At 36.2% G+C, this 57,671-nt stretch carries 55 protein-coding genes and 3 pseudogenes (1 of these 58 only partly in view); 10 read left to right on the forward strand and 48 right to left on the reverse strand.

The window, feature by feature from the left end; genetic code table 11:
- On the forward strand, positions 1-259 hold the 3' portion of the coding sequence (clpP, locus tag AC3WVZ_RS24645) for an ATP-dependent Clp endopeptidase proteolytic subunit ClpP (protein WP_001049162.1). The gene continues 323 nt to the left of window position 1, outside the view; only the last 259 of its 582 coding nucleotides appear in the window; its start codon lies off the left edge, out of view; it ends in the stop codon at positions 257-259.
- Positions 260-655: 396 nt separating this feature from the next.
- Here the strand turns inward: clpP and AC3WVZ_RS24650 are convergent, their stop codons facing one another.
- The 6 genes and pseudogenes from AC3WVZ_RS24650 to AC3WVZ_RS24675 form a co-directional block, all read right to left on the reverse strand.
- Positions 656-904 carry an HPr family phosphocarrier protein gene (locus AC3WVZ_RS24650; RefSeq protein ID WP_065212328.1) on the reverse strand — a complete coding sequence of 83 codons (249 nt, stop codon included), beginning with the start codon at positions 902-904 and terminating at the stop codon, positions 656-658.
- A gap of 23 nt (positions 905-927) precedes the next feature.
- The gene (whiA, locus tag AC3WVZ_RS24655) at positions 928-1,878 is read right to left on the reverse strand and encodes a DNA-binding protein WhiA (protein WP_233935543.1); all 951 of its coding nucleotides are present in this window, start codon (positions 1,876-1,878) and stop codon (positions 928-930) included.
- Between the two features lie 88 nt (positions 1,879-1,966).
- Positions 1,967-2,920, reverse strand: coding sequence for a gluconeogenesis factor YvcK family protein (locus tag AC3WVZ_RS24660; protein WP_000712188.1), 954 nt, complete (start codon positions 2,918-2,920; stop codon positions 1,967-1,969).
- Positions 2,921-2,923: 3 nt separating this feature from the next.
- Positions 2,924-3,805, reverse strand: a complete 882-nt coding sequence (rapZ, locus tag AC3WVZ_RS24665) for an RNase adapter RapZ (RefSeq protein ID WP_000138459.1) — start codon at positions 3,803-3,805, stop codon at positions 2,924-2,926.
- A gap of 20 nt (positions 3,806-3,825) precedes the next feature.
- Positions 3,826-4,284, reverse strand: coding sequence for an NUDIX hydrolase (locus AC3WVZ_RS24670; RefSeq protein WP_001190080.1), 459 nt, complete (start codon positions 4,282-4,284; stop codon positions 3,826-3,828).
- Between the two features lie 229 nt (positions 4,285-4,513).
- Positions 4,514-4,813, reverse strand: a pseudogene (locus AC3WVZ_RS24675) (undecaprenyl phosphate translocase family protein); the annotation flags it as partial.
- Positions 4,814-4,917: 104 nt separating this feature from the next.
- Here AC3WVZ_RS24675 and tnpC (AC3WVZ_RS24680) point away from each other — a divergent pair.
- Positions 4,918-6,321, forward strand: coding sequence for an IS66 family transposase (gene tnpC / locus AC3WVZ_RS24680; protein ID WP_100910632.1), 1,404 nt, complete (start codon positions 4,918-4,920; stop codon positions 6,319-6,321).
- A 114-nt stretch (positions 6,322-6,435) separates the two neighbouring features.
- Here the strand turns inward: tnpC (AC3WVZ_RS24680) and AC3WVZ_RS24685 are convergent.
- The 16 genes and pseudogenes from AC3WVZ_RS24685 to AC3WVZ_RS24760 all read right to left on the reverse strand — a co-directional run.
- Positions 6,436-6,951 (reverse strand): annotated as a pseudogene (locus AC3WVZ_RS24685) (DUF368 domain-containing protein); the annotation flags it as partial.
- Between the two features lie 165 nt (positions 6,952-7,116).
- A complete protein-coding gene (gene trxB, locus AC3WVZ_RS24690) occupies positions 7,117-8,073 on the reverse strand; it encodes a thioredoxin-disulfide reductase (protein WP_001288078.1) in 957 nt (318 codons plus the stop codon).
- An 85-nt stretch (positions 8,074-8,158) separates the two neighbouring features.
- A complete protein-coding gene (locus AC3WVZ_RS24695) occupies positions 8,159-9,670 on the reverse strand; it encodes a tetratricopeptide repeat protein (RefSeq protein ID WP_063246360.1) in 1,512 nt (503 codons plus the stop codon).
- A gap of 139 nt (positions 9,671-9,809) precedes the next feature.
- Entirely contained in the window at positions 9,810-10,322 is a 513-nt protein-coding gene (locus tag AC3WVZ_RS24700) for an acyltransferase (RefSeq protein WP_001255070.1), read from the reverse strand.
- Between the two features lie 33 nt (positions 10,323-10,355).
- On the reverse strand, positions 10,356-11,006 hold the full coding sequence (gene ppaX / locus AC3WVZ_RS24705) for a pyrophosphatase PpaX (RefSeq protein ID WP_001222403.1): 651 nt from the start codon (positions 11,004-11,006) through the stop codon (positions 10,356-10,358).
- Between the two features lie 67 nt (positions 11,007-11,073).
- Entirely contained in the window at positions 11,074-11,886 is an 813-nt protein-coding gene (lgt, locus tag AC3WVZ_RS24710; protein WP_000922849.1) for a prolipoprotein diacylglyceryl transferase, read from the reverse strand.
- Positions 11,887-11,912: 26 nt separating this feature from the next.
- Positions 11,913-12,842: an HPr(Ser) kinase/phosphatase gene (gene hprK, locus AC3WVZ_RS24715; protein ID WP_001127250.1), complete on the reverse strand. Its 930-nt coding sequence runs from the start codon at positions 12,840-12,842 to the stop codon at positions 11,913-11,915.
- Positions 12,843-12,998: 156 nt separating this feature from the next.
- Positions 12,999-13,379, reverse strand: a complete 381-nt coding sequence (locus AC3WVZ_RS24720) for a phage holin family protein (RefSeq protein ID WP_001267308.1) — start codon at positions 13,377-13,379, stop codon at positions 12,999-13,001.
- 188 nt (positions 13,380-13,567) lie between these two features.
- On the reverse strand, positions 13,568-16,444 hold the full coding sequence (gene uvrA, locus AC3WVZ_RS24725; RefSeq protein WP_233935545.1) for an excinuclease ABC subunit UvrA: 2,877 nt from the start codon (positions 16,442-16,444) through the stop codon (positions 13,568-13,570).
- A gap of 5 nt (positions 16,445-16,449) precedes the next feature.
- Positions 16,450-18,426: an excinuclease ABC subunit B gene (gene uvrB / locus AC3WVZ_RS24730; protein ID WP_000441059.1), complete on the reverse strand. Its 1,977-nt coding sequence runs from the start codon at positions 18,424-18,426 to the stop codon at positions 16,450-16,452.
- A 150-nt stretch (positions 18,427-18,576) separates the two neighbouring features.
- A complete protein-coding gene (locus tag AC3WVZ_RS24735) occupies positions 18,577-19,008 on the reverse strand; it encodes a DUF4362 domain-containing protein (RefSeq protein WP_000151273.1) in 432 nt (143 codons plus the stop codon).
- A gap of 45 nt (positions 19,009-19,053) precedes the next feature.
- Positions 19,054-19,674 carry a hypothetical protein gene (locus AC3WVZ_RS24740; RefSeq protein ID WP_000025211.1) on the reverse strand — a complete coding sequence of 207 codons (621 nt, stop codon included), beginning with the start codon at positions 19,672-19,674 and terminating at the stop codon, positions 19,054-19,056.
- Positions 19,671-20,432, reverse strand: coding sequence for a MerR family transcriptional regulator (locus AC3WVZ_RS24745; RefSeq protein ID WP_031312723.1), 762 nt, complete (start codon positions 20,430-20,432; stop codon positions 19,671-19,673). Before AC3WVZ_RS24745 ends, AC3WVZ_RS24740 begins: the two co-directional genes overlap by 4 nt.
- Positions 20,433-20,532: 100 nt before the next feature.
- Positions 20,533-20,760, reverse strand: a complete 228-nt coding sequence (locus tag AC3WVZ_RS24750) for a hypothetical protein (RefSeq protein WP_000524139.1) — start codon at positions 20,758-20,760, stop codon at positions 20,533-20,535.
- A gap of 147 nt (positions 20,761-20,907) precedes the next feature.
- Positions 20,908-21,105: a helix-turn-helix transcriptional regulator gene (locus AC3WVZ_RS24755; protein ID WP_000538364.1), complete on the reverse strand. Its 198-nt coding sequence runs from the start codon at positions 21,103-21,105 to the stop codon at positions 20,908-20,910.
- A 317-nt stretch (positions 21,106-21,422) separates the two neighbouring features.
- Complete coding sequence (locus tag AC3WVZ_RS24760) at positions 21,423-22,445, reverse strand: YeiH family protein (RefSeq protein WP_050279521.1); 1,023 nt, start codon at positions 22,443-22,445, stop codon at positions 21,423-21,425.
- Positions 22,446-22,595: 150 nt separating this feature from the next.
- Between AC3WVZ_RS24760 and AC3WVZ_RS24765 the strand changes: the two genes are divergently transcribed.
- The 4 genes from AC3WVZ_RS24765 (at position 22,596) to abc-f (ending at position 26,359) form a co-directional block, all read left to right on the forward strand.
- Positions 22,596-23,489 carry a LysR family transcriptional regulator gene (locus AC3WVZ_RS24765; RefSeq protein WP_050279520.1) on the forward strand — a complete coding sequence of 298 codons (894 nt, stop codon included), beginning with the start codon at positions 22,596-22,598 and terminating at the stop codon, positions 23,487-23,489.
- 51 nt (positions 23,490-23,540) lie between these two features.
- Entirely contained in the window at positions 23,541-23,909 is a 369-nt protein-coding gene (locus tag AC3WVZ_RS24770) for a MerR family transcriptional regulator (protein ID WP_001219225.1), read from the forward strand.
- Positions 23,910-23,913: 4 nt separating this feature from the next.
- Positions 23,914-24,459 (forward strand): flavodoxin family protein, encoded by a 546-nt coding sequence (locus AC3WVZ_RS24775; protein WP_000497611.1) that lies wholly within the window; start codon positions 23,914-23,916, stop codon positions 24,457-24,459.
- A 265-nt stretch (positions 24,460-24,724) separates the two neighbouring features.
- Positions 24,725-26,359 carry a ribosomal protection-like ABC-F family protein gene (gene abc-f / locus AC3WVZ_RS24780; RefSeq protein WP_233935546.1) on the forward strand — a complete coding sequence of 545 codons (1,635 nt, stop codon included), beginning with the start codon at positions 24,725-24,727 and terminating at the stop codon, positions 26,357-26,359.
- 100 nt (positions 26,360-26,459) lie between these two features.
- Here abc-f and AC3WVZ_RS24785 read toward each other — a convergent pair whose 3' ends face one another.
- The 10 genes from AC3WVZ_RS24785 to tnpC (AC3WVZ_RS24830) all read right to left on the reverse strand — a co-directional run bounded on the left by AC3WVZ_RS24785 (position 26,460) and on the right by tnpC (AC3WVZ_RS24830) (position 39,895).
- Positions 26,460-26,771: a YbjQ family protein gene (locus AC3WVZ_RS24785; RefSeq protein WP_000637521.1), complete on the reverse strand. Its 312-nt coding sequence runs from the start codon at positions 26,769-26,771 to the stop codon at positions 26,460-26,462.
- Positions 26,772-26,836: 65 nt separating this feature from the next.
- Positions 26,837-28,552 carry an ABC transporter ATP-binding protein gene (locus AC3WVZ_RS24790; RefSeq protein WP_065382085.1) on the reverse strand — a complete coding sequence of 572 codons (1,716 nt, stop codon included), beginning with the start codon at positions 28,550-28,552 and terminating at the stop codon, positions 26,837-26,839.
- 251 nt (positions 28,553-28,803) lie between these two features.
- Positions 28,804-29,988 carry a PDZ domain-containing protein gene (locus AC3WVZ_RS24795; RefSeq protein ID WP_000388609.1) on the reverse strand — a complete coding sequence of 395 codons (1,185 nt, stop codon included), beginning with the start codon at positions 29,986-29,988 and terminating at the stop codon, positions 28,804-28,806.
- Between the two features lie 109 nt (positions 29,989-30,097).
- Positions 30,098-31,534, reverse strand: a complete 1,437-nt coding sequence (locus tag AC3WVZ_RS24800) for a S41 family peptidase (RefSeq protein ID WP_000830313.1) — start codon at positions 31,532-31,534, stop codon at positions 30,098-30,100.
- A gap of 118 nt (positions 31,535-31,652) precedes the next feature.
- On the reverse strand, positions 31,653-32,546 hold the full coding sequence (ftsX, locus tag AC3WVZ_RS24805; protein WP_000645027.1) for a permease-like cell division protein FtsX: 894 nt from the start codon (positions 32,544-32,546) through the stop codon (positions 31,653-31,655).
- Positions 32,536-33,222, reverse strand: coding sequence for a cell division ATP-binding protein FtsE (ftsE, locus tag AC3WVZ_RS24810; protein ID WP_000594321.1), 687 nt, complete (start codon positions 33,220-33,222; stop codon positions 32,536-32,538). Before ftsE ends, ftsX begins: the two co-directional genes overlap by 11 nt.
- Before the next feature lie 285 nt (positions 33,223-33,507).
- A complete protein-coding gene (cccB, locus tag AC3WVZ_RS24815) occupies positions 33,508-33,831 on the reverse strand; it encodes a cytochrome c551 (protein ID WP_000727971.1) in 324 nt (107 codons plus the stop codon).
- Positions 33,832-34,270: 439 nt separating this feature from the next.
- A protein-coding gene (gene prfB / locus AC3WVZ_RS24820; protein ID WP_096001716.1) for a peptide chain release factor 2 occupies positions 34,271-35,369 on the reverse strand; the annotation gives its coding sequence in 2 pieces (ribosomal slippage) (positions 34,271-35,296 and positions 35,298-35,369; 1,098 coding nt in all).
- A gap of 144 nt (positions 35,370-35,513) precedes the next feature.
- Positions 35,514-38,021 carry a preprotein translocase subunit SecA gene (gene secA, locus AC3WVZ_RS24825; RefSeq protein ID WP_000579385.1) on the reverse strand — a complete coding sequence of 836 codons (2,508 nt, stop codon included), beginning with the start codon at positions 38,019-38,021 and terminating at the stop codon, positions 35,514-35,516.
- A 470-nt stretch (positions 38,022-38,491) separates the two neighbouring features.
- Complete coding sequence (gene tnpC, locus AC3WVZ_RS24830) at positions 38,492-39,895, reverse strand: IS66 family transposase (RefSeq protein ID WP_233935410.1); 1,404 nt, start codon at positions 39,893-39,895, stop codon at positions 38,492-38,494.
- Between the two features lie 113 nt (positions 39,896-40,008).
- Between tnpC (AC3WVZ_RS24830) and AC3WVZ_RS24835 the strand changes: the two are divergent.
- Positions 40,009-40,158 (forward strand): annotated as a pseudogene (locus tag AC3WVZ_RS24835) (tyrosine-type recombinase/integrase); the annotation flags it as partial.
- On the opposite strand, the gene AC3WVZ_RS24840 reads toward AC3WVZ_RS24835, so the two are convergent.
- The 14 genes from AC3WVZ_RS24840 to AC3WVZ_RS24905 form a co-directional block, all read right to left on the reverse strand.
- Positions 40,155-40,682, reverse strand: a complete 528-nt coding sequence (locus tag AC3WVZ_RS24840) for a hypothetical protein (RefSeq protein WP_033671094.1) — start codon at positions 40,680-40,682, stop codon at positions 40,155-40,157. The pseudogene AC3WVZ_RS24835 and the gene AC3WVZ_RS24840 overlap by 4 nt on opposite strands.
- Before the next feature lie 41 nt (positions 40,683-40,723).
- Positions 40,724-41,362, reverse strand: coding sequence for an ATP-binding cassette domain-containing protein (locus tag AC3WVZ_RS24845; RefSeq protein WP_000371033.1), 639 nt, complete (start codon positions 41,360-41,362; stop codon positions 40,724-40,726).
- 3 nt (positions 41,363-41,365) lie between these two features.
- Positions 41,366-42,121, reverse strand: a complete 756-nt coding sequence (locus AC3WVZ_RS24850) for a hypothetical protein (protein WP_233936604.1) — start codon at positions 42,119-42,121, stop codon at positions 41,366-41,368.
- A gap of 71 nt (positions 42,122-42,192) precedes the next feature.
- The gene (locus tag AC3WVZ_RS24855; protein WP_000466505.1) at positions 42,193-42,888 is read right to left on the reverse strand and encodes a hypothetical protein; all 696 of its coding nucleotides are present in this window, start codon (positions 42,886-42,888) and stop codon (positions 42,193-42,195) included.
- Complete coding sequence (locus tag AC3WVZ_RS24860) at positions 42,875-43,663, reverse strand: hypothetical protein (protein WP_000120052.1); 789 nt, start codon at positions 43,661-43,663, stop codon at positions 42,875-42,877. The genes AC3WVZ_RS24855 and AC3WVZ_RS24860 overlap by 14 nt, the downstream gene beginning before the upstream one ends.
- 27 nt (positions 43,664-43,690) lie before the next feature.
- A complete protein-coding gene (locus AC3WVZ_RS24865) occupies positions 43,691-44,260 on the reverse strand; it encodes a hypothetical protein (protein ID WP_233935548.1) in 570 nt (189 codons plus the stop codon).
- A gap of 117 nt (positions 44,261-44,377) precedes the next feature.
- Positions 44,378-44,860: a DUF2712 domain-containing protein gene (locus tag AC3WVZ_RS24870; protein WP_000023374.1), complete on the reverse strand. Its 483-nt coding sequence runs from the start codon at positions 44,858-44,860 to the stop codon at positions 44,378-44,380.
- A gap of 271 nt (positions 44,861-45,131) precedes the next feature.
- Complete coding sequence (hpf, locus tag AC3WVZ_RS24875; protein ID WP_000671185.1) at positions 45,132-45,674, reverse strand: ribosome hibernation-promoting factor, HPF/YfiA family; 543 nt, start codon at positions 45,672-45,674, stop codon at positions 45,132-45,134.
- A gap of 322 nt (positions 45,675-45,996) precedes the next feature.
- Positions 45,997-46,194 carry a cold shock protein CspC gene (gene cspC / locus AC3WVZ_RS24880; RefSeq protein ID WP_001990088.1) on the reverse strand — a complete coding sequence of 66 codons (198 nt, stop codon included), beginning with the start codon at positions 46,192-46,194 and terminating at the stop codon, positions 45,997-45,999.
- Positions 46,195-46,320: 126 nt separating this feature from the next.
- The gene (locus AC3WVZ_RS24885; RefSeq protein ID WP_033693505.1) at positions 46,321-47,025 is read right to left on the reverse strand and encodes a ComFC family protein; all 705 of its coding nucleotides are present in this window, start codon (positions 47,023-47,025) and stop codon (positions 46,321-46,323) included.
- Positions 47,025-48,374, reverse strand: a complete 1,350-nt coding sequence (gene comFA / locus AC3WVZ_RS24890) for an ATP-dependent helicase ComFA (protein WP_000225359.1) — start codon at positions 48,372-48,374, stop codon at positions 47,025-47,027. The genes AC3WVZ_RS24885 and comFA overlap by 1 nt, the downstream gene beginning before the upstream one ends.
- Before the next feature lie 126 nt (positions 48,375-48,500).
- The gene (locus AC3WVZ_RS24895; RefSeq protein ID WP_233935550.1) at positions 48,501-49,946 is read right to left on the reverse strand and encodes a C40 family peptidase; all 1,446 of its coding nucleotides are present in this window, start codon (positions 49,944-49,946) and stop codon (positions 48,501-48,503) included.
- Positions 49,947-50,094: 148 nt separating this feature from the next.
- Positions 50,095-50,409, reverse strand: a complete 315-nt coding sequence (locus AC3WVZ_RS24900; RefSeq protein ID WP_000400857.1) for a winged helix-turn-helix transcriptional regulator — start codon at positions 50,407-50,409, stop codon at positions 50,095-50,097.
- 161 nt (positions 50,410-50,570) lie between these two features.
- Positions 50,571-51,413 carry a DegV family protein gene (locus tag AC3WVZ_RS24905; RefSeq protein ID WP_000684725.1) on the reverse strand — a complete coding sequence of 281 codons (843 nt, stop codon included), beginning with the start codon at positions 51,411-51,413 and terminating at the stop codon, positions 50,571-50,573.
- 236 nt (positions 51,414-51,649) lie between these two features.
- On the opposite strand from AC3WVZ_RS24905, the gene AC3WVZ_RS24910 reads away from it, so the two are divergent.
- Both AC3WVZ_RS24910 and AC3WVZ_RS24915 read left to right on the forward strand, forming a co-directional pair.
- Positions 51,650-52,285 (forward strand): YigZ family protein, encoded by a 636-nt coding sequence (locus AC3WVZ_RS24910; RefSeq protein ID WP_000926669.1) that lies wholly within the window; start codon positions 51,650-51,652, stop codon positions 52,283-52,285.
- Positions 52,286-52,367: 82 nt separating this feature from the next.
- Positions 52,368-53,492: an LCP family protein gene (locus tag AC3WVZ_RS24915; RefSeq protein WP_000392783.1), complete on the forward strand. Its 1,125-nt coding sequence runs from the start codon at positions 52,368-52,370 to the stop codon at positions 53,490-53,492.
- Positions 53,493-53,529: 37 nt separating this feature from the next.
- Here AC3WVZ_RS24915 and wecB read toward each other — a convergent pair whose 3' ends face one another.
- A complete protein-coding gene (gene wecB, locus AC3WVZ_RS24920) occupies positions 53,530-54,645 on the reverse strand; it encodes a non-hydrolyzing UDP-N-acetylglucosamine 2-epimerase (RefSeq protein ID WP_000140145.1) in 1,116 nt (371 codons plus the stop codon).
- Between the two features lie 74 nt (positions 54,646-54,719).
- On the reverse strand, positions 54,720-56,045 hold the full coding sequence (locus tag AC3WVZ_RS24925) for a UDP-glucose dehydrogenase family protein (RefSeq protein ID WP_233935552.1): 1,326 nt from the start codon (positions 56,043-56,045) through the stop codon (positions 54,720-54,722).
- Positions 56,046-56,577: 532 nt separating this feature from the next.
- On the opposite strand from AC3WVZ_RS24925, the gene tagO reads away from it, so the two are divergent.
- Positions 56,578-57,651 (forward strand): UDP-N-acetylglucosamine--undecaprenyl-phosphate N-acetylglucosaminephosphotransferase TagO, encoded by a 1,074-nt coding sequence (tagO, locus tag AC3WVZ_RS24930; RefSeq protein WP_000378319.1) that lies wholly within the window; start codon positions 56,578-56,580, stop codon positions 57,649-57,651.
- The last annotated feature ends 20 nt before the right edge of the window (positions 57,652-57,671 follow it).

Below are 57,671 nucleotides of genomic sequence, written 5' to 3' on the forward strand. Positions count from 1 at the left end.
AAAAGGAAAACGTTACGCACTTCCAAACAGTGAAGTAATGATTCACCAACCACTTGGTGGAGCACAAGGTCAAGCGACTGAAATCGAAATCGCTGCAAAACGTATCCTATTCTTACGTGAAAAACTAAACCAAATTCTTGCTGACCGCACTGGTCAACCACTTGAAGTACTACAACGCGACACAGACCGCGACAACTTCATGACAGCAGAAAAAGCTTTAGAATACGGTTTAATCGATAAGATCTTTACAAATCGTTAATACTTAAAAGCGGAAGCGGCTCGTTCAGAATCACAGGGCGATGGAGCACCTGATTCCGAGGCGCTTTTTGCCTCGAATGAAGGGGCGAAGCGACCGGAGATTCTAGCCGCTGGAGCTGGATACATAAAAAAGCGCCCTATTACAGGGTGCTTTTTTATTATCATGCACCTCCTTCTGGATACCCACTCTGGTATTCACCTAAATATATCAACGATTTTTCAATTATATCGAACAAAATTTAAATTATATCAACGATTTTTTTAATATATCAACGGTTCGACACAACATATCGATTTACCGACAATCTCCGACAAGGACAAACCAGCTAAATACCCCTCCCCGCTAATCCGCACAAACAACAAAACAAAAAAGCTATCGCATATACGCGATAGCTTCTTATTGTACATATACAGCTAATGCTTCTAAAGCCTCTTCTGCATCTGAACCTTCTGTTGTAATTGTTATCATGCTTCCAGTTCCAATTGCTAAGCTCATAATCCCCATTATGCTCTTTGCATTTACTGTCTTTCCATCTTTCTCGATGAAGATATCTGCATGAAAGCGATTTGCCTCTTGTACAAACAACGCAGCCGGACGTGCTTGTAAACCGTTTTTTAATGAAACCTGAACTCGTTTTTGAACCACAGCTCCATTTCCCCTTTAACCTCTTATTTTTTTACTAACGTTTCCCCCGCGCGTAATTTCTCTGCGATTTCATCGATTTTACGCAAACGATGATTAATACCCGACTTACTAATCTTCCCCCCGGATACCATCTCACCTAACTCTTTCAATGTTACATCTTGATAATCTCTTCGTAATTGTGCAATCTCCTGTAATTTATCCGGCAAAATATCAAGACCAACTGTCTCATCAATATAACGAATATTTTCAATCTGTCTTAGTGCTGCACCAATTGTTTTATTTAAATTAGCTGTTTCGCAGTTCACTAAACGATTTACAGAATTACGCATATCACGTACGATTCGAATATCTTCAAATCTTAAAAGTGCATTATGAGCACCTATAATATTTAAAAACTCTGTAATTTTTTCTGCTTCTTTCAAATACGTAATGTACCCTTTTCTTCTTTCCAACGTCTTACTATTTAAATCAAATCCGTTCATCAGTTCACATATAGCATCATTATGTTCCTTATATAACGAAAAGATTTCTAAATGATAAGATGATGTTTCTGGGTTATTTACTGAACCACCTGCTAAAAATGCGCCACGTAAGTACGATCGTTTACAACATTTCTTCTCAATCAATTCTTCTGATATATTTCGAATAAATGAAAAGTCATCTCGAACGATATGAAGATCAGCTAATATTTCGCGAGACTTCTCAACAAGCCGCACAATATATACATTATTTTTCTTCAAGCGCATTTTTTTACGGACAAGCAATTCTACCGTCACGTCATATCCTTTTTTCAAAAGCGTATAAATCCTTCTTGCAATTGCCGCATTTTCCGTTTGAATATCGATAGATAGACGACGGTTTGAAAAAGAAAGCGACCCGTTCATTCGAAGTAACGCTGATAATTCTGCTTTCTCACAGCATTCCTTCATCTCAAGATTCGTCAACTCTTTCTTTGTTTCTGATGCAAATGACACAGTCAACACCTCCTTATACGATTATTATGGAACAAAATTCTTGTCCTATATGAATGAGGAGCGCTACCTCAAACGAGGCAACGCATATTTATAACAATGAATATAAAATGGACGCTAACTTTAACGTATCATGCCTTACAACATGATCATCATACTTCGCTAATCCCTCTTGAATAACATCAATATTATTTTCAACAAAACGTTCTTCATCCACTACAACTGGTGTAGACATTTCTTCCTCATATGACTTGCGTAATTCACAAGGAATCTCACGGTTATTTACAATTGCAGTATTGATAAATGGTTGCCCTAAATGATCGTGTAACGCCTGCACATGATCAAAAGCAGTATATCCCATCGTTTCACCCGCTTGTGTCATAACGTTACATACATATACCTTCTTCGCCTTTGCAGCAAGAACAGCGTCTCCAATTTTGTTAACAACTAAATTGGGCAATATACTCGTATACAAACTTCCAGGACCGAAAACAAGTAAATCAGCTCGTTTAATCTCAGCCAACGTTTCATGCAATGGCTCTACATCTTCTGGAGTTAAAAAGACACGATTAATCTTCTTTCCGTAATAAGGAATCTTTGATTCACCTGTTACAATTTCCCCATCTTCAAGTTCCGCATGAAGTACCGCACTTTGATTCGCTGCTGGTAATACACGTCCTCTGACATTTAATACTTTACTTGTTTCTGTAATTGCATGGAAAAAGTCTCCTGTAATCGAGGTCATACCTGCCAACAATAGATTTCCTAACGCATGACCTTTCAGTCCGTCTCCTGTTGTGAAACGGTGCTGAAATAAAGCTTCCACCAGTGGCTCTACATCCGATAACGCAACAAGTACGTTACGGATGTCACCTGGAGGTGGAATTTCTAGCTCATCACGTAATCTACCCGAACTGCCACCATCATCAGCAATTGTAACAACTGCTGTAATATCAACAGGATATTGCTTTAATCCCCTTAATAAAACAGAGAGTCCAGTTCCGCCTCCCATGATGACAATTTTAGGCTTTCTCTCTTTTTTCATCCCTTAATGGCCCTTTCTCTTCTCCACATCACGATGAGATACATGAACACTATACTCTGGTTTCAAATGTTTCCCAAGGTATTCTGTAAGCGTAACAGAACGATGCTGTCCACCTGTACATCCAATTGCAATTACAAGTTGACTTTTGCCTTCTCTTTTATAATGAGGCAGCATGAAAGTAATCAGATCCGTCAACTTCTCTAAAAACTTATGTGTCTCATTAAATTTCAGTACATACGAAGAAACTTCTTCATCTAGTCCTGTTAATGGCTTCATATGTGGAATGTAGTATGGATTTGGTAAAAAACGAACATCAAATACTAAATCTGCATCAATTGGAATACCGTACTTAAATCCAAATGACATAACATTTACACGAAATGCTTGCTCAGTTTCTGTTGAGAACAAGTGAACAATTTTTTCACGTAATTCTTTCGGTTTTAAATCCGATGTATCAAGCACAATATTCGCTCGTGCCTTCATATCTGTTAATAAATTACGCTCTGCTTCGATTCCCTTTAACGGCAAACCAGTTGGTGCAAGTGGATGCGAACGTCTCGTTTCTTTATAACGAGTTACAAGCGTACTATCTTTCGCATCTAAAAATAAAATATGAGGAATAATCCATGTACGTTCTGATAAATCATCAAGTGCTCCCCATAAATGTTCGAAAAACTCGCGGCCACGTAAATCAATACCAAGTGCCACTTTATTCATTTTCCCTTTTGAATCCGCCATAAGCTCAATAAACTTTGGCAATAACATCGGTGGTAAATTATCCACACAAAAATATCCTAAATCTTCAAAACTTTGTAAAGCTACTGTTTTTCCGGCTCCAGACATCCCTGTAATAATTACCATTTTTATATCATTATTCTCTGTCATTGTATCCTCTCCTTGACGGTTTAACTCGGATCTAATCGATATGAAAGCAACTCAAAATCTGGGGTATATACAAATGTACCGTAGATTATGCCATTTCCTTTAATTAAATAATCAATAATGTGATAATCTCCTGGCGCCATTGCTAAATCATCAATTTTATCAAATGTATGCCAACCAATGATGCCTTCTTCGCTCTCTAGTTTGTTTTCTCCTGCAAAATCTGTCGCTAAAAAGGAGAACATCATCCATTCAGAAACAACTTTATCACCTTCTTGGATGACAAAGGTGAAGACCCCCTTTAACGCTGGGTTTTTCAAATAAATACCTGTTTCTTCACGATACTCGCGAACAACGGAATCTCTTACAGTCTCACCACGCTCCATTTTCCCGCCTGGTGCAACCCACCAATTTCGGCGAGGTTTTTGGAGTAAGAGTACTTCATTATCTCTAATTAACACACAGTTTGTCACTCTTTGCATGTTTCTTCACCTCAGCTACTTGCAGTAAAATTTCTTACTGCATACTTCTTTCATTATACTATCAAAAACAGTTTGCTACAACGAAGGAGCCAGTCCTCTTTCGCTAAGCATATGCTACTCAGCAATTTTAAAAAAGCTTTCTATAACAAGCAATGTAAATGCTTATACTTTGAATGAATAGCATGAAAAATCCCCTTAACGATTTTTATCGCCAAGGGGATTAAAGCCCTTATTTCTTACCGAAATAAGTAACAATCGCAAATCCTAAAATAAAGGTAATGATTGAACTTATAATTGAAAATCCACCAGTCGGAATCCCAGGGAATACAATTACAATCGAACCGATTACAAGTCCAATAATTGCCGCAAATGTCATACTTTTATAACGATCTAATAAAAAACTAATGCCTTTACTACTTACAACAAATCCAACCATAACACCAGCACCGATAACCACGATTAAAGGTAAGTTAAGTGTAGTTAAAGCGTTAATTGCTGTTGGATACACACCAATAATTAATAAAATAAAAGGTAACTACTCAGCCACCTTTCGGTGTCTTTTTTAAATTTTACTAGTTTCATATGCCTCCCATTTGTAAATACTGAGTATATCAAACAGGGGAGGTGAATCTTATGGTCGATCGAAAAATTATTTTAGATACATATAAAAAAGGACCTGAAGCTGTTATTTCTTTATTTGAAGAAACATTTTCTAAGTTAGAAAAACGTATACAAGAACTAGAAAATGCTTCAAAAAAAAACTCCAAAAATAGTCATAAGCCACCTTCTACAGATGGTTTGGGTAAGCCCGTTACAAAAAGTTTGCGCAAACCGTCTCATCGTCAAACGGGTGGCCAGTTGGGCCACAAGGGACATACTCTTGGTTTGACAGCGACTCCAGATCATACGATTACACATTCTCCTACATATTGTACTTGTTGTCATACTTCCTTGAACCACGAGCCTGTAAAAGGGTATCGCATTCGCCAAGTGTATGACTTACCACCTATTCAGATCGAAGTGACAGAACATAAAGTAGAACAGAAAGAATGCCCACATTGCCATTCTATCCAAGAAGCCCAATTTCCTTCGACAGTATCTCGTCCTGTTCAATATGGTCCAAATATAAAAAGACTGATTCCCTATTTAACGCATTATCAATGCATTTCTTTGAAGCGAACAAAAGAATTCTTTCAGGATTGTTTTGGACATTCTATAAGCGAAGGAACCCTGGTAAATCATACACAGGCTTTCGCTTCTCAATTGCAGCCATTCATAAAAGAAGTAAAGGAAAAGATTCTGCAGTCTCCTGTTGTCCATTTTGATGAAACTGGTATGCGTGTAGAAAACAAAACACAATGGTTACATACTGCCAGTACACCGGAGGTGACATTGCAACATATTCATCAAAAACGTGGAAAAGAAGCAATGGATGCTGGAGAAATCTTGCCATCTTTTTCTGGAATTGCGATGCATGATGGTTGGAAATCGTATGATGCGTATACAGATTGTCGTCACGTTTTATGTAATGCCCATCTCTTACGAGATTTACAAGGAATTATAGATAGTACTGGAGAACAATGGGCACAACAGATGCAGAAATTTCTAACGCAAGCGTTGACGATGAAAAAGCAATCCGAAGGTACCATGCCAAAAGCGACGCAAAAGAATCTGTTTATTATGTATCAATCCATATTGAAAGAACAACAGATTCTTTCCACGAAACAAAAGAAGAAAGGAAAGCAGACGCCTTCTCAAAATTTATGGAATCGCTTCGTCAAGTATTCTGACAGAATTCTAGCGTTTTTAGAACATCCAGCCATTCCATTTGATAACAATCAAGCAGAACGGGATATTCGGATGACGAAAGTAAAACAGAAAGTGTCTGGGACTTTCCGAAGTAAGAAAGGCGCAGAATCTTTTTGTCAGATACGAAGCTTTATGAGTACCATGAAAAAACAAAAACAATCGGTCTTACAAGCGATAAACCAAGTCATAGAAACTAGAACGGTTCCTTGGAATAACACGACTTCATAAGAGAATTTCTCTATTTGGCATAGATTCTTTCTCTGATTGGAGTATTTTCTTTTCATGTTTTCGAATCGGAAACATGTATTTGGCCTGTTTTTTTATTTGAAGAAGCTGAGTAGTTACAATAAAAGATCCACTAATTCCAGGAAGCAGCATGGCCATACTAGCCATCCATCCTGCGAAAAATAAACCAATTGCATTTAAAATTGTTAACGTCGTAATTGGATCTGCTGCCTTATCTGGTTTAAAGAAAGCTGTAATCGCAACAAGAATTGCTGCAACTATTAATAAAACGATGTGCTTACCTTTAAACGACGACTTTGCATCAGCTTCCCTCATTAACATCGGTAATATACTAATAATTAAACCGAGGAAGAAAAATTGAGTCGGTTCATAATGATTTGCAAGTAAATATTTAATAACGTGACTTAACGTTAAAAATGCCGCTGCCACACCAGCTGCAAGTGGAATTAAAAATCCTAAATGTTTTTTCCATTCACGACTAAAGAATCCACTAATTGCCGCAAGCAATTGTTCATAAATCCCTAACACAACAGCGATTGTACCGCCGCTCACACCAGGAATTAAATCACTAACGCCCATACAAAATCCACGATATATATTACGCCATTCCATACTGAATAAATTCCTCATTTCTTATAGTGATTTTTTCCGTAAAGTCCAGTATATCAATAAGAAAGCTTATAATCCTTATATTTTTTGACAAAACTTTGACATTTTCACACAAAAAAAGAAGAAAGCTCCTGTCGGTAGCTTTCTTCTCACAAGGTATATTATCCCTTATTTTTCTGATACAGTTTTTAATTCCTCTAATAATTCTTCTACGTAATGTTGTGCACTTTGCGCTGCAATACTACCGTCACCTGTTGCAGTTACAATTTGACGAAGCATTTTTTCACGAACATCACCAGCTGCGAAAATACCAGGAATTTTCGTTTCCATACGCTCGTTCGTTTCAAGGTAACCATTTTCATTTGTAATACCTAGTTCAACAAATGGTTTTGATAAAGGTAACATACCGATGTATACGAATACGCCGTCAGTTTTGACTTCTTTTTCTTCTCCACTATTTACGTCCACAAGTGTTACACTTCCTACTTTACCACTTGCTTCGTTGATTTCTTTTATCGTGTGGTTCCAAATGAAATCTACTTTTTCGTTTTGGAAAGCACGGTCTTGTAAAATTTTCTGTGCACGAAGCGTGTCACGACGGTGAACGATCGTTACTTTTGATGCGAAGCGCGTTAAGAACACACCCTCTTCAACAGCAGAATCTCCGCCGCCAATTACGATAAGTTCTTTTCCTTTAAAGAATGCCCCGTCACATACTGCACAATATGATACACCGCGGCCGCCAAGTTCTGTTTCACCCGGTACACCAATTTTTTTATACTCTGCACCGCTTGCAACGATAATTGCACGTGCTTTATATTCTTTTTTACCAGCAATAATTGTTTTGTATTCCTTACCATCGATGACTTCTTTCACATCACCGTATGCATATTCAGCACCAAATTTCTTCGCATGCTCGAACATTTTATTTGATAAATCTGGTCCTAAAATAGACTCATAACCTGGGTAGTTTTCTACATCTTCCGTGTTTGCCATTTGGCCACCTGGAATACCACGCTCAAGCATTAATGTGCTTAAATTTGCACGAGATGTATATACTGCAGCTGTCATACCAGCTGGTCCTGCACCAATAATAACGACATCATAAATTTTTTCTTCTGACACACTATTCACTCCTATCCATTCCTACACAATTAAGTTACCCTCATTATACTGTTAGCATCATTTTTTTCCCAATGATTTGCTTATCTTATGTGTGCGTACGCTTAACAGCTTGCACATACTTTCGGACAGTCGCTACAGATACATTATATACATCTCCAAGCTCCGACTGTGTCATTTTATTTCCTTGTTCGCCGCGTACAATGTATTCAATCGCAGCTGACCAGCCGTACACATTTGTAAATATGTCTCCAGATGTATATAAACGTATGAACGTACAAAACCAAAAGTGTAAACACTCTTCAATTAATTCATCATCTTTTTTCGTATAATTGTATAATGCATCCGCGATTCTCGCGCACTGCTCAAATTGCTGTAAATCAGCTGGAATACTCTTATGACTATTAAGTAAAAAGAAGTACTTTGCAAGTTGTGATACGATGGGAACACCGTTCTTCGCTTGCGTTATATCAAAGAAGAATCCCACCTTCTCCGGCGTTGACAATTCATTCATTAAATATAAAGCTAGCATTTGTTCTTCTAGCGTCGCACTTTGCTGAAATGATTTTCGTAATTCTTCAAATAACACGTTTTGTCCTTCATCTGCTAAATTCAGCGCATTCCACGGTTCTTTTCCCTTTTTATCAGGATGCAATTCCACGACATATTGCCACATTTTTTCAGCTAGTTGCTGATCTTTCACCATATAAGCAGAATATGCAAACCAATAATAAAAACTAACGTCTCCCTCATATCCTTGACGCTTTAATAGTTTGAACCATTTATATGCATGCTCGAAATAACCAATTGTTGCAAGTGTAGTTCCCAGTTTCAAACGATGTTCAAATGAAATTGGATATACTGAAACTAGCTGTCCCGCTAATGCTTCTACTTGTTTATGCTCTCCAATTGAATATAGAAAAATAAGTGTATTACAAAGCGCATGTATATTACCAGGATTTTTCTCTAAAATCATTTCTGTTAACTTCAGCGCTTTGTCTACATTACCCGATTGAAAATGTGCAATGGCTAAATTATTATAACCTGACCAAAATTCCGGATAATCTTTCGTAACAATTTCTAATGTAGCAATTGCTTCTTCTAATTGTCCATTACGAATATAACGATTCGCTTCTTCCTGCATAACAATTAAATCATCTTCATCTTCAATCTCTTCCGCACCCATTGCTTCTTCTTCCATAATCTCTAGAAGTTCTAATGTATCTTCTACGAATTCCTTCTCTTTTGCAACTTCTAAATAGCGATCCGCATATTTCTTCGCCTGTTGAAATAACCCCATATATGCATAATTATTTGCAATAAAATAATAGCACTGTTCAAGTTCAGGATTAGATCTAACTAACTTTAAGAAGGTTTGATTCGACTCTTGATATTCACCAGCCTCAGATAATACTGTTGCTAATTGACATAAAATAAACGGCTCCTTCTCACTTTGTGCCGCTCTTCGAAAATATTTAATTGCATCTTGCAATTTTTGTCCTTTGTAAGCTCTCATCCCTTTTTTATAAAAGAAGTCCGCTAATTGATTAAAAGAGATAACTTGTCCGTTCTCCTTATATATCCTTTGATTTTTCCCCATATATCCTCCAGTTTTTTGTTTTCTTCGTTCACACATTCTTCTATCTATAAGTATAAACGATTCCGTAAAAAACAAAACAGTATATTATACTCAATTATTTCCTTTTTATTCATAAAAAAAGAGGAGAAATGTTACATTTTCACCATGAACCTTCTCTGGCGGTCATTTGCTCTTTCGTATAAATAATACGCATTGGATTTCCACCTACGAAAGCACCGCTCGGTACATCTCTATGAACAAGTGTGCCAGCTGAGACAGTCGCACCGTCTCCAATTTTCACACCTGGTAATATTGTTACATTCGCTCCAATCATCACTTCATTTCCAATGACGATTTCCCCAAGTCGATATTCACGAATTAAATATTCATGTGCTAAAAGCGTTGTGTTATAGCCAATAATCGAATTCTCTCCCACAGTTATCTTTTCTGGGAACATAATATCCGGCATTACCATAAGCGCAAATGATGTTTTCTTTCCTACTTTCATCCGTAAAAAAGTGCGGTACAACCAATTCTTCACAGATAAAAATGGCGTGTAACGTGCAATTTGGATAATAATAAAGTTTTTCATTACCTTCCAAAAAGACACTGTTTTATACACATTCCATAATGAATTTTCTCCTGAAACAGGATAGCGCGTTGTCCGTCGCACTTAGCTCGCTCCTCTACTAACTTACTTGGACCTTTATGAACGGTTCATATTAGACAAAATCGGTAGCAAATCACTCATTTTATCTAGCATAAAGTCCGGCTTGTAAGCCTCTAAATACGCTCTACCTTTCAACGTCCATGAAACCGCAGCTGTTTTCGTCCCCGCATTTTGACCACCGACAATATCATGATGATTATCCCCAACCATCAATGCTTCTTCTGGTTTTGCATCTAATAATTCAAGCGCTTTTTGAAGTGGCTCTGGATGTGGTTTCACATGCTCTACATCATCAATTGTCACGACAACATCAAAAAATTCATCAAGCTTTGACAACTGTAATCCCATCTCAACGGTTTGTCTCGCTTTCGTTGTAACAATACCAACTTTATAACCTTGCTTCTTCAACTCTCGAACTGTTTCATATACAGTTTCATATTCTTCTACTAATTCATCATGATGATCATGGTTAAATTCGCGATAACTTGTAATCATCTCTTCAACCTTACTTTCATCAATCTTACTGAAAGTATCATGCAAAGATGGACCGATAAATGGCAATACATCTTCACGCTTATATTGATTTGGATAATATGTATTTAAAGTATGTAAAAAAGAAGAAATAATAAGTTCGTTTGTATTAATTAAAGTTCCATCTAAATCAAATAAAACTGTATTTATTCTCATCGCCTTAGTCCTTTCGCCTTCCTGAATATGAAAGAAGCAGCATCTTATAATAAGATGCTACTTGTCTCTAATTTTCTAAATATCTTTTATCAGCTTGCCCCATTTTTCGTCTCACAATAATGAAAATAATAGAAATAACAACAAGTCCAATTGACATTACTTGTGCGATACGAAGTGGTCCTAGCATTAAACTATCTGTACGTAAGCCTTCTACGAAGAAGCGTCCTACTGAATACCAAATTAAATATGTGAAGAATAATTCCCCGCGACGTAAATTCACTTTTCTTAATGCAAGTAGTAAAATTACGCCTGCAAAATTCCATAATGATTCATATAAAAACGTCGGATGATAGTACACACCCTCAATATACATTTGATTAATAATAAAATCCGGTAAATGAAGACCTTCTAAAAACTGTCTCGTTACTTCATCACCATGCGCCTCTTGGTTCATAAAGTTTCCCCATCGGCCAATTGCTTGTCCTAGTAAAATACTTGGTGCAGCAATATCAGCCAACTTCCAGAAAGAAAGTCCGCGTCGTTTCGCAAAAAGAACACCTGTAATAACAGCCCCGATTAAACCACCATGAATCGCCAAACCACCTTGACGAATATTAATAATTTGACTCGGATTTTGTGCGTAATATTCCCATTCAAAAATAACATAGTACATTCTCGCAAAAAGAATAGCGATCGGTACTGCAATTAATACAAGGTCAACAAATGTATCTTTTGGAATACCTAGCCTTTCTCCCTCGCGAGTTGCCAGCCAAAGACCTAATAGCACACCTGTACCGATAATAATCCCGTACCAATACACAGGAAACGGCCCAAGTTGGATAGCTACACGGTCAAGCTGTGGTACAGAAGCTAACAGCATATGTATATGACCTCCCTCTCCAAAGTTTACTCCTGATTTCCTAACTCAATTGCACTCATTAATCGTTCAGAGAACTGCTGTGCTGCATTGACTCCCATACGTTTTAAACGGAAGTTCATCGCTGCTACTTCAATAATAACAGCCAAGTTTCGACCAGGACGAACTGGAAGTGTAATCTTCGTAAGCTCTGTATCAATAATTTTCATCTTCTCTTCATCAAGACCTAAGCGATCGTAATTTTTCTTTTGATCCCAAATTTCAAGATTAATAACAAGTGTAATACGCTTATAATTTCGTACTGCCCCTGCACCGAATAACGTCATAACGTTAATAATACCTAGACCACGAATTTCTAATAAATGCTCGATTAAATCTGGTGAGCTTCCGACTAACATGTCTTCATCTTCTTGACGAATTTCTACACTATCATCCGCAACAAGACGGTGACCACGCTTTACAAGCTCAAGAGCTGTCTCACTTTTACCAACACCACTTTGACCTGTAATTAAAACACCAACACCGTAAATATCTACTAACACACCATGAACAGCAGTTGTTGGTGCTAACTTACCTTCTAAATAGTTTGTTAAACGACTTGATAATCTAGTTGTCGTTTGAGAAGAACGTAATAAAGGCATACCTGATTCACGTGATGCTTGTAATAACTCATCTGGTACATCTTGATTACGAGTTACAATAATACATGGCGTCTCCTCAGTACAAAGCGCTTTCATTCTCTCTTGTTTTTGCTCTGACGTTAACGTGTCAAAGAACGTAAGCTCCGTCTTTCCAAGAAGCTGCACACGATCTGCTGGATAATATGTAAAAAATCCTGCCATTTCAATTCCAGGTCGTGATAAATCACTTGTATCAATCGGACGATGAATGCCTTCTTCACCACTGATTAACTCCAATTGAAATTGTTCAATTAAATCTTTTGTCCTTACTTTCGGCATATGTATAAACCTCCACTCCGCTGCGGGTTCAGTCTCGTTTGATGTAAAATTCCATTCTATCGGATATTGTACCATTTTTTTCTGGAAACAAGAAATACGGTTTCTAATAAATAGAAAAAAACATTTCATACGAATAATGAAATGTTTTTCTTTTTGTCACTTTCTCTTTTTTTCATATAGAGGTTCAACAATTGCCTTTTCAATTATCATATTAAAAATTGAAATACAAATTGCCGCAACAATCGCTACACCAAATCCTGATATATTAAAAGCATCTCCTAATAATGAATCTGCTATTTTTAACGTAATCGCATTAATAACAATTAAGAAGAAGCCGAAAGTTACAACAGTAATTGGTAGCGTAATTAAAATTAAAAATGGCTTTACGAACACATTTAAAACCGCCAATATAATACTCGCAATAATTGCAGTTTGTATATTTGCTACGTAAAATGCATCTGGTGCAATCCCTTTTAAAAGTCCCGATACAGCGATTAACACAACGCTATTTACAAGAAGTGATACAATCCATCTCATTTCGTTACACATCCTTTTAAACATATATATTTCATCATACGCTAATAGATAATAAACGCAAGTATGATACAAACACTTATATCAACTTATTCTATCTTTCATGCTTGTATACCTACTAACATGCTTACCAGTTTTTCCTCGTAAAATAAAAACCGAGCGTCATTTCCACTCGGTTTTCATCAATAAACTTATTGCGATAACTCTACTTCTTTTATTTTCTCTTTCATTCTTGCTTTATCACGATTTAAAATCTCTTTTAAATACTTACCTGTGTATGAGCGTTCTTCTTTCACTACTTGCTCTGGCGTTCCGGAAGCAACGATTTGTCCACCTTTATCTCCGCCCTCTGGTCCAAGGTCAACGATATAATCAGCTGTTTTAATTACATCTAAATTATGTTCAATTACAAGTACCGTCTCACCGCTCTCAACCAGACGTTGCAGCACTTCTAGAAGACGTGCAATATCATGCGCATGCAAACCAGTCGTTGGCTCATCTAAAATGTATAACGTACGACCTGTAGAACGACGGTGTAATTCAGAAGCTAATTTCACACGCTGTGCTTCCCCACCAGATAACGTTGTTGCTGGTTGACCTAATTTCATATAACCAAGCCCAACATCTACAAGCGTTTGAAGTTTACGCTTAATTTTAGGAATATTGGCGAAGAATTCTACTCCATCTTCAATTGTCATCCCTAACACTTCAGAAATATTCTTATCTTTATATTTCACTTCTAACGTTTCACGATTATATCGTTTACCGTGACAAACTTCACACGGAACATACACATCTGGTAGGAAATGCATTTCAATTTTAATAATTCCATCACCACGGCACGCTTCACAACGGCCACCTTTTACGTTAAAGCTGAAACGTCCTTTTTGATATCCGCGCACTTTCGCTTCATTCGTTTGGGCAAACACATCACGAATATCATCGAATACACCTGTATACGTTGCTGGATTTGAACGTGGTGTACGTCCGATTGGCGATTGATCAATATCGATTACTTTATCTAAATGCTCAAGACCTTTAATCTCTTTATGAGTACCTGGCTTTGCTTTCGCTTTATATAACTTTTGTGCTAACGATTTATATAATACTTCATTAATCATCGTACTTTTACCAGAACCAGATACACCCGTTACCGCTACAAACGTACCAAGCGGGAATGACATTTTCGCGTTCTTTAAATTATTCTCTTTTGCACCGACAATCTCTACTTTACGTCCATCACCTTTACGTCTTTCAAGTGGAACTGGAATAAACTCTTTACCACTTAAATACTTCCCTGTTAATGAATTCTCATCTTGCATAACTTCAGCCGGTGTCCCCGCTGAAACGACCTGTCCACCGTGAATACCTGCACCAGGCCCTATATCAAGTAAATAGTCAGCAGCCATCATCGTATCTTCATCATGCTCAACAACGATTAATGTATTACCTAAATCGCGCATTTCTTGCAATGTACGAATAAGACGATCGTTATCGCGCTGGTGTAAACCAATTGAAGGCTCATCAAGAATATAAAGTACGCCAGTTAGACGAGAACCAATTTGCGTCGCTAAACGAATACGCTGCGCCTCACCACCTGATAAAGTTCCTGCGGCACGACTTAACGTTAAATAATCTAAACCAACGTTCACTAAGAACCCAACGCGCTCCTGAATTTCTCTTAAAATTAAATGAGCTATTTTTTGTTGCTTCTCCGTTAGCTCTACATTCGAGAAGAATTCTTGTACTTCTTGAACTGAATACTTCGTTACGTCAGCAATCGTTTTATTGCCAACAAATACAGCTAAACTCTCAGGCTTTAAGCGTCCACCTTTACACTTTGGACAAGCTTGTTCTGCCATATACTTTTCCATTTGCTCACGAATGTAATCGGAACTCGTTTCACGATAACGACGTTCAATGTTTGGAATAACACCTTCAAATAAAATCTCATTTTCCTTTACTTGACCAAATTCATTTACATAGCGGAAATAAACTTTCTCTTCCCCGCTTCCGTACAACACTTTATCAAATAAATCTTTCGGTATATTTTTTACAGGCACATCCATATCAACGCCGTAATGATTACATGCAGATTGTAAAAGTTGTGGGTAATATTGTGAACTTGTTGGTTCCCAAGGCGCAATCGCATGTTCATTTAATGATAAATCCCAGTTAGGAATAACAAGCTCTAAATCTACCTCTAGCTTTGAACCAAGTCCATCACAAGAAGGACATGCTCCGAACGGACTATTGAATGAGAACATACGCGGCTCTAATTCTCCAATTGAAAAACCACAATGCGGACAAGCGTGATGTTCGCTAAACAGAAGTTCCTCTTCTCCCATAACATCGATTAACACTCGTCCCCCGCCAAGCTTTAATGCACTTTCAAGTGAATCAGCAAGACGGCTTGCGATTCCTTCTTTTACAACAATACGGTCAATTACAACTTCAATGGAATGCTTCTTGTTTTTATCTAACGCAATATCTTCAGATACATCAAGCATTTCACCGTCAACGCGAACACGAACATATCCTTGCTTCTTAATATCTTCAAGTACTTTTACATGCGCACCTTTACGCCCAGAAACGATAGGCGCTAACACTTGTAATTTCGTACGTTCAGGATATTCAAGAACGCGGTCTACCATCTGCTCTACTGTTTGTGACGTAATTTCAATGCCATGATTCGGACAAATTGGCGTACCAATTCGTGCAAATAATAAACGTAAGTAATCATAAATCTCCGTTACCGTTCCGACAGTTGAACGTGGGTTACGACTCGTCGTTTTTTGATCGATTGAAATTGCTGGTGACAATCCTTCAATCGTGTCCACATCCGGCTTATCCATTTGTCCTAAAAACTGGCGCGCATACGCAGATAACGATTCTACGTATCTGCGCTGCCCTTCTGCATAAATCGTATCAAATGCTAATGATGATTTCCCCGAACCAGACAATCCCGTTACAACGACAAGCTGATTTCTCGGAATGGTTACATCAATATTTTTTAAGTTATGTGCTCTAGCACCTTTTACAACGATAAAATCCTTGCTCTTACTCACTTTTTTCACCCTTCCGCTTTTAATTCTAATAGTAAATCTCTTAGTTCAGCTGCACGCTCGAAGTCTAACGCTTTTGCTGCTTCTTTCATCTCTGCTTCCATCTTCGCAATTGTCTTTTCGCGCTCTTTTTTCGTCATTTTCTTAGCAGGAGTTGCTTCGTATGTTTCTGTCTCTTCAGCAGCTGTCGTTGCACGGATAACATCACGAACGCCTTTTTGAATCGTTTTCGGCGTAATACCATGCTCTTCATTGTAAGCTTCTTGTATACTACGACGACGCTTCGTTTCTTCAATCGCAATTCCCATAGATTTCGTTATACGATCTGCATACATAATAACGCGGCCGTTTTCATTACGCGCGGCACGACCGATTGTTTGAATTAATGAACGTTCTGAACGCAAGAACCCTTCCTTATCAGCATCTAAAATAGCTACAAGTGATACTTCCGGAATATCTAATCCTTCTCGCAATAAGTTAATGCCGACAAGTACATCAAATTTACCGAGGCGAAGATCACGGATAATTTCAATACGTTCTAGCGTTTTAATTTCAGAGTGAAGATAGTTAACTTTAATTCCTACATCTTTTAAGTAATCCGTTAAATCCTCTGACATTTTCTTCGTTAAAGTCGTAATTAATACACGTTCATTTTTTGCAATACGATCTTGAATCTCTCCTAATAAATCGTCAATTTGCCCTTCAATTGGTCGTATATCAATTGGTGGATCTAAAAGCCCTGTTGGACGAATAATTTGTTCTATTACTTCTGGCGACTGCTCTAACTCATACGGTCCTGGCGTTGCTGAAACATAAATAACTTGATTCGTTTTCTCTTCAAACTCATCGAATGTGAGCGGTCTATTATCTAAAGCTGACGGCAGACGGAATCCATGATCCACAAGCACTTGCTTACGCGCTTGATCCCCGTTATACATCGCTCTTACTTGCGGTACTGATACGTGCGATTCATCCATAACGATTAAGAAATCTTTCGGGAAATAGTCTAATAGCGTATACGGCGTTGCCCCCGCTGGACGAAGTGTTAAATGACGGGAGTAGTTTTCAATACCTGAACAAAATCCCATCTCGCGCATCATTTCTAAATCATAACGTGTACGCTGTTCTATACGCTGCGCTTCTAACAACTTGCCGTTATCATTTAATTCCTTTAAACGCTCTTCTAATTCTTTTTCGATATTTTCAATAGCGACCTTCATCTTTTCTTCACGTGTAACGAAGTGAGATGCTGGGAAGATTGCTACATGATCACGTTCTGCTAATACTTCACCTGTTAACGCATTTACTTCACGAATACGATCGATTTCATCACCGAAAAATTCGATTCGAATACAATGCTCATCAAGTGATGCCGGGAAGATTTCAACTACATCTCCTCGCACACGGAATGTACCACGCTTGAAATCAATATCATTACGTCCATACTGTACATCAACAAGTTCACGAAGCAATTGATTACGGTCTTTTTCCATACCAACTCGAAGCGAAACAACTAGCTCGCGGTATTCTTCTGGAGAACCTAAGCCATATATACACGAAACACTCGCAACAATAATTACATCGTCCCGTTCAAATAATGCAGACGTTGCCGAGTGACGCAATTTATCAATTTCATCATTAATTTGCGCATCTTTTTCAATAAACGTATCTGTTTGTGGTACATACGCTTCTGGCTGATAATAATCGTAGTAACTAACAAAATATTCAACTGCATTATTCGGGAAAAAGTCTTTCAACTCACTATATAACTGCCCTGCTAACGTTTTATTATGAGCCATAACAAGTGTTGGCTTTTGCACTTCTTTAATGACATTTGAAATCGTAAATGTCTTACCCGTTCCTGTTGCTCCAAGCAACACTTGCTTTTTCTTTCCACTATTAATTCCCTCTACAAGCTTCTCTATAGCTACCGGCTGATCACCTTGCGGGGAATACGCTGAGACAATTTCAAATTGACGTTCCAAGAAAATCCGACCTCCTCATAAAAATCTGTATTATTATTTTACCACGAATACCTATAAAAAACCTAAAAAAACGAACAGATATTCGGTAAAGTTTTCGACAATATACACATAGAAAAAGGAAGGAGTAAATACTTCCTTCCTCTACTAACTCTATTTTTTTGATACATATAATAAGTCATATCCATTGCGTCCATCTTCATTCGTACAATCTGTTAACCGATAAGTACTTTCTGATTCGCGCTGCTCTTTAACAATACTTTTACAACTATCTTTATGTAATCCTTTATGGTCACCAGCAAACTTGTCTTGTCTACTATCTAACACATAAAGGATATCTTTCCCACTATGCTCTAACGTTTGAAAAACCGGGTCACCTTCATCGGTATACTGTACAATTCTTATTTTATCAACTTCCCCTTGATCAACGTTCATAACGAACTGTTCGAATTTATCTAGATTGGAAGTTCCTACTCCCTTTACAATGACATCATTCTTCTTATCAATTGTAGTGCTAGATGGTGAACATGCTACTAAACTAAAGAGAAATAGACATATACAGCTGATTCTTTTTTCTATTGTCATCCTCTCCTATAAAAATTATTTGTATACCAGAAAAGCTACTTTCAACTATGAAAGTAGCTTTTCTTTTCCTTTCTCCTTCTTCGGAAAAATCACATATGAAAATGAAATTGCTGTATCAACTAAAAATACAATCGCCCACACTTGGCTCACGCGACTTGCAGCTTTATTTAAAACGATTCCCGATTCTAACCAATTACCCCATTGTTCAAATGGAATAAATCCATACGCGAAGAAAAAGAATATGTGCACACCAACGAATAAAACAAGATGTAATACCCAATTTTTTATTTCCTGCTTTGCATAGGCCATGCCTGTTAATTCTACCTGTTCTTCAATAATAGGCGCCGGTTCATTACGCCATTTCGCAACTGATTTTTGTGCAAATATATCAAGCTTCTTCAAATCCTTTTTCCCGTAGAAAACTGCATACAATAAAATAATTACAGTAATAATTTGAAAGTTAGAGAACTTTCCTGTTTGATAATAGTCCACTACTCCTAAAGTTAAAATAAACACTTCATTTACGAGGAGTACAATTCCCATAATAAAACTCGCCTTTTTCAAACGGAATCCGTAGCGAAGTAAAAAGAAACCGATAGCTGATAACCAAAATACAATTTCTGCCCCAATTAAAAAATACCAACGATATTCTGCGAGTATGCTCATTTATCCTTCTCCCTTTCATCATAAATACGAAAAGCCTCATCCATATACACTAAAAGTTCTTCTTCAATTGGATACATGCTCATTTTCTGTGAATCTTCCTTCGATTTTCTAACTTCCCATAACTTATCTAAAAACGCTTCATCACCATTGGCCATTTCTAAACACTTCTGCATTAATCTCTTCATTGCCCCTTGTACCTCATCACTAGCAGCTTCTTTACCGTCTTTCATAAAAGTGCGTAATTGCTTTAATAAATCTACCCATTCTAAAACATTCGGATCTTCCTTACTCATGTTTGGTAAATTATGAAGCAATTTTTGTTCTTCCTTTGAAAATACTTCATTTTGAAATATTTCACGTATACGAGGAGACTGCTTCGAAAGCTGAATCAGTTCAAACATAACTTTCCAATCGAGTTCTCCCTCCACATCTACCGAATAAACAACTGCTTGTAAAACACTCTCCATTCGATTAAATTTCTTTTGTTCTTCCTGTACAAACCGAAGTTGTTTTTCAAGCGAATTTTTTAAATCCAGCTCACCTTTTACTAACATATTCGCAGTTTCTTTTAATGAAAATCCCATTTCTTTTAAAAATAAAATTTGTTGCAAACGAATAACGTCACTTTCACTATATAACCGATGTCCACCCTCTGTTTTTCCGCTCGGCTTTAATAAATCTATTTGATCATAATAACGTAGTGTACGTACTGTAACCCCTGTTTCTCTCGTCAATTCTTGTATTGAAATCACTACCATCACCTCTTCCCTTTCATTATAAAAGATGACGTTACGTAACTTTCAAGCTTTTTGTAAAAAAAATACAAAAAGCTGTTTATACAAAATGTATAAACAGCTTTTATGGAAATAACCCCTTTTGTATGGCGCGCCCACAAAATAAAATAAGTGCTCCAACAACAACACTCGTTGCCGTTTTATGATAATGGGCTAATAATAATAAATAATACGATAAACCTACAGTACCAATCATAATACAAATACTCGGCACTGGATTACGAGAAAAGTTTTGCATTCCCCAAAGAAGCGAAAATATAGCTGTAGCGACACATAACACCGGTAATCCCATCCCAGTTCCCCTTTTTCTATCTATTATTCCTTGTTGCTAACACACTCGTTGATGCGATACTAATTAATAAATCAAAACCAATCCTTATATATTTAAACGTTTACTCTAATTGAAATCTCTCAAGCTTATCATTTATTTTCTTTCTCCTTACTCCAGCGTAAAGATTTCCTCCACCTTCACCCCAAAATATTTGGCAATTTTTAAAGATAACTCTAGACTCGGATTGTAATGATGATTTTCAATCGCCACTATCGTCTGCCGCGTCACCTGCATCGCCTTTGCCATTTCAACTTGTGTTATATGATTTTGCTTTCTTAACTCTTTTATTTTATTTTTCACACCCATAGGATCCACCTTCAAAAGTAAAGATATCTTTACTTAAATTATAAATATTTTCCAGTTATAAGTAAAGATATCTTTACAAATTTTAGAAAAATGTTTCATTGAACATCTACTCTAACAAAGTACAAGAGTAATTCAATTTATATCAGCGACTTTCTAAATATATCAGCGCAACTTGAAATATATCGGCGATTTCCCAAATATATCAGCGCAACTCCATTTATATCGGCGATTTTCCAAATATATCGACATCCGTAGCGCTACTATAAACATAAGAAAAAGCTGTCCCCAAGCACCTTCGGGAACAGCTTTCTCCTCTACTACATAAATCCTAACGCATATACAAGAACGTATCCAAGAACCGATAAGCAAACCGAGCCAATCAGCCCCGCCACAAATGCTTTACTTCCTAATTTACGGAACGTTTTAAACTCTACATTTAAACCGAGCCCTGCCATCGCCATTGCGATAAGCATGTAAGCAAGAACAACAATGTATCCCGCAACAACTTCTGGAATAATCCCGAGCGAATGCACTGCACTCATCGCTAAGAACCCGAAGATGAACCATGGAATTGGAAGGTCGCGCCATGATCTTTTTTCCTCGCTACCTTCACTCTTACCAAACCATAATCCGATTAAAATCGCTACTGGTACAAGCATTGCAACGCGCGTTAGTTTCACGATAACTGCGATATCTACAGCCGTGCTTCCTCCTGGCGCCGCAGCCGCAATTACGTGAGCAATTTCATGCAGTGTCGCCCCTGAGAACACTCCATATCCGTATGGAGATAAACCAAGCACTGGATATAATAACGTATAAATAAGCGTAAATATTGTACCTAAAATCGCGATGATCGCTGCTCCAACTGCTGTTTCGTCATCTTTTGCTTTCACTTGCGGTGCAATTGCCACGACCGCGGCCGCGCCGCAAATTGCCGTACCGCATGCTGTTAAAATCCCAAGTTTCTTTTCTACTTTAAATACTTTCGTTAGTCCGTATACAACAAAAATAGTAAATGTAATAACAACCGCCGCGATGACCAATACTTTCGGCCCCGCCTTCGCAATATCAACAAGATTTAATCGCATTCCAAGTAAGATGATCCCAAAGCGCAGTAACTTCTTACTCGCAAAGTTCGTTCCTGCAATCGCATCATGAGGAACTCCAATTGCAGCGCGCCAAACCATCCCAATTAGAATAGCAATTACTAATTGTCCCATAATATTTAAAAATGGAAGCTCCGCTAAATATTTCGCGGCAATTGCGATTAATAATGTAATCCCAATTCCTTGCGAAAATCCAAAGCCCTTCTTCTTTTGTATAACAAGTGTTTGTTCCACCTTGTACCACCCCAATAATCGTATTGGAACATGCATGTTCTTTCTACTTACATTATAAGAGAGTTTCTATAATAAGTTTAATACCAATACCGAATCTCTATCATCAGAAATACTTATGATAAGATGATAGAAAAGAAAGGAGCCCATTATATGAACGTAGACATTTTAAAAATTTTTGTTACTGTCGTTGAACAGAAACACTTCTCCCGTGCAGCAGAATTATTAAACCTTTCACAGCCCGGAGTAAGTATGCATATACGCAACTTAGAAAACGAATTTGGCACTACACTTATTCAACGCTCCCCGAAGCATGTCCAAGTTACGGAAGCTGGAAACATATTATATATACATGCAAAGCAAATGCTCTCTCTTTACGAAGATGCTAAGCAAGAAATTAATGAACTACATAACGTTGTAACAGGAACACTTCGCATCGGTGCTAGTTTTACAATTGGTGAATACTTACTTCCAAAAATACTCGCTAACTATGCGAATGAAAATCCACGCGTCGAAGTGCATACCTTTATCTCAAATACAGAAGAAGTTTTGCAAAGTCTTCGCTCTAATCAAATTGATATCGGCTTAGTGGAAGGGCAAGTCGTATACGCTGATGTTAACGTTGAAACATTTATGCAAGATGAAATGAAGCTCGTCGTTCCGCCAAATCATCCACTACTCCGCACAAAGGAAATAAATGAAAGCACACTCCAAGATCAAGTATGGGTACTAAGAGAAAGTGGTTCTGGTACACGCGCTTATAGTGACCGCTTTATTCATCAACACCATTTAAAAATGAAACGATTCTTTACATTCAGTAGTATCCAAAGCGTAAAGGAAGCTGTTAGTGCCGGGCTTGGCATCGCTATCCTTTCTGATTGGACTGTACGGAAAGAGCTATTAGCAAAAGAACTATTCCACGTCGAAGTTCCAAATGAACAACTAATCCGTCCGTTTTCCATCGTACGCGGTAAATATTTCATTCTATCTAAAGCCATTCAAGTGTTCTTAAATCATGTAGATTCTTTTGCGAAAAAACAGAGTTGACCCTCACATTAGTGTGAAGGTTTACAATACATGTAGAAGGAGTGAAACGCATTGCGAATTGGAGAATTATCAAAAGAAACTGGCGTTAGTGAAAGATCACTAAGACATTACGAAGAAAAGGGCTTACTCCCTACTAAGCGCCTTGCAAATGGTTACCGTGATTTTGATGAAAGTGCCATCGAAAAAGTGGAGCTTATTCAAATGTACTTACAAATTGGCTTAAATTTAGAAGAGACGGCAAGGATGCTGCGCTGCCTTGAAATTGAACCGCACCTGTACGATAATCCGTGTAGCAGTATCCTTACGCTTTACGAAGATAAACTCAATGAAGTAACAAAGCAAATCACATTACTTTCCAACATCCAAGCGAATTTGCAAAAACACGTTTCACTCCTAAAACAAGCAAAAGAAAAGGAATGATTACATGTTTGTTATACATGGCAGTTCAAGACAAAACGGAAATACAGAAGCTTTAACACATATGATGATAGAGGACATTGAAACAGAACAAATTTATTTGCGTGATCATACCGTCTATCCTATTACAGACCAACGTCATGATGCAGAAGGATTCCAATCCGTAAATGATGACTATGAGCAGTTAACCAAACGCATGCTAGAGCACGACACGATTATCTTTGCTACACCATTATATTGGTACGGAATGAGTGGACATATGAAAAACTTTGTTGATCGCTGGTCACAAAGCTTGCGCGATACATCTCTTCATTTCAAAGAAAAAATGAAAGGCAAAAAAATGTATGTTGTCATCGTTGGCGGGGATAATCCAAAGCTAAAAGCATTACCGCTTATTGCTCAATTCCAATATATCTTTGATTTTGTTGGTTCTTCATTTGAAGGTTATGTTATTGGAGATGCGAATGGACTGGATGAAATTAAAAACGATGCTGAGGCGCTGGCAAAAGCACAATTGTATAATAATAAATTCAAAAATAGCGAACAGAAATAAGTTTGACAAACCCTTTTGTATACGCATACAATAAAAGTAATATTATGAAAGGAAGGTACTTTGACCAATGAAGTTCTAATTCTCTTATTTATTTCATCCATCACAAATAGTGAACAAAAATGATGAAAACTAGCAGGGGATTAGTCTGTCCATTTGTCGATACTTTCTTTCGAAACGATCATGTAAAAAATCGTTTATTTATGTACGATTTTTTACATACAAGGGCGACGTTTATCCTCTCTAGTGAAACTAGGGAGGTTTTTTTATGACTATTTTATTCGCACGTAATATTGAAAAGAGCTTTGGTGATCGCACACTATTTACATTACCATCACTGGAAATTCAAGCACAGGATCGCATAGGAATTGTCGGAGTCAACGGAGCTGGTAAATCTACGTTATTACAAATATTAAGTAAAGAAATAGAAGCTGACAGAGGCATAGTAACTCATCATAGTTCTATCGCCATCATTCCTCAGCTCAGTGAAGAACTACCGGAAACCGCTTCTTCTCTCGCAAAAGGAAAATGGAGTATTTCAAACGTTACCGACGCAATGAGCGGCGGTGAACGAATGCGACTAAAGATTGCGCATGCTCTCGAACAAAATGCAGGCATTTTATTCGCTGATGAACCAACAAGCCACTTAGATATGGTCGGTACAGAGCAATTAGAAAAGGCACTTTCATCTTATAAATGGGCACTTGTTTTAATATCGCATGACCGTGAATTTCTAGATAATATATGTACCAAAATTATTGAAATTGAAGACGGTATTATTCAAGAGTACAAAGGTAATTATTCAAACTATCGAAAACAAAAAGAACGTGAACGAATACAAAAACAAGCAGAATATGAGCAATATATACAAGAAAAAAATCGTTTAGAACAGTCCATTCTACAAAGAAAGCAACGTGCTTCTAACATGAAAAAAATCCCAACACGGTTCAGTTCATCTGAATCTAGACTTTATAGGTTAAGTGGGGCTCATGGCCAAGAACAGGTTAGTAAAGCAGCGAAAGCATTAGAGACACGTCTCGAAAAACTAGAAAAGAAGGAAAAGCCAAAGGATCTTTCTCAAGCTCAATTTGACGTGCAATACCATACACCCATTCATAGTAAGGTGGCAGTACAATTCAATAAAGCAACAAAGAAAATAGGCGACTGTATACTATTTAAAAATATGAATGGAACTATTGCCCCTGGTGCAAAGCTTGCCGTTTTAGGGGCAAATGGAAGCGGCAAAACCACTTTGTTCAACATGCTTCTCACAAACGAGCGTGGCATGCAGCTATCGAAAAGTTGTAAAATTGGATACTTCGAACAAACATTATCTATTTTAAAAACAGATAAAACCATTTTAGAAAATGTTCTAGAAGAAACAAACTATACAGAAGCATTCGTTCGCACAATACTTGCACGACTTCTATTCCGCCGTGAGGATGTTCATAAACCCGTGCACATTCTAAGCGGGGGTGAACGAATGAAGGTTGCACTCGCAAAAGTATTTTTAGGAAACTATAATATGCTTCTGCTAGATGAACCGACAAACTATTTAGACTTAGCAACGCAAGAAGAATTAGAAACCATGTTACAAGAATATCCTGGCACAATACTTTTCATTAGCCATGACCGTGCCTTTATTCGCTCTGTTGCAGACCATATTCTACAAGTAGATGAGAGTGAACCTAGAGTATTCCACGGTAATTACGAGCAATACACAAAAAGAACCACCGGAGATTCTGTAAACGTTACTGAGCAAGAGTTGTTACGATTACAAACAAAATTAACAGAAGTCATCGGCCGAATTTCCATACCAAATCATCACAATGATATCTCATCTCTCGAACAAGAATACGAAACATTATTAGTTAAAATCCGGAAATGTAAAGAAGCACTCTAATGTCTTCCCTATATATCGACGGGACCTTCCGCATTTCCCAAGAAATATTGAATCTTCGACATAGCATACAAAAAGCCGTGCATCAGCACGGCTTCTCACTTTAGATACGGACAGCAGTCCCGCTCACAGCAACCATTAGCATCCCTTCGCGAACTACTTCGTAATCCACGTCGATACCAACGATGGCATTCGCATTTTTTTGTCTTGCAAGAGTTTTCATCTCTTCCATTGCGATGTCACGTGCTTCTTTCAATTTGCTTTCGTAAGCGCCTGAGCGACCACCGACAACATCACGGACAGAAGCGAAAAGATCACGAACGATATTTGCACCCATAATCGCTTCTCCATTCACGATATCGACATAATCAATAATCTCTTTCCCTTGAATTGTAGAAGTTGTTGTTACAATCATACTTTATAGCCTCCCATATGAGATTTTTACCTACTTATGGTGCACTAATTCAGTACAAATTATATTTACGAACTAAACTGAGCTTCGTATAACCTACTGTATCCTCCGCCTTGCTCAATTAATTCATTATGTGAACCTTGTTCTGCAATACCATCTTTATTTACAACGACGATGCGATCTGCATTTTTAATCGTTGCAAGTCTGTGAGCGATAACTAATGTTGTACGGCCAACAGATAGCTCCGCAAGCGATTTTTGAATCGCAAGTTCTGTCTCTGTATCTAATGCAGAAGTTGCTTCATCCAATATTAAAATTGGAGGGTTTTTCAAGAACATACGAGCAATAGCTAGACGCTGCTTTTGTCCACCTGAAAGTTTCACGCCGCGCTCACCGATAACAGTATCTAAACCGTCCGGCTGTGAGTAAATTAAATCTTCTAATTGCGCACGTTTTACTGCCTGCCAAATTTCAGCTTCTGATGCTTTTAAATTTCCGTAAGCGATATTTTCACGAATTGTTCCTGAGAATAAGAACACATCTTGCTGCACAATTCCAATTTGCTTACGAAGTGAAGATAATGTCATATCTTTCGTATCAATTCCATCAATTTGAATTGATCCAGATGATTGCTCATAAAAACGTGGTAATAGGCTACATAACGTCGTTTTCCCAGCTCCTGATGGTCCAACGAACGCAACTGTTTCACCTGCATGTATTTTCAAACTAATGTCATTTAAAATCGGTTCTTTGTTTTCATATCCAAACGTAATGTTGTTATATTGAATATCACCGTGTACATGGTTCACTTCCATTGCATCTTTAGAGTCTACAATGTCAGGCTCTGTTTCAAGAAGCTCTACATACCTTTTAAAACCAGCGATTCCTTTCGGATAGCTTTCGATTACCGCGTTAATTTTTTCAATTGGGCGGAAGAAAATATTCGTTAATAGAACGAATCCGATAAATCCACCGTACGTTAATTCTCCTTGCAGAACAAACCATGTACCGCATATTAAGACGAAGAGCGTTACGAGACGCATGAGCATATAACTAATCGACGAATTTAACGCCATAATTTTATACGCCATTAATTTCGTTGTACGGAAACGAGCGTTGTTCACAGCAAATTGCTCTTTCTCAAACTTTTCATTTCCGAATGCTTGTACAACGCGAATACCACCAACGTTGTTCTCAATACATGCATTGAAATCAGCAACATCTGAGAATAAACGTCTAAATGTACCTGTCATTTTTTTATTGAAGTACAGCGCTAACCATAATAGGAATGGAATGACGAAGAACGTTAATAACGCTAACTTCCAGTTGATCATCATCATAAATGAGAATGCCCCAACTAAAGTCATTACGGCGATAAATAAATCTTCTGGTCCATGGTGAGCAATTTCCCCAATTTCCATTAAATCGTTTGTAAGGCGTGAAATTAAATGACCTGTTTTATTATTATCAAAAAATCTGAATGATAGCTTTTGAATATGATCAAATAATTTCTGCCTCATATCTGTTTCAATGTTAACACCAAGCATATGTCCCCAATATGTAACGACATATTGTAAGCCTGCATTTAACATATAAACTGCGAGTAAACCGAAACAAGCCCATAAAATAAGCGTCCAGTTTTGCCCTGGCAATAACTTATCAATAAATTGATTTACGATAAGCGGGAAGCCGAGTTCTAATAATCCTGCGACAACCGCACAAGAAAAGTCGAGTATAAATAAACCTTTATACGGTTTATAGTACGAGAAAAATTTACGCAGCATATCTTACCTCCATTTTCCAAAATTAAAAAGACTCCCTAAATGATAACCATTATCAAATAATTATTCAAGTTATCCGTCTATGAAACTGAAAATAAGCTTTGCGATAGTTGTCGTTTTTTGCTGGAAAGTCGATATATTCGAATAATCGCCGATATATTTCGAGTTGCGCTGATATAAACTTCATTTACTAACTACTCTCCCATCCCCAAAAACAAAAAAGGTACCACCACAAGGTGATACCATTCCTTCTATTACATCGCTTCCGAATCCCACTCATGCTCCTGTTCAACGAATACAATACCTAATTCGTGATGTCCACCAGCATATAATGCAGTTTGTGCAAGACGAAGCTCACCATTTGTATCTAATACTTCTAATTTACAAAATGCTCCTGTCGTCTTCGTTTGAAGCGCATCATAAAATTCCTCGGCGCTTTTTGGAATGACTCCATTTACTTTCGTAATAATTTCTCCAGGCAGTAATTTCAGCTCTGCTCCAATTGTATTTGGAATTGTATCTAGTACAACGAGCCCATCATTGCGTGCAGCAAAATACGCTGGTCTTGTTTCATCGGCAATTTTTTCTTGCATCGAAATTGTGAAACGCCCAAGCATAGCGACTCCCATCGCGATAATTGCAAGTACGTGCCACCAGTAACTTGCGATTCCTAAAACGAGCACAAGTCCTGCTAACCCATAAACACGTCTTCCTGTAAATAATAAAGCTTCCGTCGGCTCATAACTTTTAATATTTCTCATAAATCCAATTAAAAATGGAACGAGGAATAGAGAATATGTATTTGAACCTATTGAAACGACAGGCCACCATGAAATAAACTGCGTTACCGCATCACCCGGTACAAGAATAAAAATAGGAACGATCCATAAACGCTTTGATTCGTGTAAACCAATCTTTAATCCACGCTTCCCCTGCCTAATCCTCGGCGTCGAATATCCTACTGCGTTTTTAGAAATCAATAAGCCTTCTACAATAAGCATAACGCCTAGTAAAATAACAAGGGATACAACGGTACTCTCTTCACCTTCTCGAAGCTGTAAAAAGGAAACTGGTAGCTTAGAAGATAATAGAACACATACAATCGCAATGCTAAATGTATAAGCCGCCGATAAATATCGATACATAGCCGTTAATCCAAATAGTAACGTCCAAATTAAAATGGCCCATAAGCTTGCTTTAGAAACAACAAGTCCAAGCCCAATCGTAATAATAGATACTACTAATCCGTATCCAATCCCTGCAAATAGAGAGGTTCGCAGTTCAAACCAAATATCATAAACTTTAAAAGAAAAATCTTTTCGTTCTCTTAACATACGTAAGTATCCAACGAAGATACTACTTATTACAAATATATAGACAGCAGGGTGTAAGAAAAAACGTCCAACTGCCCGCATTATTTCAAAAATCCATGCCTCCATGAACTCATTCACCACCATTTATATCATTCTTTCTTTTTATATTATCATAACTAAACAAACGTTTGTTTAACACAAAAAAATACAGGCAGCAAACTGCCTGTATTTCTTCTTATTTTGCCATTAATTTTAATGCTGACTGTAATTGTAGATCATTTTCTCCAGAACGGATTTTTTCGATAATTTTAGTTTGAATCGCTTCAGCTGTCTTTTTATCAAGCTGTCCCGTCGCTTCCATTTCATTTGCATTTTGGAATGCTTTCAGAGCCGATTCTGTCTCTTTACTAAAGTATCCATCTTCACGACCTGGTACATAACCTAAGCTCTTAAGCATTTCCTGAGCATGTTTTACTTGTACATCATTTGAATTGTATGAAAGTGTTTTTTCAATTTGAATTGGTGTCGCATGATAATAATTTGGTTGCTTCACTTCTACTGTTGGCGCGATTCCTTTTTTATGAATCCAGTTCCCATCCGGCGTTAACCATTTAAACATCGTTAATTTAATGTTGCTGCCGTCTTTAAATGGAACAGCTTGCTGGACAGTACCTTTACCAAATGTCTTTTCACCAATTAAATCGTATCCTTCTCCTTCTTTTAACGCACCCGCTAAAATCTCTGAAGCAGAAGCACTTCCATTATCAATTAATACTGAAATTGGATATGGTTTTCTCTCTTTCAGTTCCGTAGAGAATTTCTTCTTCTCACCATTTCGCTGCTCTACTTGTAGCATCGGCTTTTTATTCGTCATAATTTCCCCTAGTATATCTTCTACACTATTTAAGTAGCCACCAGGATTACCACGCACGTCAATAACTAAGCCTTTTATATTTTTCTTCTCTAACTCTTTTAACTGATCCTTAAATTCTTTCGCTGTATTTTCAGCAAAAGAAGTGATTTGCATATAACCGATATCTTTTCCGCTCTCTTGCTTCACAGAACTAAACACTGTAAAGATCGGAATCTTTTCACGCTTAATTTTAAATACAATCGGATCAGTTACTCCCGCACGTTTAATTTCAATTGCGACAGTCGTTCCCTTTTTACCACGAATTTTTAATACTGCTTCTTCACGTGATAAGTCTTTCACACTGTTTCCATCTACAGATAAAATTTGGTCATTCGGTTTAATTCCTATCTTTTCTGCTGGTGAACCTTTAATTGGCGATACGATAATAAGCTTACCGTCCGTCTTGTTCACCTCAGCCCCAATCCCCTCTAATTCGGGATCAAGCGATTCACTAAACTGCTTGGCTGTTTCTTTATCCATATACGTGGAATAAGGGTCCTTCAGCGTAGACAACATACCTTGTATTGCACCTTCAACTAACTTTTCATCTTTCACGTCTTCCACATAACGTGAATCAATTAGTGCATACGCCTCATTAATTTTTGCCAAATTCCCTTGCGCAGTGCTAGCATTCCCACTCGAAATTGTTTGCGTTACTTCTGATGGGTTAACCCCAAATACAGACATGCCTGCAAACATTCCGCCAGCACCAATTAAAAATGCAACAACCATTCCAATAATTGCAACTCTACGTTTCAATGCGGAATTCCCCTTTCCAAAACACACAGGTGGTGTAGCAAAAGGCATCACACAGTGTGTGATGCCTTTACCTATTTCTACTATATGATAAGCTTGTACGAATTATGTTTGCAACTTTTTATACTTTTAAGAAGCGACGAATTGACATTACACTTCCCCACATACCGATTAAAGCACCGATTAACACTAGTAAACCAGCTAATTGGAATACGAATGGACTGTATGGTAGAAGCTCGAAAATTGTTCCGCCAAGTTTTTCATTAAACACACCTTGCAACGAATTATACGTAATTAGAATTAGGCCAATTGGAATAATTGATCCTAATACTCCTAAGAATAATCCCTCTAGCAAGAATGGCCAACGAATAAACCAGTTTGTTGCACCAACAAGTTTCATAATTTCAATTTCTGTACTACGAGCATAAATTGTAATTTTAATTGTATTAGAGATTAAGAACATCGCTGTGAATAAAAGACCAGCAATTAACGCAATCCCAATGTTACGACCAGTTTTTACAGTATCAAATAATCGTTCAACTTGCCCTTTTCCGTACTGAACATTACTAACAAACTGCATTTTTTCAACCTTCTTCGCGATTGTCGCTGTATCGGTTGGTTCTTTCGCTTTTACAACGAATACGTTTTTAAGTGGGTTATCTTGTTCAAATAACTCAAACGTTTTTCCACTATCACCTAAGCTTTTAATTAAACGTTTTAACTCTTCTTCTTTAGAAGAATATTTAATAGAATCTACTTTTGCAATCTTACTCATATCTTCTTCTAATTTCTTTTGATCCGCTTCTTTTGCAGCTGGATCAATGTGTACACGAATCTCTACATCTTGCTCTACTTTCGTCGCAAAATGGTTCATATTCATAATCGCTGTTAAAAAGACACCTACAAGTAATAATGTAACTGTTACTGCACTAACAGAAGCAAATGTCATCCATCCGTTACGTGATAGATTCTTTACACCTTCTCGCAAATGTCGACTAAGGGTCTTAGCCTTCATATCCGTATCCTCCCTCAATCTCATCTCGAACAATTTTTCCGCCTTCAATCGCGATTACACGATGACGGATTGTATTTACGATATCTGCATTATGCGTCGCCATAACAATCGTTGTGCCGCGCTCATTAATGCGAGTAAAAATATTCATAATATCAAGAGCTGTTTCAATATCTAAGTTACCTGTTGGCTCATCGGCAATTACAACCTTTGGTCTATTTACAATTGCTCTTGCAATAGCCACACGTTGTTGCTCCCCGCCCGAAAGCTCACTTGGAAGTGCATCTGCACGATCTTCAAGGCCTACAAGACCTAGAACTTCTGTTACACGCTCACGAATTGCATCCGGTTCTTCTTCAATTACTTCTAAAGCAAACGAAACATTCTCATATACCGTTAATTTAGGTAGCAATTTGAAATCTTGGAAAATCACGCCTAATTGACGACGGAAATACGGAACATCTCTTTCTGCCAATGTTTCGATAGTAAGTCCATTTACATTAATAGATCCTGTAGATGGTTTCTCTTCACGATACATCATTTTAATAAATGTAGATTTTCCGGCTCCACTCGGTCCAACTACGTATACGAATTCACCTTGTTTAATGTTAACTGTAAGACCAGCAATGGCTTTCATACCATTCGGGTACTCCTTATAAACATTCGTCATTTTTATCATTATTTATCACCCAATACTTAATGATTTTTTTCGAAATACTTTTCTGTACATCTGAAAACAAAAGACATCCTTCATTTTCATTTAGTCATCCTTGTTGAAGATAGTTTACTTATGCTTTCTCATAAGCAATACCACTCTATGTAATATATTTCAGCAAAATTCTACAAACCCCATTGTAACATCAAACGGTTTCCAATTTGGATACATTTTTGTTACAGTTATGTTACATACCAGAAAAAAGGAAAACGAGTTGACTATATTATCAACTCGTCCATTTCACCTTTTTTATTTATGTTCAGCTAACCATTCAGACACTTTTTTCGCATCTTCACCTTGAATAAGTCCTGGTGACATTGAACCGCGGCCTTTTTTAATAATCTCTTCGATATCTGCAGCGTCGTACTTACCGCCTACTTTTCTTAAATCAGGTCCAGTTGCCCCTGATAAATCTGTTGCGTGACATCCCGCACAACTTCTTTGGAAAATTTGTTCTGCGCTGTCTGTGCTTGCAGACTGTTTCGAAGACTTACTCTCTTCTTTATTTCCGCATGCTCCTAAAGCAAAAACAACCGATGTCCCTAGCGCAATAGCCAACAATTTCTTTTTCACTTCTATCGCTCCCCATTGTTGATATTCTTTTTATTCATAACACACTCATTTTCATTATAAGCATTATCTTTATATAGAAAAACTAAGGTGTATTTCATATTCCTCAAAAATACAGTGAGAACCTTGATAAAATAATGCTTTCATAAGTTGTTTCAATTCTGTGAACAACTTAAAAAACTCCTATAAAGCATCCTTTTTAAAAGGAAAATTAGAAAGTTCTATATAAATCTTTATCATATTACCGCTCTATTTTACTATTCTCTACTTTTTACAAAACAATATACAGCATTGTAATCTACATATAATCCCATCAAAAAGAGAAGTTGTCGTTCCCAACTTCTCTTCCTCTTTACTTCATCTATAAAAATAAAATCAAATTCTTTATATCCTCTATTGTCCTCAGCATGCGCCAACAATTTCGTTGGCTTTTTTTCGCTTATTAGATGCGAGAACGTAAGTAAGCATCAATAAATGGATCAATCTCTCCATCCATAACAGCTTGTACGTTACCAACCTCCGTATTTGTACGATGGTCTTTTACAAGAGAATACGGGTGGAATACGTAAGAACGGATTTGGCTACCCCATCCGATTTCTTTTTGCTCTCCGCGAATTTCATCTAATTCTGCTTGTTGCTCTTCTAGTTTCTTTTGATATAATTTCGCTTTTAACATTTTCATCGCATGCTCACGGTTTTTAATTTGAGAACGCTCCGACTGACATGTTACAACCGTATTTGTCGGTGTATGTGTAATACGAACTGCTGAATCTGTCGTATTTACGTGCTGTCCACCAGCTCCACTTGCTCGGTACGTATCAATTTTTAAATCTTCTGTACGTACTTCGATTTCAACTTCATCATTGAACTCTGGTACAACTTCACAAGATACGAATGATGTATGACGACGCCCTGAAGAATCGAATGGTGAAATACGTACAAGACGATGTACACCTTTCTCTGCTTTTAAGTAACCGTAAGCGTTATGACCTTTAATTAATAAAGTTACACTCTTAATACCAGCTTCATCACCTGGTAAATAGTCAACCGTTTCTACTTTGAATCCGCGTTTTTCAGCCCAGCGTGTGTACATACGTAATAGCATAGAACCCCAGTCTTGCGACTCAGTTCCACCTGCACCTGGATGTAATTCTAAAATCGCATTATTTTTATCATAAGGATCACTTAATAGTAACTGAAGCTCATACTCATTCATTTCTTGAATTAAGCCTTTTACTTCTGATTCTAATTCCTCATGTAAATCTTCATCATACTCTTCTTTTAAAAGCTCATGCGTGATTTCTAAATTTTCGAACGTCTCATCTAACTGACGGAACTTTCCAACCATATCTTTTAACGCATTCGCTTCATTAATTACAGCTTGTGCTCCTTGTTGGTCATCCCAAAATCCTGCGCCCATCATTTTCTCTTCTAATTCTGCAATTTGTTTCTCCTTAGTAGGGAGGTCAAAGAGACCCCCTAAAAGCCGCTAATCGCTTAGCCATTTTCTCTAATTCCTGTCTAATTTCTACTAATTCCATTTCCTTCACCTCTATGTAATTGCTGTTACTTTCGTATGAAAACAAGGGAAACTCTCTCCACTTATTACGGAGAGAGTTTAATCCTTCTTAATTATACATTTTTGATATAAAAGTTTGCAAAACAGCCAAAGCTACCGTCCTATATTACTGAACGATACCACAGCAGTTTTTATATTTTTTACCACTACCACATTTACATAAATCGTTGCGGCCCACTTGGTCACCTTTTACAACTGGCTTTTTCTTTGCTTCTTCGCCATCGCTAGAAGGATGAACAGCTTCACCTTGAACAACTTCTTGACGTTCTAAGTTTTGTTCAATTTCAGCTTTCATAATGTAACGAGAAATTTCCTCTTCAATAGAAGCAACCATTGACTCGAACATCGCGAACCCTTCCATTTGGTACTCACGAAGTGGATCAATTTGACCGTAAGCACGTAAATGAATACCTTCACGAAGGTGATCCATCGCATCAATATGCTCTGTCCATTTTGTATCTACAACGCGGAATACAACAACCTTCTCAAACTCACGCATTTGCTCTTCTGGCATAAGCTTTTCTTTTTCATTGTATCGCTCAATTAATTTCGCAATAATTGGCTCGCTCATTTCCTCAGGAGCAAGGCGACGTAATTCTTCTTCTTTTACATCTCCGTCTTGAAGAAGGTTTGTATTTAAGTAGTCAACAAGACCTTTAATGTTCCAATCTTCTTCAATTTCCTCTTGTGTATGAAGAGCAACAGCACGTTCTACTGTAGATTTCATCATACCTTCAATGATGCCGCGTAAGTTGTCAGACTCCATTACCTCTTGACGCTGTTTGTAAATAACTTCACGTTGCTGACGAAGTACATCATCATATTGCAGTAACTGCTTACGTGCATCATAGTTATTTCCTTCAACACGTTTTTGTGCAGATTCTACCGCACGAGAAACCATTTTACTTTCAATCGGCTGAGAATCATCCATACCAAGGCGGTCCATCATTGCTTTCATATTATCTGAACCAAATCGGCGCATTAATTCATCTTCCATCGATAAGTAGAACTGCGTAACACCAGGGTCCCCTTGACGACCAGCACGACCACGTAACTGATTATCAATACGACGACTTTCGTGACGCTCTGTACCGATAACTGCTAAACCAACGTTTTTCACATCGTCTCCAAGCTTAATATCTGTACCACGACCTGCCATGTTCGTCGCGATTGTTACAGCACCTTTAATACCAGCCTCTGCAATGATATCTGCTTCACGAGCATGGTTTTTCGCATTTAAGATGTTATGACGTACACCTTTACGCGTTAACATTTTTGAAATAAGCTCTGAAGTTTCAATTGCAACTGTACCTACAAGAACAGGTTGTCCTTTTTTATGACGATTTACAATATCCTCAACAACAGCATTGAACTTACCTTCCATTGATTTAAAGATTAAATCGGCACGATCATCACGAATAATCGGTTTGTTTGTCGGAATTACAATAACGTTCATATTGTAAATGTTACGGAATTCCTCTTCCTCTGTTTTCGCTGTACCAGTCATACCAGATAATTTTTCATACATACGGAAGTAGTTCTGGAATGTAATTGTTGCAAGCGTCATGCTTTCATTTTGAATTTCTACACCTTCTTTTGCTTCAATCGCTTGGTGTAATCCTTCGCTATAACGACGACCTTTCATAAGACGACCAGTGAATTGGTCTACAATTACGATTTCGCCTTCTTGTACAACATAATCTGTATCACGATGCATAACAACGTGTGCACGAAGCCCCTGATTAATATGGTGAAGAAGTGCTACATGTTTTAAATCGAATAAGTTTTCAATATGGAAAGCTTTCTCTGCTTTCGTAATACCATCTTCTGTTAGCATTACATTTTTCGTTTTCACATCAAATGAATAATCTTTTTCATTTTCTAACGTACGAACAAATGCATTTGCAAACATGTATAGCTCTGTTGATTTTTGAGCTTGTCCTGAAATAATAAGCGGCGTACGTGCTTCATCGACTAAAATAGAATCGACTTCATCGATAATAGCAAAGTGAAGTGGACGTTGAACGCATTGCTCTTTATATAAAACCATGTTATCACGTAAGTAATCGAATCCAAGCTCATTATTTGTGCTATACGTAATATCAGCAGCATAAGCCTCTTGTTTCTCTTCGCGTGACATACTATTTAAGTTAATTCCTACCGTTAAGCCAAGGAACTCATGAAGTTGTCCCATTTCGCTCGCATCACGTTGTGCTAAATATTCATTGACTGTAACAACGTGAACACCTTTTCCTGTTAAAGCATTTAAATATACAGGTAATGTAGATGTTAACGTTTTACCTTCACCCGTTTTCATCTCAGAAATATTCCCTTCATGTAAGGCAATACCACCCATTAACTGTACGCCATATGGACGCATTCCAAGAACACGAGTTGCCGCTTCGCGAACAACTGCAAAAGCTTCAGGTAGTAAATCATCTACTGTTTCACCTTTTGTTAGACGTTCTTTAAATTCAAGCGTCTTTCCTTTTAATTGTTCATCAGTTAGTGGCTTAATAGATGACTCTAATGCATCAATTTGCTCAACTGTCTTTTGCATACGTTTAATTTGGCGTTGATTTACATCAAACACCTTTTTTAAAATACCGATCATAGGAAATACGCTCCTCTTTTTATTAAAATAAAACTTCCGATTGTTTTTCTTTTTCTCTATTACAATCAGTCGTTATAAAAATCAAATGTATGTTATGCCAATTTTTCTCCTAATTAAAAAAACTAAAATGTATATACCTAATGATAATTGTAACACTTGTCTTATAACTATGACAACAATCGGCAAGATGTCGGGCCTCATATTCAGAAAAAGTTTTTATTTCATTTGTTACGTTCCTTTTCTCTGTCTCGCTATTTCAATTTCACGTTACAAATTTCGTATTAAATCTAAGTCATATTCTTTCAAGTTTCCTTTTAAAGAATATGACTACCAAAAATTCCTTAATAAAATCGTAACTACTCAGCTTAGTTAGGAAAAAGGGCATACCAAATACATGTTTTCCATTCGAAAACATGAAAAAGAAAATACTTCAATAAGAAAAAGAATCTAGATCAAATAGAGAAATTCTCTTATAAAGTCATGCGATTCCAAGGAATCGTTCCGGTTTCTATAACCTGGCCTATCGCTTGTAAGACAGATTGTTTTTGTTTTTTCATGGTACTCATAAAGCTTCGTATCTGACAAAAAGATTCTGCGCCTTTTTTACTTCGGAAAGTTCCAGACACTTTCTGTTTTACTTTCGTCATTCGGATATCCCGTTCCGCTTGATTGTTATCAAATGGAATGTCTGGATGTTCTAAGAATGCTAAAATTCTGTCAGCATATTTGACGAAGCGATTCCATAAATTTTGAGCAGGCGTCTGCTTTCTTTTCTTTTTTAATTCTGCAGAAAAGACTGGTTGTTCTTTCAATATGGATTGATAAACGATAAATAGATTCTGTTGCTCCGATTTTGGCAGACTTCCTTTGTATTGCTTTTTCAGCGTGAAAGCCTGCGTTAGAAATTTCTGCATCTGTTGTGCCCATTTTTGTCCGGTACTATCTATAATTCCTTGCAAATCTCGCAAGAGATGGGCATTACATAATACATGACGACAATCTGTATACGCATCATACGATTTCCAACCATCATGCATTGCAATTCCAGAAAAAGACGGTAAAATTTCTCCCGCATTCATTGCTTCCTTTCCGCGTTTTTGATGAATATGTTGCAATGTCACCTCCGGTGTACTAGCAGTATGTAACCATTGTGTTTTATTTTCTACTCGCATACCGGTTTCATCAAAATGGACAACAGGAGACTGAAGAATCTTGTCTTTTACTTCTTGGAGAAAGGGCTGTAATTGAGCCGAAAAACTGTTTGTATGATTTATCAAAGTTCCTTCACTAATCGAATGTCCAAAACAATCTTGAAAGAATTCTTTTGTGCGTTTCAAAGAAAGACACTGATAATGTGTTAAATAAGGAACCAGTCTTTTTATATTTGGACCATATTGGACAGGACGAGAGACGGTAGAAGGAAACAGGGCTCCTTGGATGGCATGGCAATGTGGGCATTCTTTTTGTGACACTTTATGTTCCGTCACTTCTATCTGGATAGGTGGTAAATCATACACTTGGCGAATGCGGTATCCTTTTACAGGTTCTTGGTGTAAGGACGTGTTACAACAAGTACAATATGTAGGAGAATACGTAATTGTATGGTCTGGAGTCGCTGTCAAACCAAGAGTATGTCCTTTGTGGCCCAACTGGCCACCAGTTTGACGATGAGACGATTTGCGTAAACTTTTTGTAACAGGCTTACGCAAACCATCTGTAGAAGGTGGTTTATGACTATTTGTAGAGTTTTTTTTTGAAGCATTTTCTAGTTCGAGTATCCGTTTTTCTAACTTAGAAAATGTTTCTTCAAATAAAGAAATAACAGCTTCAGGTCCCTTTTTATATGCATCTAAAATGATTTTTCGATCGACCATCCTATTCACCTCCCTGTTTGATATACTCAGTATTTACAAATAGGAGGCATATGAAACTAGTAAAATTTAAAAAAACACCAAAAGGTAGCTGAGTAGTTACATAAAATCTAAATCAACAATTACAAAAAGCCGGAAACTTCGCAGGTGTAGCATCCATAGATACTTACACCTACAAAAAAACCCCGACTTTAAAAGATATTGTTATGTTGCAAGATCTACAAACAACATTAAAATATAGCTGTATCAATCATAAATTTTATTAATTTATCGGTATTTCTAATTCATGATATTTCCCTTCCTTATCTTTTATACACGAAATGAATTTCACTTTAGTTGATTCATTTGAAAAGTTTTTATAATTTTTATAAGGGTCATCTCCTATAAAATAATTTGTCCCTATATACCCTCGTACTGTTTTACCAGCAGGTATTACAGGATCAAACTGATATTTTTTAGGTAATTCCATTGAATAAGGGATTAAATTATAAAACTCACCTATTTTAGAATAAAACATTGTATCGGAAATAGACTTATTACTAAGCAAGTTAATATCTCGATTTGTTGTATTTGTAATATCTAAAGGTAAAACATACGTCACTACTTCACGGTCTTCATAGGGGTCATAAACTTTTGTAGGATCAAGAGGATTAAGTGCATGAAACGTAACTCCTTGCCCATCTTCAAAAGTTCTATTAGATAAAAACTCATCTTTTACCACTTTATAAGATTCATTATTAAGATTTAATGTTTTAAATCTTAATAAACTAGCAAATATACATAGCAACAGACACAATCCAATACTTATTAAGATATGTTTTCTCGTCACTCTTAATCTACCAACTTTCCATTATTAACATGTACAATACGATCTACCATTTCATTATCTAGAACATGCAAATCATGACTGGCTACAACAATAGTCGTTCCCTTGGCTTTTTCTACTTTCAAAATATCTAAAACATCTTTTATCCCATCACTATCTAAAGCATTAGTTGGCTCGTCTAATAACAGTAATTTTGGTTGTTCCATTAAAGCTTGCGCTATCCCTAAACGTTGTTTCATACCTAAAGAGTATCTTTTATACTTTCTCTTATCTGTTTTATCAAGCCCAACCCTTTGAATAATATTATAAATCTCCTCATCGGAGATTTTATTGTTAATCGATGATAAAAATTTCAAGTTCTGAAAACCAGTATACCCTGGAATAAAACTTGGATATTCAATCAATATTCCCATAGAATCAGGAAATTGCTTTTGTTTTCCAATTATTTCATTATCTATATAAACAACTCCAGAATTCAAACGCATTAACCCTGAGATAGCGCGTAAAATCATCGTTTTACCAGAGCCATTATGCCCCTTCAAAACTAAAAATTCGCCTTTTTTTACTGACAAATTAATATTATCTAACACAACATTTCCTTTTAATCTTTTCGTCATACATTCACATTTAATATAATTGTCCATAAATTATTCACCTATCACATCTAGTTTTTTAAAACAAAAACTACCTAATAAAATCATTACAACAACAATTACTACCCCTATTAGGAGTAAATCATTCCATTGAATAGATTGATTATTACCTAAAGTCAATTGAATTGAACTGTGATCAACAAAATACCAACGATTTGGCATAACAAAAGAGCCTAAAAAATAAATACTATGAAAGAAAATAGACAAAAATAGGTACAACAACATTAGTACAAAAACAATAGTTATCAGTATATAAAAAGTTAAAAACTCAAAAATCAAAGCTAATAAAAAACTTATAATTATTTGAATTAGCATAGTACCTAATATTTTATAAGAAAATTGACTATATAAAGAACTCTCGCCAAAAGTAAGCAAATAGTACACCGTAAACCAAATAAAATACATAACAACCCAAATACAAACTATGTAAAAAAACAAAGATAGCATTTTCGTTAACCACAGAAAATGCTTCTTCTTAACACGAGGAAATAAATAAACACCATTCTGTTGAATATCTGAAAAAGCAAAATTGCCTACAAGCAACAAAGGAGTGATTTGAAAGAATATCCAATAAAAAGGGATAGAAAATCGCCCCTCCTTATAAAAATAAGATAAATCCACAAAGTCTACTCCATGAAAAAATCGATAAAAGGTAACATCTACTAATACAGATTCTTTACCATTACTAAGAGGCTGATTGTATAAAAAAGCAATTGCAATAATAGCATAAATTAAGAATAAAAAAGCCATTATCTTGATGGAATCTCGAAACCTTACATGTAAATCTCTTTTTAACAAATAATATAAGATCATAATGTAAACTAGATCACCTCTGTCTCATCATTCATAGAAATATAACTTTTTTTAGATAAAATCCATACACTTATAAAAAAGATAAAAAGACAGACAAATAAGCGTATACATATACCAGTAGCATCTTCAAAGACATTTATATAAAAAGCATTTGTAAATAAAAATCCATGTAATATAAATCTATCTAATAAAACAGCAGTAATCATACATATTATTACAAGTAAACTAGGTAAAAATAATTGCAATAAAGCACTTATCATACATATAAAAACACTCGCAAATAATTGAATGCAAAATAATAATGGATAATTTACATCAACACTAGTTACAGCCATCATATTTGACATCAAAAACAACTGTAAAATCATACTCCCAGCAAAAAAGTAAACAAAAACAAATAGCTTCAAATAATATATGGAAACTAATTTCAATGCATTATTCACTCTGTAAACAACATAAATACTAAAAAAATTCGACATAGAATATACAGAAAAAACGATAGTTAAAGGAATAAATATAGTCGATAAATTATAAAACGACATAACCTTATACAAAACTTCCAATTCGTTCATTTTCTCTTTTATAATTCCGGTTTCAAAATAATTGAACAAACAACCAATGATACTGACATTAAGTAAAAAGAGAATACTTAACCAAACATATTTCATCCTTATAGTTTCTTTCATAACATTATAAAAGAACATGCTTCCTACTCCCCCGTAAATAAAGAACTACAGAACAAAACCAAATACATAACAGTACACTAAGAAAAATTTGTAATTCAAAAAAGCCAAAATCTTTAATTAAATAATCTTTAGGATTGAGAATCCCTTTTCCAATACCAAGCCAAAAAATATGTAAAATAAATGGAACTAAATAAACAAAATAAACTCGTTTTATAAAAAACGAAACTGATAAAGCTAAACTCGAAAAAACTGCACCGTATAAACTATTTAAAAATACATACATTAGAAAATATAAAGTAGGATACTCATAATAAACCGTATTAAATTGAGCTGTTGGTGAAACAGTAGCCGCCATATAATTTAATATCGGATGCGGAGCAACTGTCGGATAAGTCATCGCATATAAATAAAAATGAAATAGTAAAGGGACACTTATAATAAAAAAAGATACTATAAAATTAATACAATAAAGTAATCTAAAATAATGACGCGTTCCCATCTTAGAAATGACAGGATAAATAAATCCATAATTTTTATCAATTCTATAAATCCCAGCTACAGCCATTGCAGAAATCATAGGAAATATAAGTAGATAAAATTCACTATAAAATGGTAATCTATTAAAATGTAAAATGTTAGATAAATATGGAGATACCTTTATAATCCCAGCATCATTAAATCCTTTAGTTGTCACAAACATAGCAATATATTGAGCAATAACAATTACTAACATAATAAATACAGACAACCAAAACATCCTACCTTTTAAAATCCTTCCTAAAAAGTAACTCATCTATAGCTCCTCCATAAACCATTAAATTTAAATCTTTTTTAATATGAACAATTGATCCGCAACACCATAACATTTATTTTCTTTATTTAACCAAATGTAACGAAAAGAAACATTTGCTCTCTCTCCTTCAAATTTAGGAAACTCAACTTCATACTGATAAACATCATTTGTACCTTTTCTTTTTACACCCTTAACTTCTTGTTTCCACTGAATTATTTTTCCATCAATTTGTTCAATCCGTCCCAAAAGATACGTTGGTTTTTTCTTATTCGTCACACCCGTTAAAAAAACATAATAATTTTCTGGTATCACTCCTGACTTTAATTTTTTATTTGAAAGCTTATCCTCTATTAAGCTATCATTTCTTTCTATTTGACCTTGAAAGAAATCATGACCATTTTCACTTTTTAAAAACACTTGTTCAACAATAGTATTTTTCTTAATTTCTTGTAACTGAATACTTTTCAAATTATCTTTTTCCGTTAAAGTATCTTCAATATTTACAATCGGTTCATCTACTTTCTTTTGACAAGAAACTAAGAAACTAATACTCAATATAAAAAAACAAACTAAAATATATCTTGAGATAAACCTCATTACAACTCCTCCTATTTTAAAAATGAAATAGCAGGAAAAGCCGTATAATCAAGACTCTGAACTATACGACTTTTTCTAGTACTACACAATAAATAATTTCAATTTATAATTTCTAAATCAATATTCAGTGTAAGGTCCACTTGGTCTTACACTATCAGGACTCCAAGCAGTAGGATAAGCATTATTTTCTCTAGAATAACCACCAAATCTCACAGGTACATTTTTTCCATAGTTTTCATATGCGTAATTTTGGAAAAGATACGTTTTACCTGGTTTCACCGTTCCTTCATGCTTACCCGACTCACCTGAAACATTTACCCAATCTCTATTACCTTTACCTTTATTTTTATCAGCTTCTGTCCAAACGTTAAAAGAACCACCGCCCTTCTCACTACTCTTTACACGCATATACATAGAAGTAGGTGTCTCTTTAGGACGTGCATTAGTAAAATCATATGCATTCCAAAGTCTAAAGGTAAATTCTACATGATCATCCTTTGTATCAGCCTTAGCAGGTTCGGTTAAAGCAAAAGTACTAGCTAAAATACCTAACGATAAAACAGATCCAAACATAAAACGACTTTTTTTCTTAATGCTCACTAAAAGCACCTCCGATAATTTGTAGCATTATATTGATTTTATTTTTTTACTAAAGAAACAAATTAAATCTATATAATGCAATTTTAAGATAACAAAAGCAAAATACACTATCAATTGATTCCAGAAAACTTAATATTTTATTTACAATTATAAAATATTGCTAAATTAAACAAAATTAGTATACTCCTAACAAGTTCATACTTATGGAGATAATCACATTCAAAATCTCAATACAAAAAAGCGCAGCCATTTCGGCTACGCTTTCGAATTATTATTTAGTTTCGATTAAACCGTATTTCCCATCTTTACGGCCATATACAACATTAGTTTCGTTTGTATCAGCATTTGTGAAGACGAAGAAATTATGTCCTAGCATATCCATTTGTAGGATTGCCTCTTCAACGTCCATCGGTTTTAAATCGAATCGTTTTGTACGTACAAGTTCTAATTCATCTTCTTCTACCTCATCCAAAACAGCTACTGCTTCCGGAAGGATAAAGTTCGTTTTTATAGAACCTTTCTCACGTAACTTACGATTTACTTTTGTTTTATGTTTACGAATTTGTCGCTCAATTTTATCAACTACTAAATCGATAGCAGCGTACATATCGCTATTAGTTTCTTCTGCACGAAGTAATAAATCAGTAAATGGAATTGTTACCTCGACACGTTGCTTGTCAGAGTATACTTTTAAATTAACTTTAATCTCTGGGAATGTATCAAAATAACGCTCTAACTTACTTAGTTTTTTCTCTACATATTCCTTTAATGCTGGAGTTACTTCAATATTTTCACCACGAATGTTGAATTTCATAGATGAATTCCTCCTTTCAAGCCTATGTACTATAATTTCGACATTGGCTTAAAAACTCCTTCTAACTTTTTTAAAAAAATTAGTGGAATTGCGATTTTTTTATCGTTTTTTGTTGAAATGAAAAGATGCATCGTTTCTATCTTTATTTTATCCTATTAACATCGTGAATAACGAATATTTCTGTGGACAATTCGTTACAGAAAAGAAACAACTTTTTGACAACTTACCCTATAACAAAAACCCCTTGCGAAAAACAAGAGGTTCTACTACATATATATAACGTTGCCACAAACGCAGCTTTCTCTTCCCAAAACAATATACCCTACAGTTTCACAACATTAGCTGCTTGTGGTCCACGTGCTCCATCTACAATGTCAAACTCTACTTGTTGCCCTTCTTCCAATGACTTATACCCATCTTGTTGAATAGCAGAAAAATGGACAAATACATCGTCACCATCTTCACGCTCAATAAACCCAAATCCCTTTTCTGCATTGAACCATTTCACTCTTCCTTGCATGTTCATTCCATTCCCTTCACTCTAAAAATCAGGGCATTCGCCCCATATTTTGACTATAACGAATGACAACATATGAAGTCAAAGAAGACTTATCGCCTTTTTATTATCGCTTTCGACACTGTCATATTAACTTCTACAAAGTGTCAAACTAGATACTTCCCTTGCCCCTCTTTCATATAACAAACTTCCGATTTGCCTAACTGTAATCCCTGTCGTATACACGTCATCAACGAGTAAAATATGTTGCCCAGAAAACATCTCCTCTCCCTGAAAATAAAAAGGATTGCTTCCTGACACCCTTTCTTTACGTGTCTTCTTACTTTGCTTTTCTGTTTCCCTTCTTCTTAATGATGGATAAGAAATTTTGACAGGCAAACAAGTTGCTAATAACTCAGCTTGATTAAAACCACGTTCAATTTCCCTTTCCTTACTAAGCGGAACAGCGATAACAGTTGAAACATTGGCAAAACACTTTTGAAATAAACTTCGAAAAGGACGATAAAAAATGTGCACTAACTCTGCATCCCCCCGAAACTTAAACTGCGCTACTATTTCTTTCATCTCATCATCATACATATATAACGAACGGTTTTTAAAAGAACGATACTTCTCCTCTTTCATCCACCTTATACAATCTATACAAATACCGTCTTCTTGAAATGAGACAGGAACAAATTCTAAAGGTCGCCCGCACTCCATGCAAATTTCTCCTATAATATAGGAAAGTTTCTGCTCACATCTATCACATATATATTTTCTATGACACTTTACAAAAAAAGTGTACCAACTAACCTTTTCTACAAAACACTCATCACAAAGTAAACAATGCATTAATCGATCAATCCTTGTTCTTTCGCATTTTTATTCATACCTTGAATATGTTTTTTCGCGCGCACCATCGCCTCTGTCTTGCCATAGTGAAAATAAATGACCTCTCCATATGGTGCTTCAAAGCTCCGCCCTGCTCGGCCCGCAATTTGTACGAGCGCACTTTCTGAAAATATTTCTTCTTCCGCCCCTAAAACTGCAACTTGCAAATTTTTCACCGTTACGCCTCGCTCTAAAATTGTCGTTGTAACTAATAATGGGATTTCTCCCTTTCTGAACGCTGCGACTTTCTCTTTTCTCATCGGATCTTCTGCATGTACCCCTTCAACTTTATTATGCAATGATTTCAATAACGAGCTTATTTCTTCTATATATCGTACATGGGGAACGAATAAAAAAACAGGATACTTTTTGTTTAAGTACATCTTTAACCATTGTAGTAAAACTCGAGGAATTCTTTCACGGTTGAGGCTTTTCTTCCAATTTCCGCACCAGCAAAATAGAGGAACTGGCAACGGATGACGGTGATATCGTCCAGAAACAATAACACCTTTTTGTTCACCTTTTCTAAATTTTCGCTTCCACGTTTCATCTGGAGTCGCAGTTAAATAAATACGCGCCGCTTTTTCTTTCATCGCTTGTTTTACCGCGTACTGTAACATTTGATCTGCACAATATGGAAAAGCATCTATCTCATCTACAACTATGACATGAAACGCCCTATAATAACGTAATAATTGATGCGTGGTCGCAACGACTAGTACTGCATCTTTTTCTTTATCTACACTCCCTCCATATAAAGCCGCTACCTTTATATATGGAAATACTTCTTGTAATCTCGGTGCTAATTCCAAAACAACATCCGTTCTTGGCGTTGCGATACAAACTCTTTCTCCTTTTTGAAGCGCTTCGTTAATACCGTAAAACAACATCTCTGTTTTCCCAGCCCCGCATACAGCCCAAATAAAAAATGATTCTTTTTGCTTAATAGCCTCTATAACTCCTTGCGCCGCCAAATTCTGGCCAGTAGACAACGTCCCGTTCCACTGTAACAAATTTGAATTCTTTTCTCTCTTTCTTTCAGCAATCCCGCGAACAAGTACAGCACATTCACTTACTCTCCCCATCGTTATACACTTCCGGCAATATGTGCACACTTTACTGCACCTTTTACATAAAAACGACGCAAATAGCCGCCGATCTACATTTCCACAGCGTTGGCACATATATTTAGAATTCTTCTTTTTTACACCTTGTACACATACGATCTCTCCCTTCTTTTTCAAATCGTTTAATTTCCTCTGTAAATCTGAAGAAAGTTCTTCTAATAGCAACTGTTTCCCCGCTACCATCAACAATCACCTCCAGCACTACTATAAACCTTTCTCATCATCTCGTAAAAACTCAAAAAAGCCGATAACCTACTTATAAAATAGTAAGCTATCGACTTTATACACTTTTTTTATTGAATTATAATTCTATAATCTTCCGTAACCTAAGAAATGTTTTTGGTTGTAAGAGCTATTTACGCTACCATAAGCAACGCCTGTTGACTCATCAGCAGCATGAATCATTTGACCGCCACCAATGTAAATTCCAACGTGAGATACGCCCGCTCTATATGTGCCTTGTAAGAAGATAAGGTCTCCTGGTTTTGCTTCAGATGGGCTGATTTTTTGTACAGAACTCCATAGACTTCTAGTATCTTGACGACCTAAACCGTAAACGTAAGAGATTAAACCACTGCAGTCAAAACCACCGTTTGAAATTGACGCACTACCCCATACGTATTTTAGACCTACTAAGCCTTTAGCTTTTTCAACAACATCTTGTCTTCCGCCACCATCATTTGTTACTACTGGTGCTGGTTTTTTCGCTTCTTCTTTTTTAGGTTCTTCTTTTTTAGACTCTTCTTTTGGAGCTTGTACAGCATTATTTGCTGGAGCTACTGGTTGAGCTTGCGTTTGTGCTGGTTGAGCCGCCGCTGGTTGCTGTGCTGGCTGAGCTTGCGCGTCTTTAGCAGCTTGCTCTGCTTGCTTTTGAGCAGCAGCTTCTTGTGCAGCTTTTTCTTGCGCTTCTTTTTCAGCAATTTGTTGTAATTTTAATGCCTGTTGCTCAAGCTCTTTTAATTGGCTTTCCGTACTTGTCATTGTAGTTACAACTGTTTCCATTTTACCGCTTAAATCATTTACTGCAGTTTCTTTTTTCGCTTTTTCAGCGTCAAGATCTTTCTTAGCAGTTTCAATTTGAGCTTGTGCTTCTTTTAATTCTTTTTGTTTCTCTTTTACCGTTGCAACATCTTTTTTCACACTAGCTTGATCTTCTTGTTGTGTTTTCATGATATCTTCATCAGACTCAAGAATTTTAGAAACAGAAGTTAAACGATCAACTAAATCTGCAATGTTTTTAGAGTTTACAAGAACTTCTGTTACAACGTTCGTATTTGGTTGTTCTTGAAGTGCAACTAAACGCTTTCTTAATAGTTCTTCACGTTTTGCAATCTTTGTTTGTAATTCTGCAATATCTTTATTTTTCTTTTCAATTAATTGCTCAGTATCAGCAACTTTTTTCGTTGTTTCATCAAGCTTTGCAGCATTCTCTTGAACAGATTTATCTAAACCTTGAATTGTTTTGTTTAAGTCATTCATTTGCTTTTGTAATTCATCACGTTCTTGTTGTTGTTTATGTAAAGTGTCATTTTGTGTATTAATTTGTGATTTCACGTCAGAAATTTTATCTTCTGCAAATACATTTGGTGTTAGCCCAGAAAACATTAACCCTGCAACTAATGCGCAAGATGCCATTTTTAGCTTTTTCATTTTATTTTTTACACCGCTTTCTTTTTTCTTTTTCCGTATATAACCTATAAAATTTATACCATAATTCGGGATTTTTTTTGCTAATGTTACGTTTTTGTAAAACAAATGTAATATTATATGTAGCTCTAGCGCAAAATGCGTATATTTTTGTATGTATGTGTAGAAATTTACATACTTTTCTTACTTCTATAAACAAAGAAAAAACGTAAGGAATCCCTTACGTTTTATTAAATATACGAATACAAATGAAATGCTACTTCATCCATTTCTCAGCCCAATTTTGGACCTCATCCATAACACTTTCTAACGCTTTCCCCTTGTCAGTTAAGCCATACTCGATTCGAACTGGTACTTCTGGATAGACATTACGAACTACAATGCCCTCGCTTTCCAATTCCTTCAAACGCTCTGACAACATACGATCGCTCATATTTGGGATAATATCTGCGATTTCTCTAAAACGTTTCGACTCTTCAAGCAAAGATTTAATAATTAAGCCAGTCCACTTCTTACTAAGCAGAGTAAAAGCTGACTCAAACTTTGGACATAAACAAGAATTATGCTCCATATGTTTCACCTCTCTTCTATTATAATATAGTTTCTTGTAAAAAGTAAGTTATAAAACTTTCCTCATTATTTTATTTTACCATTTCCAAATATTAACTTGTCAACTAAACGTAACATACCCGTAAAAAAAACCTCTTAAAAAGAGAGCTTTTTATATCTTTATTACTTCGTATACCATCCAAGACCTAATGCACCTTCACCTAAGTGCGTACCAATTACAGCTCCAAAATAACCTGTACGAATTGTGACGTGAGGATATTTTGCTTCTAATTCTTTCTTCCATTCATTCGCTTCTTCTTCACGTTGTGCATGAATGATAACTGCTTCCATAGGTACACCTTTACTTGCTTGCTCATCAAAAATTTCAATGATACGTTTTAATGCTTTTTTACGTGTACGAATCTTTTCAAACGGAATAATGATTTTATCTCTAAAATATAAAACTGGCTTCACTTGTAACAGACTGCCGATGAAAGCTTGCGCGCTATTCAATCGACCACCACGTTGTAAATGATGTAAATCATCAACTACAAAATAGGCGTCCATCGTTTTCTTCATTTCATCAAAACGAGCGATAATCTCTTTTGGGTTCTTTCCTTCACTTGCTAACTTTGCACCTTCACGCACATAAAATCCTTGTACTTCACAACTAATTTCAGAGTCATACGTGTATACATCAATACCCTCTACCATCTGTCCAGCTGTCGTTGATGTTTGATATGTACCACTAATTCCACTTGATAGGTGAATACTAATAACTGCATCATAATCTTTAGCTAGTTCTTCATATAGCTCAACAAACTTTCCGATTGCTGGTTGAGAAGTTTTTGGAAGTTCCTCTTGTTCACGTACTTTCACATAAAAATCATCTGCTGAAATTTCAGCTTCTTCTTGATAAGATTCTGTTCCAAACACAACGTTTAATGGAATCATATATATATTGAGTTCATCACGAATTTGCTTCGGTATATATGCCGTACTATCAGTAACAATAGCTATTTTCATTTTCGTACCTGCCTTATAAAAAGTTTTATTTCCTAATTTTACACGAAAACTACAAATGGTGCATCCATACATGAAAATGCCGGTTGAAATTATACCTACCATCTCGACAAATTACAACAAAAAGATAAAATACTCACCAAAAACTTCAGCATATTTAGAAAAAATGTTTGAATATAAAAAGGCTCGCTTTTAAAATGGAAAGTACTAGTCATTTTGATAGATAGGGGCGTACACAAGTGCTATTACAATATTTAACAATCAAAGACTACGGCGAACACGAAATCGTCATTCAAAAATCAAGATTTATTTGTTATATTAGCCGAGCAACGACTGAGGAAGAGGCTCAAGAATTTATACAAAAAATAAAAAAACAACATTGGAATGCAACACATAATTGTTCCGCTTATTTAATTGGCGAACAAGATCATATTCAAAAAGCAAATGATGACGGCGAGCCTAGCGGTACAGCTGGCGTACCAATGCTGGAAGTACTAAAAAAACGTGGACTAAAAGATACCGTTGTTGTCGTAACACGCTATTTTGGTGGCATTAAACTTGGTGCAGGTGGATTAATTCGTGCATATGGAAAGTGTACAAGCGAAGGCATTAATCATGTCGGTGTTGTCCAGCGAAAACTAATGCGTGTGATGCAAACCGAGATTGATTACACATTACTTGGCAAAGTGGAAAATGAATTACGCAATTCAAAATATGCCATTAAAGATATTCATTATCTAGAAAATGTCACATTTGATACGTATGTAGAAGAAGACGGCAAACAAGCATTTACAGATTGGATGATTGAATTAACAAACGGGAAATGTACAATTACAGAAGGAGATATGTTGTACTTAGAACAAGATGTTATCTAAGCATAACCCATTTATCACCTTCAAAGATTAATGTAGTGAATTACTTCCCTACAAATGAATTAACGAACTAAGGAGATTATATATGGAAGAACGTTATTATCATCTCCAAAATAGCAGAATAAAAAAGAAGCGAAGAAGGAAACTTTTCTTCTTCCTTATTTTCGCATTTTTATTTGGCAGTATAGGAGTTTATGTGTTAAATTCTTACTCTTCTCTTATGGGGATATATAGTGGTTTTACTCGTGAAAAATCAGATTTAAGAGACAAAGATGTAGAAATTACAAAAGAACCTTTTACAATTCTCATTATGGGTATAGAAGATTATGCGACAGATGGTCAAAATGGTCGTACAGACTCATTAATGTTTGCAACAGTCAATCCAAAAACGCAAAAGATTTCACTTATGAGTATTCCTCGTGATTCTCGAGTTAAAATTGTTGGCAAAAATAAGGAAGACAAAATTAACGCTGCCCATGCTTACGGCGGAGAAGAAATGGCAATCAAAACTGTCGAAGGCTTTCTAAAAGTTCCTGTAGACCATTATCTGAAAATTGATTTCCAAGGCTTTAAAGGTATCGTTGATGCTGTTGGCGGCGTTACCGTTGACGTACCCTTCGATTTCTGGGAGCGCTCTGACGTGGATTACTACAAAAAAATTCAATTTAAGCAAGGACAGCAAAATTTAAACGGTGAAGAAGCACTTGCTTACGTCCGTATGCGAAAGCAAGATCCAAATGGCGATTATGGTCGAGCTGCTAGACAAAGACAATTACTGGCCGCTGTTGCTCATAAACTAAACTCCACCTCTACTGTATTTAAAATTAAAGATTTAACAGCTGTCGTTGGAAAATATATAAAAACCGACATTCCTATTTCAGACGGACTTGCTCTTTACAATAAACTTTCTGGATTTGATCCTTCTACAATGCAAACGTTAAAGCTTGAAGGCGAAGACAAAAAGATAGGCGGTATTTATTACTTCCTTCCAGATCCAATCAGTGTAGAAACGGTGCGTAACGAAATTGAAAAAGAATTAGGAGAAAAAGCAAAAAATCCAAATATAAAAAACAACTCAAATCCTGATTCAAATTCAAGTTCTACCTCTAACGAACAAACAAAAAAAGAGACAAACCAAAATAACACACCAACTGATCCGCCACCTTCTACAAATGCTCATGCAGAGTGGATTATGCGCAATCAGCCGTAAAAAAAGGCCCAATCTATCCGATTGGGCCTTTTTTTATTTACTTATTAAAGTGTTGTAAAATCGCTTCTACAATACGCTCTGATGCACGACCATCACCGTAAGGGTTAGATGCTTTCGCCATCTTATCATGAGCTTCTTTATCTGATAACAACTCATCAGCAAGACCAAAGATTGTCTCTTCGTCTGTTCCTGCTAATTTCAGCGTACCTGCTTCAATACCTTCAGGGCGCTCTGTTGTATCACGAAGAACAAGAACTGGTACCCCAAGTGATGGAGCTTCTTCTTGTACACCACCAGAATCCGTTAACATTAAGTATGAACGAGCTGCAACATTGTGGAAATCAATTACATCTAGCGGCTCAATTAAATGAATACGGTTATGTTCACCTAAAATTTCATTTGCTATTTCACGAACAACAGGGTTCATATGAACAGGGTACACAACTTGTACATCTTCATGCTTATCAACAAGACGCTTAATTGCACGGAACATATTACGCATCGGTTCACCTAAGTTTTCACGGCGGTGAGCTGTCATAAGTACAAGACGATCATTTCCAAGTTTCTCTAGTACAGGATGACTATATGTTTCTTTTACAGTCGTTTGTAGCGCGTCAATCGCTGTATTTCCTGTAATGAAAATACGTGACTCATCTTTATTTTCCTTCTGTAAGTTCGTTGCTGATTTTGCTGTTGGTGAGAAATGAAGATCCGCCATTACACCTGTTAATTGACGATTCATCTCTTCTGGGTATGGAGAATACTTATCCCACGTACGAAGGCCCGCCTCAACATGACCTACTGGAATTTGATTATAAAAAGCAGCTAAGCTTGCAATAAATGTTGTTGTTGTATCACCATGTACAAGTACAATATCCGGCTTCGCTTCTTTCATTACTTTATCCAAACCTTCTAAACCACGCGTTGTAACATCAATTAAAGTTTGGCGGTCTTTCATGATATTTAAATCGAAATCTGGCGTAATTCCAAAGATACTTAATACTTGATCTAACATTTGGCGATGCTGTGCTGTTACAGTCACAATCGATTCAATTTTTTCTGGGTGTTTTTGCAACTCTAATACAAGAGGTGCCATTTTAATTGCTTCTGGACGTGTCCCGAAAATTGTCATTACTTTTAAACGTTCAGTCATGTGATTGCCTCTTTTCTTTCACTAATTACAGCTTCTATTATGACATATAAAAATATGCATGAGTACATCCCTTTTTAACGCATAATAGAAACATGTCTATTACAAATACTTTTTCTTCCCACCGAGTAATAATCTATCTTTTGTTTCTTAACATCTTCATCAGTATAACAATTTCTCCCATCAAATAAAATAGGCTCCCTCATAAGTTGTACGTACTTTTCTAACGGATAAGTTTGAATATCTTCCCATTCTGTTACGATAAAAACCGCACTCGCATCTCTAATCGATTCATCTATACATCTACTATATTGTATAGCATCTCCAAATATATTTTTTACATATTGAATTGCTTTTGGGTCGTAAAGAACAATTTCTGCACCTATATTAAGTAATGCTTCTATTATAATAAGAGATGATGCCTCTCTAATATCATCCGTATTCGGTTTAAAGGATGCGCCAAGAACTGCAATCCGCTTTTTACTCATGTTCATAACTTTTTTCGCTTTTTCAATCAATAGCAGCTGTTGCTTATTATTTACTTCAATAACCGCTTTTAACAAACGAAAATCATGAGCAACATTTCCCGCAATTTGCACCAGCGCTTTCGTATCTTTCGGAAAACACGACCCTCCGTAGCCAATGCCCGCATTTAAAAAAGATGCACCAATTCTCTTATCCATTCCCATCCCTTTGGCAACATCCAATACATTCGCGCCTACCTTCTCACATATATTTGAAATTTCATTAATGAAACTAATCTTTGTAGCTAAAAAGGCATTCGACGCGTATTTAATCATCTCTGCACTTTTAATATCTGTAACATACGTTTCTAAACATAATTCACTATACAAACTCTCTACTCTTCTTGCTACTTCCTCGCTATCCGCTCCAATTACAATACGATCTCCATGAAAGAAATCATAAATACCTGAACCTTCACGCAAAAACTCTGGATTCGATACGATATGTACTGTATGCCTCCCTTTTAACTTCTCCTCAATCCATCCCTTCATTACATCATTTGTACCTACTGGAACTGTACTTTTCGTAACAACAATAATATCGTTCGTCGCGTATAATCCAATATCGTTACAAGCACTCTGAATATACGTTAAATCTGCCATCCCATCTAATAAAGGTGGTGTTCCAACTGCAATAAATATAAACTCTACATCATCAAATGCCTCTTCTTTATTTGATGTAAAAATTAAAGCATTATTCTCATATGCATAATTTATTAATTCATGTAATCTAACCTCATAAATAGGTAAATCCCCTTGTTTTATCCGTTCAATTTTTTCATCATCTATATCAAAACATGTAACTGAATGCCCTAATTTTGCCAATCCTACTCCTGTAATCAATCCAACATATCCAGTACCTACTATCGTAATTTTCATTTCCTTTTCGCACAGGAATTTACAATAGAAAAGATATGAAATATAGAACTCTCCCTGCGCTTCCCCCTCTCATATTAAAAATGAGAAAACCCTTTTCCTTCTTCATTATATGAATTACTTCCCTTACTTTTTTTAAAGTTTTTGTAAAATTAAATGCACTATAAAGTAAAACTTAATCAGTGAGAATCAGGCTGCCAGGTCACGTGTAACAAATTCCCACATTTTAACACGAAACTTACTGATTTCTACGTGCAACACTTATAATACTGAAATAAAAGTATTCACTATCGAAGAAAAAGAGGAAATGTCACATTCCGAAGTCCAGTACGATTAACCTTCTCATATGATTCAACATTCTATATACAATTGTCATATATTCTATTCGCTTCCATTAACCGTAAAAAGAAAAAAAGATTGAATTCTAATCTTTTTGTGATACCATATGTTATGAGCCTGTAAATAAACATCATAATTTTCAGATAAATATATTTTCAAAAAAAAATTACGTTAGACTATAAAGGGTGGGGTATTAATGGACTCACAAGTGATTTATGCCATTTTGGCATCTTTCATCACTGTACTCGTCGTTACTCCTTTAGTTATTAAATTAGCTTTTAAAATAGGAGCGACAGATAAGCCAAACGCACGTAAAGTGCACCAAAAGATTATGCCACGTCTTGGCGGGTTAGCGATATTTATTGGTGTAGCTGTAGGATTTGTTGTCGGCGGCTTATATGAGCAAAGAATGTTATCGATAACGCTAGGTGCGATTATCATTGTAATCATCGGAATTTTAGATGATATGTACGAGTTATCTGCGAGAGTAAAATTCGGTGGACAACTGTTAGTTGCCATTATGATTGTAAAAAGTGGATTATTAGTGCAAGTATTATATATCCCATTCCTTGGGGATACTGAACTTGGATGGCTTGCTTATCCAATTACAGTATTTTGGCTTGTAGGTATTACAAATGCAATCAACTTAATTGACGGCTTAGATGGATTATCTGCTGGGATTTCATCTATCGTACTTGCAACGCTAGCATATATGGCCTTCACTAGCCCATGGGGTACTGGAACAGCTATTATCTTGCCACTCGCATTAATTATATTAGCAAGTACAATTGGATTTTTATTCTACAACTTCCATCCAGCAAAAATTTTCATGGGAGATACAGGAGCACTATTTTTAGGATACTGTATTTCTGTTATATCGTTACTTGGATTATACAAAAGTGTAACGCTATTCAGTTTTATCGTTCCAATTATCATTTTAGGTGTACCTATATTTGATACGATCTTTGCAATCATCCGTCGTATCGTAAATAAAAAACCTATTTCAGCACCAGATAAATCGCATTTACATCACCGCTTACTTGCAATGGGGTTCTCTCATCGCAAAACGGTACTAATTATATACGCATTCGGTATTTTCTTTAGTGTAAATGCCATTATTTTCACTAGTGCAACGTTATGGCTATCCATTATTCTTCTTTTCGCTTTGATTTTCTTCACAGAAATCATCGCTGAAATAATCGGGCTTGTACATGAACGCTACAAACCAATCATTTCCTTTTATAAAAAAGTGAAAAAACGAGAAGACTAATTGTAGTATAGCCTTTTCAA

It is taken from the genome of Bacillus sp. CPT56D-587-MTF (assembly GCF_058792335.1).

Excerpts from the sequence above, each read along its gene's own strand:
- rapZ (WP_000138459.1), bottom strand. The coding sequence starts at position 3,805 with ATGACAGAGAATAATGATATAAAAATGGTAATTATTACAGGGATGTCT.
- abc-f (WP_233935546.1), top strand. The coding sequence starts at position 24,725 with ATGACTATTTTATTCGCACGTAATATTGAAAAGAGCTTTGGTGATCGC.
- tnpC (WP_100910632.1), top strand. The coding sequence starts at position 4,918 with ATGGTCGATCGAAAAATTATTTTAGATACATATAAAAAAGGACCTGAA.
- ppaX (WP_001222403.1), bottom strand. The coding sequence starts at position 11,006 with ATGAGAATAAATACAGTTTTATTTGATTTAGATGGAACTTTAATTAAT.
- tnpC (WP_233935410.1), bottom strand. The coding sequence starts at position 39,895 with ATGGTCGATCGAAAAATCATTTTAGATGCATATAAAAAGGGACCTGAA.
- AC3WVZ_RS24900 (WP_000400857.1), bottom strand. The coding sequence starts at position 50,409 with ATGGAGCATAATTCTTGTTTATGTCCAAAGTTTGAGTCAGCTTTTACT.
- AC3WVZ_RS24855 (WP_000466505.1), bottom strand. The coding sequence starts at position 42,888 with ATGTTCTTTTATAATGTTATGAAAGAAACTATAAGGATGAAATATGTT.
- AC3WVZ_RS24915 (WP_000392783.1), top strand. The coding sequence starts at position 52,368 with ATGGAAGAACGTTATTATCATCTCCAAAATAGCAGAATAAAAAAGAAG.
- AC3WVZ_RS24790 (WP_065382085.1), bottom strand. The coding sequence starts at position 28,552 with ATGCTGCGTAAATTTTTCTCGTACTATAAACCGTATAAAGGTTTATTT.
- AC3WVZ_RS24860 (WP_000120052.1), bottom strand. The coding sequence starts at position 43,663 with ATGAGTTACTTTTTAGGAAGGATTTTAAAAGGTAGGATGTTTTGGTTG.
- AC3WVZ_RS24865 (WP_233935548.1), bottom strand. The coding sequence starts at position 44,260 with ATGAGGTTTATCTCAAGATATATTTTAGTTTGTTTTTTTATATTGAGT.
- AC3WVZ_RS24750 (WP_000524139.1), bottom strand. The coding sequence starts at position 20,760 with ATGGGATTACCGGTGTTATGTGTCGCTACAGCTATATTTTCGCTTCTT.
- cspC (WP_001990088.1), bottom strand. The coding sequence starts at position 46,194 with ATGCAAGGAAGAGTGAAATGGTTCAATGCAGAAAAGGGATTTGGGTTT.
- AC3WVZ_RS24660 (WP_000712188.1), bottom strand. The coding sequence starts at position 2,920 with ATGAAAAAAGAGAGAAAGCCTAAAATTGTCATCATGGGAGGCGGAACT.
- AC3WVZ_RS24925 (WP_233935552.1), bottom strand. The coding sequence starts at position 56,045 with ATGAAAATTACGATAGTAGGTACTGGATATGTTGGATTGATTACAGGA.
- AC3WVZ_RS24670 (WP_001190080.1), bottom strand. The coding sequence starts at position 4,284 with ATGCAAAGAGTGACAAACTGTGTGTTAATTAGAGATAATGAAGTACTC.
- lgt (WP_000922849.1), bottom strand. The coding sequence starts at position 11,886 with ATGCTGTTAGCTTCTGTACCACAGCTTGACCGTGTAGCTATCCAACTT.
- AC3WVZ_RS24720 (WP_001267308.1), bottom strand. The coding sequence starts at position 13,379 with ATGAGATGGATTGTATCACTTCTTGTAAATAGCGTTGTGTTAATCGCT.
- AC3WVZ_RS24850 (WP_233936604.1), bottom strand. The coding sequence starts at position 42,121 with ATGGCTTTTTTATTCTTAATTTATGCTATTATTGCAATTGCTTTTTTA.
- AC3WVZ_RS24785 (WP_000637521.1), bottom strand. The coding sequence starts at position 26,771 with ATGATTGTAACAACAACTTCTACAATTCAAGGGAAAGAGATTATTGAT.
- secA (WP_000579385.1), bottom strand. The coding sequence starts at position 38,021 with ATGATCGGTATTTTAAAAAAGGTGTTTGATGTAAATCAACGCCAAATT.
- AC3WVZ_RS24695 (WP_063246360.1), bottom strand. The coding sequence starts at position 9,670 with ATGGGGAAAAATCAAAGGATATATAAGGAGAACGGACAAGTTATCTCT.
- AC3WVZ_RS24740 (WP_000025211.1), bottom strand. The coding sequence starts at position 19,674 with ATGAGCATACTCGCAGAATATCGTTGGTATTTTTTAATTGGGGCAGAA.
- AC3WVZ_RS24775 (WP_000497611.1), top strand. The coding sequence starts at position 23,914 with ATGTTTGTTATACATGGCAGTTCAAGACAAAACGGAAATACAGAAGCT.
- AC3WVZ_RS24885 (WP_033693505.1), bottom strand. The coding sequence starts at position 47,025 with ATGCATTGTTTACTTTGTGATGAGTGTTTTGTAGAAAAGGTTAGTTGG.
- wecB (WP_000140145.1), bottom strand. The coding sequence starts at position 54,645 with ATGACTGAACGTTTAAAAGTAATGACAATTTTCGGGACACGTCCAGAA.
- AC3WVZ_RS24795 (WP_000388609.1), bottom strand. The coding sequence starts at position 29,988 with ATGGAGGCATGGATTTTTGAAATAATGCGGGCAGTTGGACGTTTTTTC.
- hpf (WP_000671185.1), bottom strand. The coding sequence starts at position 45,674 with ATGAAATTCAACATTCGTGGTGAAAATATTGAAGTAACTCCAGCATTA.
- AC3WVZ_RS24845 (WP_000371033.1), bottom strand. The coding sequence starts at position 41,362 with ATGGACAATTATATTAAATGTGAATGTATGACGAAAAGATTAAAAGGA.
- tagO (WP_000378319.1), top strand. The coding sequence starts at position 56,578 with ATGGACTCACAAGTGATTTATGCCATTTTGGCATCTTTCATCACTGTA.
- AC3WVZ_RS24745 (WP_031312723.1), bottom strand. The coding sequence starts at position 20,432 with ATGGTAGTGATTTCAATACAAGAATTGACGAGAGAAACAGGGGTTACA.
- ftsE (WP_000594321.1), bottom strand. The coding sequence starts at position 33,222 with ATGATAAAAATGACGAATGTTTATAAGGAGTACCCGAATGGTATGAAA.
- hprK (WP_001127250.1), bottom strand. The coding sequence starts at position 12,842 with ATGCCGAAAGTAAGGACAAAAGATTTAATTGAACAATTTCAATTGGAG.
- comFA (WP_000225359.1), bottom strand. The coding sequence starts at position 48,374 with ATGGTAGCGGGGAAACAGTTGCTATTAGAAGAACTTTCTTCAGATTTA.
- AC3WVZ_RS24905 (WP_000684725.1), bottom strand. The coding sequence starts at position 51,413 with ATGAAAATAGCTATTGTTACTGATAGTACGGCATATATACCGAAGCAA.
- AC3WVZ_RS24755 (WP_000538364.1), bottom strand. The coding sequence starts at position 21,105 with ATGGGTGTGAAAAATAAAATAAAAGAGTTAAGAAAGCAAAATCATATA.
- AC3WVZ_RS24735 (WP_000151273.1), bottom strand. The coding sequence starts at position 19,008 with ATGACAATAGAAAAAAGAATCAGCTGTATATGTCTATTTCTCTTTAGT.
- AC3WVZ_RS24765 (WP_050279520.1), top strand. The coding sequence starts at position 22,596 with ATGAACGTAGACATTTTAAAAATTTTTGTTACTGTCGTTGAACAGAAA.
- ftsX (WP_000645027.1), bottom strand. The coding sequence starts at position 32,546 with ATGAAGGCTAAGACCCTTAGTCGACATTTGCGAGAAGGTGTAAAGAAT.